Source organism: Nocardioides nematodiphilus, from assembly GCF_020216525.1.
Lineage (GTDB): Bacteria > Actinomycetota > Actinomycetes > Propionibacteriales > Nocardioidaceae > Nocardioides > Nocardioides nematodiphilus.
Window position 1 is genome coordinate 319,028 of record NZ_JAIWOY010000004.1, and the last position, 54,640, is coordinate 373,667.

The following is a 54,640-nucleotide window of genomic DNA, read 5'->3' on the forward strand; positions in this document are numbered from 1 at the left end:
GAGCCGGCGGCACACGAGGTCGTCGGAGCGCTCGGCGACCAGCGGCGCGCTCCAGCGCCACACCGCCGGCGACCCGTCGCCGAAGACCGGCTTGATCTCCGTGCTGCCGTCGAAGGGGGTCGCGGCCACGCGACCGGTGGCGGGGTCGCCGTGCAGCGGGTAGTGCAGGGTCGGCGCGGTGACCGGGTTGAACTTCTTGTTGGTGTTGCGCAGCGGCAGGTGGCGGTAGCGGCGGCCGTCCTCGGTCATCAGCGGGAAGTCGCGTTCGTCGACGAGGTCCGGCGAGGAGGCGTCCAGGGCGCATCTCTTCGCGTCGCGCGCGTAGACCAGGAGGTACTCGTGGAAGGTGGCGAAGCCCTTGCCGAGCTGGCGGCCCTTGGCGTTGAGGTTGACCACGACCTGCGCCAGGAACGCCGCCTCGCCGAAGACCTCGTCCATCAGCAGCCGCAGGTAGGCGACCTCGTTGTCGTCGATCGAGACGTAGATCGCGCCCCGTTCGTCGAGCACGTCGCGCGCGGCCTCGAGCCGGGGGCGCATCATCTCGACCCACGCCCGGTGGCGGCCCTTGCGCCGACCGTCCTCGCCGCGGATGTCGTCGCGGTAGGCGAACGACGAGCCGGTGTTGTAGGGCGGGTCGATGTAGATCAGGTCGTACGTCTCGCCCCGGTCCACCAGGGCGCGCAGAACCTCGAGGTTGTCGCCCTCGATGAAGGTGTTCCACGCCACGGCGCTCACCCTATTCGCCGACTTTGCAGAATTAACCACCGAGCCCGCATAAGTGACGCGGCGCGCGGGGACGAGGAGGTGTGGCACGGAGGGCACGGCAGGGGCTCGGCAGGACGCTGGTGCTCGTCGCGCTCAGCGTCGCCCTCGCCGCCGGTCTCCTCCTGGTCGCGCCGACCTCGCTGGGCGGCCAGTTCCGGACACTGGTGCACGTGCGCGAGCCGGACCGGGTGCTGCCAGCGGTCGCCGTCCCCCGGACGCACGGGCACTTCGCCTTCGCCAAGACCCAGCCCGGCACCGACGACCCCGTCACCTACTCGCCGTGCCATCCGATCCCGTACGTCGTGAACCTGAGCGGCGGCCCTGCGGACGGCGACACGATCATCGCCACGGCGATCACCCGGATCTCTGCCGCGGCCGGCCTCGCGTTCGAGGACCGCGGGACGACGGAGGACACCCACTTCACCGGTCGCCATGCCGGCGATCCGGTGCTGATCGGCTTCGTGCGTTCCGGCGTGCTGGACGGCCTCAGCCGGGAGAGCGGCAACGTCGGCCTCGGCGGCAGCACCGCCGTCCCCTCCGGCATCGCGCACTTCGCCTACCGGACGGGCATGGTGGCGCTGCGGACCGACTGGTTCGACGACCCGCAGGTGGGCGAGCCGCAGAAGATCGCCGTGGTCATGCACGAGCTCGGCCACGTCCTCGGCCTCGGGCACGTCGACGACACCCGCGAGCTGATGGCCGGCACCAACGTCGGCCTCACCCATCTGGGCCCGGGCGACCGTGAGGGCCTGGCCCGACTCGGTCGCGGCGCCTGCTGAGACGACTCGACGCGGCCGGTTGGGTCGGCGCTCCCGCGCAACAGGTGAGAAAGTCGCCTTCCGGCTCACTCGCGGCGGCGCGTTCTCACCTGTTTACGGCTGACCCGAGCCGTCAGAGCGACTGGGCCGGCGGCTGTGAAGCAGGACTCGTTCCACAGCGGCCACCATGGGTCCAGGCGGCTCCATTCGAAGGTCCATCCCAGCGATGCGCAGGCCTCCCTGATGATCGTGTGCGGATGACTGGCCACGTCCTGCGCCGTGTATCCCCGTCTCGTGATGCGAGCGGCGCTGAGAACTCGATCGCGCTCTAGATCGCGGCGGTGCTGATCGCTGTCCCGGTGGCCGGCTCCGTCGAACTCGTGGATCGATCGGGTGCCGGCGATCACCAGGTCCGCCCTCCCGAGGAGCCGGCCCTCGCTGAGGAGATCGACCTGCGGCACGATCGGGATGCCGCACACGTGATGAAGCAAGCGGAACGGTGTCTCCCACGCCGACTCCGTCCGCCGATCGCAGAGCGCCAGTGCCTCGCGCAGCAAGGGAGCACCTCGACGACGGACCGCCGCGGCCGCTTGCAGCTCCGCGACGCTGGTGTCGTCCCGGTGCAGAGCGCAGTCGATGAGCAGGACCAGATCCAGCAGCGCCAGGTCGTTGGCACAGGCTGCGATGGTCTCCACAACCGTCGCGAGCGGAAGGCCATCGACATCGTCATAGGGAGTCGGCCCGGCACGCCGGATCACCCGTACGCCTCCTCGGCGGCTCGGGTGCTCACCCGCGCTCTGCACGATCCAGATGGGCAGGCCCGCCGGCAACTGCGGAAGCCGCCATCCTCTGACGATGGCCGAGGTCAGATGCGTGAAGCAGGCGTCAGCACGCAGGAGCGGCTTCCACGCCCACAGGTCGGCGACGAGGGCTGTCCGGCGCGCCCCCGCCTTCGCCTCCCACCCGGCATCAGCCGGGATGGGCTGGCTGGGCAGTCGGTGGACGCCGTAGGCCAAACGCTCCCAACCCGAACCGGGGCTGCGGCCCCGGTGGACCGGCAGAGGCGGCGTCGACTCGAGCATGACCTGACTCTCGTGGAACGGCGCATCGTCCGCACCGCTCGGCAGGTCCCCTGTGGACTCGGCTCTCCCGAGTGTCAGATGTGAGTGGAAACTGGTGAGAACGTGCCCTCCGCTGCCATCCCGAGGGGCACCTTCTCACCAGTCAGTCGATGACGCCGGCGGCGCGGGCGGCTGCTCCGTACGCCTCCGCGAGGGAGGCGACCGTCTCGTGGGCGTTGAGGCCACTCGGGTTGGGGACGACCCAGATCTGGGCATCGCCCCAGTCGTCGGGGTCGGCGGGCTGGACGCCGGCCACGGCCTTGGGGAGCCCGAAGGCCGCGCGGTAGGCGGTGATGCCCGCGACGGCGACGACTCGGGGCCGCAGCCGGCGTACGAGTGCCTGCAGCTGCGCGCCGCCCTCGACCAGCTCGGCCTTCGACAGCTCGTCGGCGCGCGCGGTGGCGCGGTGGACGACATTGGAGATCCCGATCCCGCGCGACCTCAGGTGGTCACGGTCCGCGTCGCTCATCCCGGCCGCCGGGTCGATCGCATGATCGGTGATGCCGGCGGCGAAGAGCGCGGGATAGAAGCGATTGACCGGGTGCGCGAAGTGGGTCTGTGTCGCCGCCGTCCACAGCCCCGGGTTGATCCCGACGAACAGCAGTCGCAGCTCCTGCCCAGGACCGGGAAGCAGATCCGGCACGACGGCGTCGCGGTAGGACTCGAGCTCGGCCCGGGTGAAGCGCGTACGACTCATGAGGCGACCCTCTTCTCCAGCACGCCGAAGGCGACCATCCGGTTGTCGGTGTGGAAGAGCTCGCTGCAGGTGGTGAGCGTGATCAGCCGCTGCCCCGGAGCCTGCGCGGGCTCGACGCCGCCGTCGGGGTTGGTCGGCAGCGGATCGGTCACCCAGCCGGCCGTGAACGGCACCACGAGCCCCGATCCGGGCGTCGTCAGGCGGTACGTGAACGTCGTCGTCCGGGTCTGCACGAGGACCTCGTCACCGATCTTCAGCTCCGGCATCCGACGCAGCGGCTCACCGTGGGTGATCCGGTGCGCGGCGAGCGCGAAGTTGCCGACCTCACCCGGCGCGGCCGTGTGGTCGAAGTGGCCGAAGCCCGTCGCCAGCACGTCGTCCGAGGTGCCCTCGAAGACGGGCACCGCGTAGTCGGAGCCGAAGCGCGGGATCCGGATGATCGCGGTGGCATCGCCCCACGTGGTCCGGACCGCGCCCGAGCCGCCCTGCGGTCGCGCCCACTCCCGCTCGATCTGGGTCAGCGCCTGGTCACGGTGCCGGTGCGACACCCAGGTGGTGCCCCAGAACTCCCAGCCGACGTACCCGAGCAGGCCGACGCCGACCAGGATGAGGGCGATCCCGGGCCAGAGCAGCAGCCCCCGCCGACGGGAGCGCCCGGCGCTCACCAGCGCGGGTGGATCGCGGCGCGCAGGTGGGTGTCGTAGATGGCCCGTACGCCCGCGAGGAACTCCTCGCTGACCGCCGGCAGCGAGCCGGCGGCGGCGTTGGCCCGGGCCTGGTCGACGTTGCGCGCGCCCGGGATCACCGTGGTGACGCCGGGCTGCTGCGCCGCCCACGCCAGTGCGGCCTGCGCGGTGCTGGCGCCGGACGGGCCGTGGGTGCGTGCGAGCTCGACGAACTCCTGCGCCGCCTGCAGCCCGACCTCGTAGTCGACGCCGGAGAACGTCTCGCCCTGGTCGAACGCCTCGCCGTGGCGGTTGTAGCTGCGGTGGTCGTTGTGCGCGAAGACCGTCTCGCGGCTGTAGCGACCCGAGAGCAGGCCGGAGGCGAGCGGCACCCGGACGATGATGCCGACGCCGGCCTCGGCCGCGGCCGGGAGGACCGCGTCGAGCGGCTTGAGCCGGAAGGCGTTGAGGATGATCTGGACGCTCGCCGCTCCGTTGCGGATCGCGGTCAGCGCCTGGTCGCAGGTCTCCACCGATACGCCGTACGCCGCGATCGCGCCGTCGTCGACGAGCGTGCGCAGGCCGTCGTACGTCCGCTCGTCCTCGATCGTCTCGCTCGGCGGGCAGTGCAGCTGCACCAGATCGAGAGTGTCGACGCCGAGGTTGCGACGTGAGCGGTCCGTCCAGGCCCGGAAGTTGTCGAGGGTGTAGTTCTCCGGGACCTGGTCGACGCGGCGGCCCATCTTGGTCGCCACCGTCACCGGCGCCCCCGAGGACCGCAGGAAGCCGCCGATGATCTGCTCGCTGCGCCCGTCGCCGTACACGTCTGCGGTGTCGAAGAACGTCACGCCGGCCTCGAAGCTGGCCTCCAGGACGGCGCGCGCGGCGTCTTCGGTGACGTCACCCCAATCGGCGCCGAGCTGCCAGGTGCCGAGGCCGATGATCGAGACGTCCTTGCCGGTGCTGCCGAGAGTGCGCTGGTCCATACCGTCCATCTTGGCCGATCGGGTACAGGAGCTGGCGAAGACCCCTGGGGAAGATGCCCGTGAAGGAGGAACCGATGGCTGTCACCGCATTCGGCGACCTGCCGCTCGCGGATCGCGAACGCGCCTGGGACGGCGCCGCCGCGGAGAAGCGGGTGCGCGCCTGGGCGAAGGCCGAGGACGAGCCGAACGAGCGCTACCGCGACGCCCACGTCTGGTACGACGCCGATCGCAAGGACCGGTTCACCGCCTACAAGCTGCTCATCGCCGATGTCGTCGGCGGGCGCCTGGTCGCCGTGCCGCGAGGCGTGATGGCGGCCGGGAACGTGATGGACGGAGCACGGGGCGGCGTGGACCTGCCGAACAAGGACGTCGAGCGGGTCAAGAGCCACCTGGCGAAGTACTACAAGAAGATGGGCGACGAGCCGCCCTGGGAGCGCTGAGGCTCAGGCCGGGCGCCCTGCGACGAAGGCGGCCACCGCATCCCCGAACGCGTCGGCCCCGGCTTGCGTCGGGTGCAGCCGGTCGGGCTGATAGCCCAGACGGAGGTCGACGGTCGAGAGGTACGGGACCGCGGCGTCCTTGCTCAGCGCCGCGAGCAGGCGGTCCACCCGCGGGACGCCGGCGGCACGCGACGGTGCCATCGGCGGCCCGACCACGACGACATCGCGTCCGCGCAGGGCGGCGATCAGCTGGTGGAAGCCGTCGGTGATCGCGGCCGACGACTGGTCGACGTCGTTGAGACCGCCCTCGACGACGACCAGGTCGGCGCCGCCCTGCACGGCCCGGTGGGCCCGCTGGAAGTAGGCCACCGGACCGCATGGCGAGGCGTAGGCGCTGAAGCCGGAGCCGGAGAAGCCGTCGACGTACACCCGCCCGGGCAGGCGCGCGGGCCAGGACCGGTCCGGGTCGGCGAGCCCCAGGCCCGCGGACCAGGAGTCGCCGATGACCACGACACGCCGACCGGTGCCGGAGACCGCTGCGGTCCGCGCGGCGTGGGCGGCGGCGAAGTCGTGGCAGCGGGCGCGCCCGATGGCGTCGGCGGCGGCGCGCGCGTGCCACGTCCGCACGCCGGTCAGCAGACCGGCGAGGAGACAGACGATGACGACCACGAAGGCCGCACGACGGACCGAGACGCGCACAGGAGAAGGATGCGTTCCCTAGGCGTTCTGCGCAGCCGAATCGTCAGATCGCGTACGCGGCGAGCTCGCCGGCGAGATCCTCGTTGGCGCGACCCTTGATCTCGGTGCCCTCGCCGGTGTGCTCGAGGGAGTCGATCTCGCCCTGCTGGTGGATCGCGTTGACCAGGTCGCCTCGCCCGTACGGCAGCAGCACGTGGAACGCGACGCCCGGACGGGGCAGGTCGGTCTCGATGGCGCGGATCGCCTCGGCGATGCCCTCGCCGGTCTTGGCCGAGACGACGACCGAGTGCGGTTCGGCGCGCTGCAGGCGCTGCACCACGACGGGGTCGGCGGCGTCGGCCTTGTTGATCACGACGAGCTCGGGCACCTGGGAGGCGCCGATCTCGGCGAAGACCTCGCGGACGGCGGAGAGCTGGCCCTCCGGGTCCGGGTGCGAGCCGTCGACGACGTGCACGATCAGGTCGGCATCCGCGACCTCCTCCAGCGTCGAGCGGAAGGCCTCGACGAGCTGGTGGGGCAGGTGCCGGACGAAGCCGACGGTGTCGGACATCGTGTAGACGCGGCCGTCGGCGGTGGTGGTGCGCCGCGTGGTCGGGTCGAGGGTGGCGAAGAGGGCGTCCTCGACGAGCACGCCGGCGTCGGTGAGCCGGTTGAGCAGCGACGACTTGCCGGCGTTGGTGTAGCCGGCGATCGCGACCGCGGGGATCTGGTTGCGACGACGGGTGGCCCGCTTGATGTCGCGGGTGCCCTTCATCTCCTTGAGCTCGCGGCGGAGCTTGGCGATCTTGTCGTTGATCCGACGACGGTCGGTCTCGATCTTGGTCTCACCGGGGCCACGTCCACCGATGCCGACGCCGTTGGCCGCACGACCGCCGACCTGGCGCGACAGGTTGCCACCCCAACCACGAAGACGCTGCTTCATGTAGCTGAGCTGGGCCAGCTCGACCTGCGCCTGGCCCTCCTTGGACTTCGCGTGCTGGGCAAAGATGTCGAGGATCAGCGCGGTCCGGTCGACGACCTTGACCTTGACCTTGTCCTCGAGGTTCCTGAGCTGCGAGGGAGCGAGCTCGCCGTCGCAGATGACGGTGTCGGCGCCGGTGGCCTGGACGATCTCGCGGATCGCCTCCACCTTGCCGCGCCCGACGTAGGTGGCCGGGTCGGGTGCCTGCCGGCGCTGGTAGATCGCCTCGAGCACCTCCGAGCCGGCGGTCTCGGCGAGCAGCGCGAGCTCGGCCAGGGAGTTCTCGGCGTCCTGCGTGGTGCCGCTGGTCCACACGCCGACGAGGACGACCTTCTCCAGACGGAGCTGGCGGTACTCGACCTCGGTGATGTCCTCGAGCTCGGTGCGCAGGTTCGCGACACGGCGAAGCGCGTGGCGCTCGGCGAGCTCGATGGCGCCGAGGGTCTGCTCCTCGGGGTCCTCGTCGTCATAGCCGGCGTCGAGGGCGTCCGTGTCGTCCCAGCCGGCGGTGTCCTCGAGCTCGTTCTCGAGGCTGAAGTCAGATGCGTTAGTCATACAGCATCAAGAGTACGGCGGTACGCCAGCGATTAACCGATCGCGGACGCACCGCCGTGGCGGGGTGGGGCAACGATCACTTGGGAGGCATCCGGATGCCGCCGTCGACGCGGACGACCTCGGCGTTCATGTAGTCGTTGGTCAGCAGCTCGATCACCATGGAGGCGAGCTCGTCGCCGGTGCCGAGGCGCTTGGGGAAGAGCACGTTGGACCCGAGGTTGGCCTTGAAGGCGTCGGACTCGGGGCCGGTGCCGTAGATCGGGGTGTCGATCAGACCGGGCGCGACCACGTTGAGCCGGATGCCGGAGGCGGCGAGGTCGCGCGCGACCGGGAGGTTCATGCCGACGACGCCGCCCTTGGAGGCGGAGTAGGCGGCCTGGCCGATCTGGCCGTCGAAGGCCGCGACCGACGCCATGTTGACGATCGCGCCGCGCTGGCCGTTCTCGTCGGGCTCGTTGCGGCTCATCACGGTGGCGGCCTGGCGGGTCATGTCGAAGGTGCCGATGAGGTTGATCTCGATGACCTTGCGGAAGGCGCCGAGGTCGAAGGCCGAGGAGATCTGGCCGTCGCGACCGATGGTGCGGGTCGCCCAGCCGATGCCGGCGGAGTTGACGCACGCCTTGAGCGGCGCGATCTGGGCGGCCTGCTCGACCGCGGCGGTGATCTGGTCGGTGTTGGTGACGTCGACCTGCGCGAACACGCCCTTCACCTCCTCCGCCAGGGCCTCGCCCTTGTCGGCCTGGAGGTCGGCGATGATCACGGTCGCGCCACGGGCGGCGAGCTGGCGTACGCACGCGGCGCCGATGCCGCTGGCGCCGCCGGTGACGATGGCAGTGCTGTTGGTGAGGTCCATGCTCGGACCCTAACAGCGCGACTGTCAGCATGGAACGGCCATCAGCGGCCGAGTACGACCCCGCTCAGGACCGTGCCCGACGCCGCCGGGACATGTCGGGACGACGTCGTGGCCGGCCGCGGCCCGCGCAGGTACGGTCGTGGGGTGCAGCTCATCTCCCCGATCCGCCTGATCGCCGCCACCGGATTGGTCGCGGCGGCCACCGCCTGCGGCTCCGTGACATCGTCGACCGCCGCCCCGAGCGCATCCCCGCCGTCAACGTCCGCGTCGGCGTCGGCCGCGCCGCGACCGGTCGACAAGGTCATCGTGTTCGTGGTCGAGAACCACTCGCTGGCCCAGATGCAGGCGGGCATGCCGAGGACGTACGCCTTCGCCAAGCGCCACTCGTACGCCACGAACTACTCGGCGATCCAGCACCCGTCGCTGCCCAACTACATCGCGATCGCGGCCGGCAGCACCCTCGGCGTCAACGACGACGCCAACCCGTCGGCCCACCGGCTGACCGGCAGCAACGTGTTCCGCCAGGCGCGGCGGCAGCACCGGACCGCACGGACGTACGCCGACGCGATGCCGCACCGCTGCGCGCTCACCAACGCCGGGACCTACGCCGTGCGGCACAACCCGTGGACCTACTTCACGCCCGATCGCGCGGCCTGCCGCCGCAACGACGTCCCGGCGACGCGGCTGGCGCACGACGCCGCGACCGGCACGCTGCCGAACCTCGGCTTCGTCATCCCGGACGTCATCCACGACGCGCACGACGGCACCCTCGCCCAGGCCGACGCCTGGATCTCCTCCCGGATCGCCTCCCTCACCGCGGGTCCGGACTGGCGCTCGGGCCGGCTCGCGATCGTCGTCACCGCCGACGAGGACGACCACAGCGCCGGCAACAAGGTGCTCACCGTGGTGGCGACCAGGGGTCAGCACCGGCGCGTGGTCACCACGCCGCTCAACCACTACTCGCTGACCGGGTTCCTCGAGGACGTCATCGGCGCCAAGCACCTGCGCCACGCGCGCACCGCGCCGTCGCTGACGAAGGCCTTCGGGGTCTCCGTCGGCTGACGCCCCCGCCTAGAGCGAGGTCGTGCCGCTGGCGACGAGCGCCGCGGGGCCGGTGAGCAGGGCGTGGCCCGCCTCGCTCCAGGTGACCGTGAGCCGGCCGCCGGGGACGTCGACGGTGTAGGTGGAGCCGTCCGCGACGTGTCCGTCGGCCTCCATGATCGCCACCGCGGTCGCACCGATGCCCGTACCGCAGGAGCGGGTCTCGCCGACGCCACGCTCGTGCACGCGCATGCTGAGGTGCGCCTCGCCTGCCCGCTCGACCAGCTCGACGTTGACGCCGTGCGGGTAGGTCGCGGCGTCGAAGGCCGGCTGGCGGGTCAGGTCGACGTCGTCCACCCGGACGTCGCCGTCGTCGAGCAGCGCGACCGCGTGCGGGTTGCCCATGTCGACGTGGCGCGCCTTCCAGGTGCGCCCGGTGTCCCCGTCGATCCCGATCTCCGTCCAGCCGAGGAGCTGCGGGGCGCCGAGGTCGACGGTCCACAGCTCGCCGTCGAAGGTGAGGGTCTTGTCGCCGGCGCGGGTCGCGATGGTGATCTCGTCGCTGGTGTCGAGCCCGCTGTCGCGCAGGTAGGCGGCGAAGGCGCGGGTGCCGTTGCCGCACATCTCCGCGATGGACCCGTCGGCGTTGCGGTAGTCCATGAACCACGTCGCCGAGGAGGTCGGCGCGCCCGGCCAGGTGGCGTCGTAGGAGGCCGTACGGATGACGCGGAGCACACCGTCGCCGCCGATGCCGGCGTGCCGGTCGCACAGCGCTCGTACGCGGGCGTCCGCGAGCGGCCCGTGGACGCTGCCGTCGGGATCGGGCAGGACGACGAAGTCGTTCTCGGTGGCGTGCGCCTTGATGAATGCGTAGCCCATCAGTAGAGCCCCTTCGTGTAGGCCTCGCCGTAGTAGGCGTCGAGCTCCTCGATCGTCCCGGGTGCGTTCTCGAACGTCTTCGCGATCACCGCGCGCCGCGGGATCCGCGCATCCGGCGCCCAGGTCTCGTGCTCCCACAGCCCGCTGCGCAGGAACGCCTTGGCACAGTGGAAGAAGATCTGCTCGATCTCGACGACCATCGCCAGGATCGGCCGCTTGTCCCGCACGCTCATCGCGTCGAAGAAGTCGGCGTCGCGCACCAGCTGCGCGCGGCCGTTGATCCGCAGCGTGTCGCTGCGGCCCGGGATGACGAAGATCAGCCCGACGTACGGGTTCGCGAGGACGTTGAGGTAGCCGTCGGCGCGCTTGTTGCCGGGTCGCTCGGCGATGGCGATCGTGGTGTCGTCGATGACGTGGACCAGCGAGCCGGCGGGGTCGCCCTTCGGACTGGCGTCGAGGCGACCGTCGGCGTCGCTCGTGGCGAGCACGCAGAACGGGCTGGCCGCGAGCCAGTCGCGATCGATGTCGAGGAGCCGTGTGCGCTCCTTGTTGACCGCGCGCTCGTTGGGCTCGCCGAGCAGGGAGCGCAGCTCGTCGGCGGTGTCGATCGGGGTCACGCGCCAAGCGTAGGCGACCGCGCGAGCGACGGCGCCGAGCGCGGATCGAGCTCCGGCCACCGGCCGCCAGTGCGGGCGCGGGGCTACTCCGGCGCACCCCGCCGGCCCTCCGCCCGGCTTCAGCCCGCGCGGACCACCCGCGCCGAGCCGCCGCCACGCCGGGTGGGCTCGGCCGCGACGGTGATCCTCCTCCCGGGCCCGAACTCGATCCCGGTCGCCGCGCCGATCTCGGCTGCGCTCGTGCCCGGGGCGCCCGGAGGCGCGAACTTCTGGCCGTACGCGGCGAGGGCCGCGCCGTACCGGTCGATGAAGGCCTGCTCCGCGGTGGTGGTGGCGCTGTTCTGGTTGGAGGCGCGCGGCGCGGCGATCGCCTGCGGCAGTGTCATACCTCGGTCGATGCGATCGAAGAGGATCTGCAGGACGGTGGTGATGATGGTGGCGCCGCCGGGCGATCCGACCGCGAGCCACGGCTTGCCGTGCCGCAGGACGATCGTCGGCGAGATCGAGCTGCGCGGGCGCTTGTCCGGCTCGATCCGGTTCGGGTCGTGGGGGTCGTAGACGGCGCTGAAGTCGGTCAGCTCGTTGTTGAGCAGGAAGCCGCGGTGCGGCACGACGATGCCGGAGCCACCGGTCTGCTCGATGGTGAGCGTGTACTCGACGACGTTGCCCCACCGGTCCGAGACGGTCAGGTTGGTGGTCTCGCGGTTCTCGGTGTCCTCACGTGCGGCGCCGGTGGCCGGCGCTCCGCTGCAGACGCCGTCGTACGACGACACGTCGCCGGCCGCGACCGGCTTCGCCATCGCGGTGGTCGGCGAGAGGGCGCAGGCCCGCTCCTTGGCGTACGTGGGCGAGAGCAGATCCGCGAGGGGGACGTGGACCTTGTCGGGGTCGCCGACGTAGGCGTTGCGATCGGCGTACGCGAGCGCACTCGCCTCGAGGTAGTGGTGCAGCGCGGCGGGGGCGCTCATCGCGCTGAGGTGGTAGTTCGACAGGATGTTGAGCGCCTCGCCGACGGTGGAGCCGCCCGAGGACGCCGGCCCCATGCCGTAGACGTCACGGCCGCGGTACGTCACGTGCGTCGGGCGCCGGTCCACGACGCGATAGCGCGCCAGGTCCCGGCGCGTCATCGATCCGGGCATCACCGGCAGGTCGGTGCCGGCCGTCTTCGGCGGGCGCTGGACGGTCCGGGCGATCTGCTGAGCGAGCGCGCCGCGGTAGAAGGCGCGGACGCCCTTGCGGGCGATCAGGTCGTACGTGGCCGCCAGGTCCGGGTTGCGCAGGCGGCTGCCGACCGTCGGTGCGTGCCCGCCGCGCAGGTAGAGCCTCCTGGTGCTGGTGAACGCCTGGAACCGCTCGGCGTTGTCGCTGACCTGCTGGTTGAAGGTCCTGTCCACCACGAAGCCGCGCCGGGCCAGCGCCGCCGCGGGTCGCAGCGAACGGGCCATCGAGCGCGTGCCCCACCGGTGCAGGGCGCGCTGCCAGGTCGCCAGCGAGCCCGGCGTGCCGACGGAGACGCCGCTGGTCACCCGCTGCGGAGTGAAGGGGTACGGCTGCCCGGTGCTCGGGTCGATGAACGCGTCGTGCGACATCGCATGGGGCGCGGTCTCGCGACCGTCGATGGTCCTGACCTTCCCGGTGCGGTGGTCGTAGTAGACGAAGAAGCCGCCCCCGCCGATGCCGCTGCTGAAGGGCTCGGTGACGCCCAGTGCGGCCGCGGCCGCGACCGCCGCATCGACAGCGTTGCCGCCCTGCCGCAGGACCTGCAGCCCGATCCGGCTGGCGTCGGCGTCGACGGTGGAGATGCCGCCGCCGGTGCCGACCATGGTCGCCTGCTTGGGTGGCGGAGTGGCACGATGCGCGGCTGCCGTCGCGGAGGCCGCCCCGGCGGGGGCGATCCCGATGGTCAACAGGGTGCTGCCGAGCGCGAGCGCAGCACCGGCGGCCAGAGCGTGGGTGGACTTCATGGGCACTCCTCCGAGACGGGTACGTGCCCGGTGCCCCGCCACCCGCGCGGATAACGGGGCTACAGCGAGCGAACGGCCGCGATCGCCTTCTCCACCCGCTCGGGGTCGTCGTAGCCCACCCACACCACCCGCGGGTCCTTGCGGAACCACTGGTCCTGACGACGGGCGAACTGGCGGGTCTTGATCGCCGTCTTGAGCTTGGCCTCGGGCAGGGTCAGCGCGCCGGCGAGGAACGCGGCGACCTCGCGGTAGCCGATGGCGGTCTTGGCGGTCTTGGTCTCGAGCAGACCCTCGTCGATCAGCCGGATGACCTCGAGGACGAAGCCCGCCTCGAACATCTCCTCCACGCGCAGCTTGATCCGCTCGTCGAGGGTCTCGCGGTCGATGTCGACGCCGATCTGGATGGTCGCCGGGTCGGCGTACTCCTGCACCGGCAGGCGGGCGCTGAAGGGCTCCCCCGTCAGCTCGATGACCTCGAGGGCGCGCACGATGCGGCGGCCGTTGTCCTGCTCGATCCGCTCCGCCGAGACCGGGTCGAGCTCGGCGAGCCGGGCGTGCAGGGCGCGGGTGCCGACGGCCTCGAGCTCGGCCTCCCAGCGCTCGCGGACGGCGGCGTCGGTGCCGGGGAACTCGAATTGGTCCACCAGCGCGCGGGTGTAGAGGGCGCTGCCCCCGACGAGGACCGGCGTACGGTCGTGGGCGCGCAGGTCACCGATGACCGTACGAGCGCGCTCCTGGAAGTCCGCCACGGTCGCCGGGTGCGCGAGATCGAGGATGTCGATGAGGTGGTGCGGGATGCCGCGCCGCTCCTCGACCGGCAGCTTCGCCGTGCCGATGTCCATGCCCCGGTAGAGCTGCATCGCGTCGGTGTTGACGATCTCGCCGCCGAGGCGCTCGGCCAGGTCGAGAGAGAGCGAGGTCTTGCCGGCCGCGGTGGCACCCACCACGGCGACGATCGGCACCTCTGTACGGCGTTCTGACACGTGACTAGTGTGGCAGCCGGACGCGGTGCCGCTCGGAGCGCCGCCCGCCAACCACTCGGCACATGGGGGAACATCATGGGATTCCTGGACGACGCGCTCGACAAGGCCAAGGACGCGATCGCTGACCACCCCGACCAGGTCTCGGAGGCGCTCGACAAGGCCGGCGAGTTCGCCAGCGACAAGACCGGCGGGAAGTTCGACGGTCAGATCGAGGGCGGTCTGGACAAGGCCAAGGACGCGCTCGGCCTCGACGGCCGCTGAGCCCTCGCCGCCACGCCCTGATCGAAGCCTGACCATGTCGGGCCGCCCCCTGTTCCGGGGGCGGCCCGACGTCAGGTGCGGGCGTTCATCCATTCGTCGATGAGAACGTTCCCAACGTAAATTGGGCCCAGTGACTGAGGAACATCTGCCGCGGCGCCTCATGGTCGCCATGGCGCTGCTGTGGGCGACCTCGCCCATCGCCACCGACCTGTATCTCGCCTCCTTCCCGGAGATGACGCGCGGTCTCGACACCGATGCGTCGATGGTGCAGCTGACCCTGACCGCGTTCCTCGTCGGGATCGGCGTCGGCCAGGTGCTGTGGGGCCCGGTCAGCGACCGGTTCGGTCGCTACCGCCCGATGATCGTCGGCGCGTCGGTCGCCCTCGTCGCCTCGGTCGTCGCGATGCTCGCGCCGACCGTCGAGGTCCTGATCGCGGCCCGGCTGGTCCAGGCGCTCGCCAGCGCAGCGTGCGTCACCGCGACCAGCGCGTCGGTCGCCGACCGGTTGAGCGGGTTCCCGCTCGCGCGCACGATGACGCTGATCGGCTCGATCATCGGCGTCGCGCCGATCGTCGCACCGGTCGTCGGCGGCGTGCTCGCCGAGGCGATCCCGTGGCGCGGCATCCTGGCGATCATCGTCGCCTTCACGGCCGCGCAGCTGCTCGTGATCCTGCTGGTGCTGCACGAGACCCACCCGCCGGAGAAGCGCTCGCACCGGATCCGGTACGGCCATCTCGGCACCCTGCTCACCCGCCCGGCCTACATCGGCCATGTCGGCACCCAGGTGCTCAACTTCTGCACCCTGATGGCGTACGTCTCCTCCTCGTCCTTCATCTTCCAGAGCTACCTCGGCTTCTCCGCCTCGGCCTACGGCCTGTGCTTCGCCGGGAACTCGGTGGCCCTGGTGGCGGGCAACTACGCCTCCTCGCGGCTGGCCCGCAAGCGGATCCACCCCGCCCGGACCGTCTCGTACGCCCTGCCGGTCGCGGTGGGCGCGGTGCTGACCATGCTCGTCGTCGTGGTCGCCTCGGCGCCGCGCGAGCTGATCCTCGCGCCGCTCTTCGTCGCGATGGGCTCCTTCGGCTTCATCGGCGGCAACTCGTCCGCCCTGGGCGCGCAGCAGAGCCGTGACATCGCCGGCTCGGGCAGCGGCCTGGGCGGCGGTCTGATGTTCCTCTGCGCGGGCCTGGTCTCCCCGGTCGGTGGCATCGCCGGGGAGGACACCGCACTCCCCCTCGTGATCTCGATGAGCATCACCGAGATCGCGGCCGCAGTCTGCTTCATCGCGGTGCGCCGCTACGTCACGCGCCACCCGCACCTGGAGAAGGCGTTCCACGCCGCGCCGGCGCCGGCGCTCGCCGACGCCTGACCTCTCCCCGGCAGCAGATCCCGTGGCCGTGGTCGAGCCGCGGACCACTTCCCGCAGCAGCTTCTTGTCCGCCACGTCGTGGCTCAGCAGCCCGCACGGTGCCGTTGTGGCGATCGAGGCCTTGTGCGAGCCGATCCGGGCGACGAGGACTCCATCGAGGCCTGACCGCCGGCCGCCGCGCGCCGAGCGACGACCATGATCTGACGAACAGCTTCGCGCGGTCGCTGGCACCCTTCCTCGACGCCCGCATCGCGCCGCTCGTGGAGCGGTCCCGCTAGCGCCTCTCGATGATGAACCTCCCCCGAGGGCGCCGTACCCTCGTAGCGCTATGACGCGCACGTACGAGGTCCGCACCTACGGGTGCCAGATGAACGTCCACGACTCCGAGCGGCTCTCCGGTCTGCTCGAGGACGCGGGCTACGCGAAGCCCGCCGAGGGCCAGCAGGCCGACGTCGTCGTCTTCAACACCTGCGCGGTGCGCGAGAACGCGGACAACAAGCTCTACGGCAACCTCGGCCACCTGGCCGCGGTCAAGCGCGAGCACCCCGGCCTGCAGATCGCCGTCGGCGGCTGCATGGCGCAGAAGGACCGCTCCCTGGTCGTGCAGAAGGCCCCGTGGGTCGACGTCGTCTTCGGCACCCACAACATCGGGTCGCTGCCGGTGCTGCTGGAGCGGGCCCGTGTCCAGGAGGAGGCGCAGGTCGAGATCCTCGAGTCGCTCGAGGTCTTCCCCTCCACCCTGCCGACCAAGCGCGAGAGCGCGTACGCCGCCTGGGTCTCGATCTCGGTGGGCTGCAACAACACCTGCACGTTCTGCATCGTCCCCGCGCTGCGCGGCAAGGAGAAGGACCGCCGTCCCGGCGAGATCCTCGCCGAGATCGAGGCACTCGTCGCCGAGGGCGTCTCGGAGATCACCCTGCTCGGCCAGAACGTCAACGCGTACGGCGTGGAGTTCGGTGACCGTCAGGCGTTCTCCAAGCTGCTGCGCGCGTGCGGCGAGATCGAGGGCCTCGAGCGGGTGCGCTTCACCAGCCCGCACCCGGCGGAGTTCACCGACGACGTCATCGAGGCGATGGCCGAGACCCCGAACGTGATGCCGTCGCTGCACATGCCGCTGCAGTCGGGCTCCGATCGGATCCTCAAGGAGATGCGGCGCTCGTACCGATCCTCGAAGTACCTCGGGATCATCGACCGCGTCCGCGCCGCCATCCCCCACGCCGCGATCACCACCGACATCATCGTCGGCTTCCCCGGTGAGACCGAGGAGGACTTCCTCGAGACGATGCGGGTGGTCGAGGAGTCACGCTTCTCGAGCGCCTTCACCTTCCAGTACTCCCAGCGCCCCGGCACGCCGGCCGCGACCATGGCCGAGCAGATCTCGCCCGAGGTCGTGAAGGACCGCTACCAGCGCCTGGTCGACGTGGTGAACCGGATCGCGCACGAGGAGAACCAGAAGCAGGTCGGACGCATGGTCGAGCTGATGGTCGCCGAGGGCGAGGGCCGCAAGGACGGCGAGACCCAGCGCCTGTCGGGCCGTGCGCCCGACAACCGGCTCGTCCACTTCGCGGCGCCGGACGAGGGTGCGCGCCCCGGTGACATGGTCACCGTCGAGATCACGTACGCGGCCCCGCACCACCTGGTCGCGGACGCGGTCGTCAGCGTGCGTCGTACGCGCTCCGGCGATGCCTGGGAGTCACGTCAGGGCAAGCCCGACGAGCCGCGCAAGGTCGGCCTCGGTCTGCCCACCATCGGCGTCCCGGCCCCACTGCCCGACGCTCCCGTCTGCGGCTGAGCGCCGGGCGATCTCACGATCTCGAGCGTCGCGGGGCTACTTCTTCGGGCTCACGTGGAGCTTGATCACGCCCTCGGCGACCACGACCCCGTCGTCGCGGGTGCCCTTGACCCGGACGTGGAGCTCGCCGTCGGCGGCGTCCCACTGCTCCTGGTCGGTCTCGGCCGAGCAGACGATGTCACTGGTGGACTTGGCGGTGTAGCGCACGTCCATGCCCATCGGGATCCAGCGCTTGTCGGCCGGCACCGTGGTCTCGGCGAAGGCGCCCATCGCCATCTCGAAGCCGTTGCACACCGCGATGGCATGCACGGTCTTGATGTGGTTCTGGTTGCCACGGCGATTCGGGACGATGACCTCGGCGTAGTTGGGCCGCAGCTCGTTGACCCGCGGATGGATGGAGCCGAAGTACGGCGCCTTCTGGCTGAACGCGAACGAGAAGATCCGCTTGCCCACGACCGGGATCGGGGAGGTGGCGTTCCAGAGCTTGTAGAGCTGCGACATGGCCGCAGCCTACTAGCCAGTAACTTCGGGGTCGGAACCGGCGGGCCGCCTAGGCCAGCGCGAGGAAGATGCGCTCGATCTCGTCGATGCGCTCCGGCCCGGCGTCGTCGGCCACGCGGACCTGGAGCTCCTCGACCAGGAGGGTGAAGGCCACCTTGTCCAGCGCCTTGGTGACCGCCTTGAGCTGGGCGACCACCTCGCCGAGATCGCGACCCTCCTCCATCATGCGCTGCACGCCACCGAGCTGACCCTGCGCACGGCGCACGCGATTGAGGATGACCGCGTTGGGAGCGGCGTCGTTCGGACGGGGCGCAGGCACGTCGATCATGGTCTCCCGGTAACCAGGGCGCTCGGGTCGATGCACGGATGTGAGGTGGATCCGTATGTCTTGATGTCGAGAATCTCGACCTCTGCTAGCGTCGGCGCCATGAGGGACGAGGTCGACGACCTTGCAGAGGACTGGGCCCGTGAGCGGCCCGATCTCGACCTGTCACCGGTCGCGATCTTCTCTCGGCTCGGTCGGCTCTCCCGCCACCTCGACCTGGCCCGGCGCGCGGCGTTCACGCTGTACGAGATCGAGTCGTGGGAGTTCGACGTGCTCGCCGCCCTGCGTCGCGCCGGCTCCCCGTACGAGCTCTCGCCGGGGCGCCTGTTGCGCGAGACGCTGGTGACGTCGGGGACGATGACCAACCGGGTCGACCGGCTGGCCGCCCGCGGCTTCGTCGAGCGCAACCCCGATCCCGAGGACCGCCGCGGCGTCCTCGTCCGGCTCACCCCCGAGGGCAAGCAGGCCGTCGACGGCGCCTTCGGGGCGCTGCTCGAGTCCGAGGCGGCCTTCCTCGCCGATCTCTCGGAGAAGGACCAGCAGCAGCTCGCGGACCTCCTGCGCCAGCTCCTGGTCCGCTTCTCCTAGCGCCGACTCGGCCCTCCCGCACCGCCGACTCGGCCCTCCCGCACGTCAGCCGAGGAGCTCGGCGGCCTCCAGCCACTCCAGCTCCAGCTCCCCCTTCTCCTCGGCGAGCGCGTTGAGCTCGGCGCCCAGCTCGGCGAGCTTGGCGTAGTCACTGGCATGGGCGGCGAGCTGCTCATTGAGCTTCGCCTCCTGCTCGGCGATCTTCTCCAGCCGCTTGTCGATCCGGGCGACGGTCTTCTTGGCCTCCCGCTCCTCGGCGGAGCCGGCCTTGGGCCTGGCGTCGGCTACCGGAGTGGCGCTCGGCGCACCGGCGGGAGCCAGGGTCTCGGAGACGGACCCGTCGCCCGACGCTGACGGAGCCACCATCCGGCGCTCGAGGTACTCGTCCACGCCGCGGGGCAGCATCGAGATCCTGCCGTCGCCGAGCAGCGCCCAGATCGAGTCGGTGACCCGCTCGAGGAAGTATCGGTCGTGGGAGACGACGACGAGGGTGCCGGGCCAGCTGTCGAGGAAGTCCTCGAGGATGTTGAGCGTCTCGATGTCGAGGTCGTTGGTGGGCTCGTCGAGGAGCAGGACGTTCGGCTCCGTGAGCAGCAGCATCAGCAGCTGAAGGCGGCGGCGCTCGCCGCCGGAGAGGTCCCCGATCCGGGTGACGAGCTTGTCGCCGGTGAAGCCGAAGCGCTCCAGCATCGACGTCGCGGTCAGCTCCTGGCCGTCCAGCGTCTTGCTGATCTTGCGCACCGACTCGACCGTCGGCAGGACGCGGGCCTCCGGATCGAGGTCGTCGAGCTGCTGGGTCAGGTGCTTGAGCGCGACCGTACGGCCATGCTTCACCTTGCCGACCTTCGGCGCGAGCGAGCCGTCGAGCAGCGAGAGCACCGAGGTCTTGCCGGCGCCGTTGACACCGACGATGCCGACCCGTTCGCCGGGGCCCAGTCGCCACGTCGCGTGCGAGAGCAGCTGGCGCTCGCCGCGGAACATGTCGACGTCCTCGACGTCGATGACGTCCTTGCCGAGGCGCTGGGTGGCGAACTTCTGCAGCTCGAAGCGGTCGCGCGGCGGCGGCACGTCCTCGATCAGCGCGTTGGCCGCGTCGATGCGGAACTTGGGCTTGGACGTACGGGCCGGGGCGCCGCGCCGCAGCCAGGCGAGCTCCTTGCGGGCGAGGTTCTGCCGGCGCTGCTCGGTGGCGGCCGCCTGGCGACCGCGCTCGGCCTTGGAGAGCACGAACGCGGCGTAGCCGCCCTCGTACGCGTCGACCTTGCCGTCATGGACCTCCCAGGTCCACTGGCAGACCGCGTCGAGGAACCACCGGTCGTGGGTGACCACGACGAGCGCGGACGAGCGCTTGGTGAGGTGGTCGGCGAGCCAGGAGACCGCCTCGACGTCGAGGTGGTTGGTGGGCTCGTCGAGGACGATCAGGTCGTGCTCGCCGATGAGGAGCTGGGCCAGCGCGCAGCGACGGCGCTCGCCACCGGACAGGCCGTCGACGGGTCGCTCCAGGCTGATCCCGGCGAGCAGCACCTCGACGATCTCGCGGCTGCGCGCCGAGGCTGCCCACTCGTGGTCGGACATGCCGCCGAGAACGGCCTCACGCACGGTGTGGGTGTCGTCGAGCTTGTCGCCCTGGTGCAGGTAGCCGATCTCGGTGCCGCGGGTCATGGAGACGCGGCCCTCGTCGGGCTCCTCGAGCCCGGTCATCACCTCGAGCAGGGTGGACTTGCCGTCACCGTTGCGCCCGACGATGCCGATCCGCTCCCCCACGCCGATGCCGAGGGAGACATCGTCGAGCAGCGGACGGATGCCGTAGGACTTGGAGACGTGCTCGAGATTCAGAAGATTGGCCATCGCGTGGCCCATTCTCTCAGGCGAGCGGTGAGACTCCGCAGTCCCGGAGCGCGGTCGTGCTCAGTCGTAGTGGACGACGTGCACGCCGGCGACCGGCGCCGGCGCGAGCCAGTGGGCGATCCCGGCCTCGGTGAGCCTCGCCGCGGCGAGGCGGGCCCGCTCGAGATCGGCGTACGGCACCAGCTGGGTGGGCCCTGAGCCGGAGAGCAGGACGCGGATCCCGGAGCCGAGCAGTCCGGTCAGCTCGCCGACCCGGGCCGCGAGGTCGTGCCGCAGCGCGTACGCCGGCGCGGTCAGGTCGTTGCGCAGCGCGCCGATGACGGCCCCGGCGTCGCCGGAGGCGAGCGCGGCCACCAGCTCGGCGGGGTGTGCGTCGCCGGCGGCGTCGGCCGGCGCGAGGTCGTCGTACTTGCGGTAGACCTGCGGCGTCGAGAGCCCGATGTCGCTGGGCACCACCAGCCACCACAGGTCGGCGTTGTTCTCGAGCGGCTCGACGAGCTCGCCGCGACCGGTGCCGATGGCGGTGCCGCCGAGCAGCGCGAACGGCACGTCGGAGCCGAGGTCAGCCGCGATGGCGAGCAGGTCGTCGTCGGAGGTCTCGAGCCCCCAGAGCCGGTCGAGGGCGACCAGTGCGGCGGCCGCGTCGGCGGACCCGCCGGCCAGACCGCCGGCGACCGGGATGCCCTTGTGGACCTCCAGGTGAGCGGCGTGCCCGGTCAGCCCGTGATGCTCGGCGAGGGCCCGGCCGGCCCGGATCGCGATGTTGGTCTCGTCGTCGGGCACGCCGTCGGGGTCGATGCCCGCGTCGGCGATGGTGTGGATGCTCCAGGTGTCGGCGCGGGTGGCGGTGACGTCCTCGTACAGCCCGATGGCCTGGTAGACGGTGGCCAACGGGTGGAAGCCGTCGTCACGGACGGCCCCGACGCCGAGATGGAGGTTGATCTTGGCGGCCGCGCGCACGGTCACCGACACCGGCGCGCTCACGCGTAGATCCGCTCCGCGATCGCGATGAACTCCTCCACGCCGAGCATCTCGCCGCGCACCATCGGGTCGACTCCGGCGCCGACGATCGCGGCCTCGGCGGCCTCCGCGGAGCCGGCGATGCCGCGCAGCACGCCACGCAGTGCCTTGCGGCGCTGGGCGAAGGCCGCGTCGACGACGGCGAAGACCTGCTCGCGGGTCGCGGTCGTCTCGCGTGCGGGGAGGTGCTCCCAGTAGACGAGTCCGGAGTCGACGTTGGGTGCGGGCCAGAACACGTTGCGTCCGATCACACCGGCGCGGCGCACGTCGGCGTACCAGGCGGCCTTCACCGACGGCACGCCGTAGATCTTGGAGCCGGGCTTGGCGGCGAGCCGGTCGGCCACCTCGAGCTGGACCATGACCAGGCCCTTCTGCAGCGACGGCAGCAGCGCCATCAGGTGGAGCAGGACCGGCACCGAGACGTTGTACGGGAGGTTGGCGACCAGGGCGGTGGGCGGCGGGCCCGGCACCTCGGTGACGCGCAACGCGTCCTCGAGGACGAGCCGGAAGCGGTCGACGCGGTCCGGCGCGTGCTCCTTGATGGTCTGCGGGAGCCGGCCGGCGAGCAGCGGATCGATCTCGATCGCGGTCAGCTCGGCGCCGGTCTCGAGGATCGCCAGCGTCAACGAGCCCAGGCCCGGGCCGACCTCGAGGACGACGTCGTCGGCGGTGACGCCGGACTCGCGCACGATGCGACGCACGGTGTTGCCGTCGATGACGAAGTTCTGCCCGCGCTGCTTGGTCGGCCTGAGGTCGAGCTCGGCGGCGAGCGCACGGACCTCGGTGGGACCGAGCAGACGCAGATCGGGCATGGGCGACAGGCTATCGGTGGGTCGGGGTAACACGTTGTTCGTGGCGGCAGCAGCCCGACGCGTCAGGCTGCAACCCGAGCGAACAACGTGTTACCCCTCCCGGGAGCGACCGCCGAGCGACGACAACGCCGCGGACGCTCCGCCGGTGCGTCAGGCGAGGCGGCCGCAGACCGGCCAGGCGCCATACCCGCCGGAGGCGTCGCGGACCTTGGTCGCGATCGCGATCTGCTGCTCACGCGAGGCGTTGGACGGCAGACCGGTGCCGCCGTACGCCTGCCAGGTGCCCAGGTTGAACTGGAGACCGCCGTAGTAGCCGTTGCCCGTATTGGCGGCCCAGTTGCCGCCGGCCTCGCACTGCGCGATCCGGTCCCACGCGGAGTTGCCGCCGGCGAAGTTCGCGGCCGGGGCCTTGGTGCCGACGGTGACCTGCTCGGCCTTCGGGGCGACCAGGACGGTCTGGCTGACGACGCTCTTCTTGACCAGCTCGCCGTTCTTGAACGTCAGCTCGTAGGTGACGTCGCGCTTGCCGTCCTTGCCGGGGCTGGTGACCTTGCGGACGCCCTGGTCGAGCGAGGAGTCGTCGTGCTCGACGACGGGGGCGTCGACGACCTCGCCCGAGACCGACGTGGTCTTGGTGGCGTAGTCGGTGAAGACGATCTTGTCGCCATCGTGCAGCGGCTTGCCCGCCGCCGGCGTGACGTCGTCCTGGCCCTGGAGCTTCACGCCGAGGGCGTCGAGCGCCTCACCGACGGTGCCCGCGGTGACCGTACGGACGACGGGGTCCTTGCCGGCGAGGACCGCGGTGATGGTCTTGGGGGTGGTGACCTCGAGCGCCATGCCGTCGCGACCGATGGTCGCGCTGCGGCTGGTCGAGAGCTCGGCGGCGCGGTAGCTGCGGCCGATCTCGCTCAGCGCCTCGTTCACGGTGCTGGAGGTGACCCAGTAGGTCTGCTCCTTGCCGTCGACGTCGAGCGACAGCGGCTTGCTGTAGCGCACGTCGATGGCGGTGCCGTCGCTGATCTTCTCGTCGAGACCGGGGGCGACGATGTCCTTGGGGCCGACGGTGATGTGCTGGTCCTTGAGGACATCGGCAACCGTCGAGGCGCGGGTGTCGACCTGGTGGCTGTGGCCGTCGACGGTGAGGGTGACGTCGTGGCCCAGGGAGGCGTACCCAGCGGTGGTGCCGACGACCGAGACGGCGCCGACAGCGGCGAGGACGACGATGCTCTTGCGGGTGTTGAGGCGGCCCCACAGGCGCGGGGCGAGCGTGCGTACCTGCACGATTCTCCGATGTTCGAGCTACCCGGGCCTCGGTCGCCATCCCCGGCGCTCCTGGGTCTCCCCGAGAACAAGGCCCCGGGTCGCGGGGCCTTGGCGATGGCGGCGAAATCTTCTACCGATCCCGGCCGACAGTCATCCAGGGCACCCCAGAACAGGCTGAAACTCAACTTACCCACGGGTGCTTCGGGTTAAATCGTGACGAGTGTCTCGGAAAAGCGCCCCACCAGTCACACGGGTCACAGAGCTACCAGGCTCCGTAGGCCAGATCCGTGTTCTGGTCGATCTGCAGGCAAAGCGCCTCGAGGTCCTCGCCCAGCACCTCCGCCATCACGCGCACCGTCGTCGGCACCATGTACGCCGCGTTGGTCGCACCGCGGTGCGGATGCGGGGTGAGGAACGGCGCATCGGTCTCCACCAGGATCCGGTCGCGCGGGGTGACGGCGAGGGCCTCGCGCAGGTAGGCGGCGTTCTTGAACGTCACCGTCCCGGCGAACGACAGGTAGGCGCCGCGGTCCAGACAGCGCCGGGCGAAGTCCGCGTCGCCGGAGAAGCAGTGCATCACCCAGCGCGCCGGCGGCTCACCCTCGTCGTCGAGCACCGCGAGGATCGCGTCGTGCGCGTCACGGTCGTGGATCTGGAGCGTCTTGTCGTGCCGCTTGGCCAGATCGATGTGACGGCGGAACGACGTGGCCTGCACCCCGCGCCCCTCCTCGCCCGTACGGAAGTAGTCGAGGCCGGTCTCCCCCACCACCCGCATCTTGGGGTGCGCGGTGACGAGGCGCTCGATCTCGGCCAGCGCTGCCTCCAGGTCGGGGACCAGCGGCGCCTCGTTGGGGTGCAGCGCGGCCCCGCCGATGACGTTGTCCCACTCCCGCGAGGCCTGCTCGGCGAAGCGGGCGCCGGGCAGGTCACAGCCGATCTGGACGATCCGGGTCACGCCGACCGCGTCCGCCTTCGCCAGGGCGTCCGCGACGGCGAGCTCGTCGTCGCCCCGGACGATGTCGATGTGGCAGTGGTTGTCGACGACCGGCGCCGGCAGCGGCTCCGGAAGAGGTGGGAAGGTCACCCGTTCACCCGGTCCAGGATCGCCTCGGCGGCCGCCTCGGGCGCCTGGGTCGGGATCCAGTGCGAGACGCCGACCAGCTCGACGTACTCGTACGGGCCGGTGCAGTACCTGCCGGCCTGCTCCGGTCCGCGGCGGTCGATGGCGGTGTCGCCGTCGCTCCAGACCATCGTGGTCGGCACGTGCACGGTCATGTCCTCGCGCAGGCCGGCGAGCGAGAACGGCAGGGCGCGGTAGTAGCCGAGTCCGCCGGGCAGGGCGCCGTACTCGACGATCTCGGTCTGGAAGCGGGCGACGTCGGCGCGCGTCATGCCGGTGGTGCGCAGCACCTTGGCGATCACGCCGGCGTCGGCGAGCCGCTCGGGCAGGAAGGGGAGGTTGAACATGGCCATGTACCAGGACTTGAGTGCCTGTGGTCCGCGCAGAGCGCGCAGGTACGCCCCCATGTGCGGCACCGAGAAGGCGGTGTACGAGGCGATCAGATCGCGGTGCTGGGCGGCGACCGTCCAGCCGACGACCGCACCCCAGTCGTGGCCGACCAGGTGGACCTTGTCGTGGCCGTTCTGCTCCCGGACCCGCTCGATCAGGGCGACGATGTCTGCGGCGAGCTCCTGGACGACGTAGTCCCGGCGCCGCTTCGGCCGCGCGCGCGGCGAGTAGCCGCGCTGGTCGGGCGCGATGGTGCGCAGCCCGGCCTCGTGCAGCCGGGGAGCGACGTCGCGCCAGCAGGTGTTGCGCTCGGGGAAGCCGTGCAGCAGCACCACGACCGGACCGTCGAGCGGCCCGGTGTCGCTGACGTCGAAGATCAGCCCGTCGCGCTCGAACTCGGTGATCCGGCCCTGCTCAACCATCGTCGGTCCTCTCACTTGCTCTCAGACTTGTGTACGACGTCGTAGACCTCGCGCTTCGGCAGCCCGGCCGCCTTCGCCACCTCGACGATCGCGTCCTTGCGGGTGACGCCCTCGGCCTCCAGCTCGGCGACCGCTGCCCGGAGGCTGTCGGGATCGGACGCCACGCTAGCGGCACCGACCTCTTCGCCCTGGACGACGATGGTGATCTCGCCGCGGATGCCCTCGCCGGCCCACTCGACGAGCTCGCCGAGTCCCCCGCGGCGCACCTCCTCATGGGTCTTCGTCAGCTCGCGGCACACGGCGGCGGGCCGCCCGGGGCCGAACGCGTCGCGCATCGCCTCGAGCGCAACCAGGGTGCGGTGGGGCGCCTCGAAGAAGACCATCGTGCGCTCCTCCGCCGCCAAGGAGGCGAGGCGGCGCGAGCGCTCGCCGGACTTGCGCGGCAGGAAACCCTCGAAGCAGAACCGGTCGACCGGCAGGCCGCTCACGGCGAGCGCGGTCAGCACCGCGGACGGGCCCGGTACGGCGGTGACGTGCACCCCCGCCTCGACGCAGGCGGCGACCAGACGGTAGCCGGGGTCGGAGACCGACGGCATCCCGGCGTCGGTCACCAGCAGCACCCGCTCGCCGGCGAGCAGCCACTCGAGCAGCTGCGGCGTACGGCCGGACTCGTTGCCCTCGAAGTAGGAGACCACCCGTCCCGCGATCGTGACGCCCAGGTCGGTGGTGAGCCGCTTGAGGCGGCGGGTGTCCTCGGCGGCGATCACGTCCGCGGTCGCCAGCTCCTCGGAGAGTCGCGGCGGGGCGTCGGAGACCCGGCCGATCGGGGTCGCGGCGAGGACCAGCACGCCGGAGTCACCAGCATCAGCACGAGTGGGCACGGGCCCATCGTAGAGTTCAGCACCGTGACGTCCGCGCCCCCCAGTAATGAGCACAGCACCGAGCCCAAGCTCATCACGCTCTCGCGCACGGCACTGGGTCGGCCGGTGCCGTCGGCCTGGCGGCGGGCCACCGCCCGCGCCACCGACGAGGACCCGGTGATCAGCTGGGTGATCTCGATCGCGATCACGGTGATGGCGTTCCTGATGCGGATCTGGCACCTCGGGATCCCGCACCTGTTCGCCTTCGACGAGACCTATTACGCCAAGGACGGCTGGTCGCTGCTGCACTACGGCTACGCGCGCAACGCGGTGACCGACGCGGACAAGCTGATCCTGGCCGGCACCACCGACCCGTCGAAGGTCTTCAGCCCCGACGGCGCGGAGATGATCGTCCACCCCGAGGTCGGCAAGTGGCTGATCGCGCTGGGCGAGAAGGCGTTCGGGATGGACCCGTTCGGCTGGCGGATCGCCGCCGCCGTGATCGGGTCCCTGATGATCCTGGTGCTGATCCGGCTGGTGCGCCGGATGACCGGCTCCACGATGCTCGGCGCGGTCGCCGGCCTGCTGCTCGCCTTCGACGGGCTCGAGTTCGTGCTGTCCCGGCTGGCGCTGCTCGACATCTTCGGCGCCTTCTTCATCCTGCTCGCGGTGCACTTCATGGTGATGGACCGCGACTGGCTCCGGGCCAAGATGGCCCGCCTCACCCCGACGCAGGTCCCGTACGTGGGCGCGGGGGCCTGGGGTCCCGTACGCAAGCTGTTGTTCCGCCCGTGGCTGCTCGCCGCCGGCATCACCTGGGGCCTGGCGATCGGCACCAAGTGGGACGCCGCCTACCCGCTCGCCGCGTTCGGCCTGCTCTACGTCGCGTGGTGCGCGGGCGCGCGCCGGATGTTCGGCGTGCTGTGGTCGATGCCGAAGGCGCTGCTGGCCGACGGCATCACCGCCTTCGTGCACCTCGTCGTGGTCGCCGCGATCGTCTACACCGGCACCTGGACCGGGTGGCTGATGAACCACCGGGTGTACGAGGAATCGCTCTCCTCCACCCAGTACACGCAGTTCACCGGCTCCGGCCACTGCGACCCGAAGAACAAGACCACGTTCGTCGCGGACAACCCCGACCCGCACGCGAAGTGGCCGACGGCCGCGACGGCGAAGACGCCGATGCCGACCGGGCTCGACCGGGTCACCGTGCCCCTGCGCTCGCTCTGGTACTACCACCAGGACGTCTTCACGTTCCACACCCACTTCCTCAACTGCGCCACCCACACGTACGCCTCGCATCCGGCCGCCTGGCCGCTGCTCAACCGCCCCGTCGGGGTCGCCGCCGACACCGGCATCAAGCCCGGCGCGGTCAGCGACGGCGAAACGTGCCAGGCCCCGACCGGCGACACCTGCCTGCGGCAGGTGCTGCTGCTCGGCACCCCGGTCCTGTGGTGGGGCGGCGCGCTCGCCCTGATCGCCGCGCTGATCCTGTGGGTCGGCGCGCGGGACTGGCGCTACGGCGTCGCGGTGGTGGGCGCGCTGTCGACCTGGCTGCCGTGGCTGCAGTACGCCGACCGGCCGATCTTCAGCTACTACGCGATCTCGATGATCCCGTTCACCGTGCTCGCGATCGTGCTCTGCATGGGCCGGATGATGGGCACCGCCAGGGTCTCCTCACCCCAACGGACCGTGGGCGTGATCGTCTCGGGCGCGTTCTTCCTGCTGGTGCTGGCGAACTTCGCCTGGTTCTGGCCGATCTACACCAATGAGCTGCTGACCCACGGGCAGTGGCTCTCCCGGATCTGGTTCTCGAGGTGGATCTGATGCCCACGACGTCCGACCGCGCCCGCCTCTGGGCGATCCTCGCCGACCTGGTGTGCGTGCTGGCGTTCGCCGCCGGCGGCAAGTCGGCCCACGACGACTCCGCGACGTGGTGGGTGATCCTGGTGATCGCCTGGCCGTACGCGCTCGCGATGCTCGCGGGTCACCTGTGGGCGCAGCAGCGCGAGCTCACGTCCTGGAGGGTCTTCCCGGCCGGCCTGGGCATCCTCGGCTTCACGTACGCCGTCGGGATGGGCATCCGGATGGCCACCGGCCGCGGGGTGGCCACCGGCTTCGTGATCGTCGCGATCATCTTCCTGACGCTGACGATGCTCGGCTGGCGCGCGGTGGCGACGCTGGTCGCGCGGCAGCGCGCGAAGCAGGCCTGACTCAGGACGGGGAGGACTCGGGGAGGCTCCAGCGCTCCTCGATCCGGCCGACCTTCCAGACCGTGATGGCGACGGCCCACGCGGCGATGAAGAGCGCGACGATCGCGTAGCCCGCGTAGTCGAGCGGCACCGACGCGATCGCGGCCAGCGGGCCGCCGTTGATGTCCCACTCCTCGGCGGCGACGCCGACCAGCTCGATGGTGCCGATCACCAGGGCGACCGCGACCGAGATCGAGGTGATGGTGAGGTTGTAGAAGACCTTCCGTACGGGCTGGGCGTTGGCCCACCCGTAGGCGAAGTTCATGAAGACGCCGTCGACGGTGTCGGCCAGCGCCATCGCCGCCGCGAAGAGGACCGGCAGCACCAGGATGGCGTAGAACGGCAGCGCGAAGGCGGCGGCTCCCCCGGCCAGGACGAGCAGGCCGACCTCGGTGGCGGTGTCGAAGCCCAGCCCGAACAGGACGCCGATCGGGTAGATGTGCCACGGCTTGCGCACGGCCTTGGTGAGACCGCCGAGGAAGCGGTTCATGAAGCCCCGCTCGTCGAGGCGGCGCTCGAGCTCGGCCTCATCGAAGCGGCCGCGGCGCAGGTCGCGGAAGACGCGCAGGATGCCGAGCAGGGTGACGAGGTTGAGGATGCCGAGCACCCACAGGAAGACCCCGGACACGCTCGGGCCGATCACACCGGTGATGGTGTGCAGCCGGGAGCTGTCGTCCTCGACCGGCCCGACCAGCGCCTTGACGCCGATGGCCAGCAGGAACGACAGCACGAAGACGATCGTGGAGTGGCCCAGGGAGAACCAGAAGCCGACGCTCAGCGGCTTGCGCTCACCGCGCTCGGCGACCAGCTTGCGGGTGGTGTTGTCGATCGCGGCGATGTGGTCGGCATCGAAGGCGTGCCGCAGGCCGAACGTGTACGCCAGGATCCCGACGCCGACGGTGAAGACCGGGTGGTCCCCGCCGAGCCGGTAGTGCTGCGGTGCGACCAGGCCGAAGAGGATGCCGAAACCGACCAGGTGCAGGCCGACCACGATCGTGCCCATCGCCCACAGCGAGCGCTTGTCCGCGGCGCTCAGACTCGCTCGGAACCTCGCGAGGGGCGACACCGGGCTGCTCATGCCGCCACCTTATTGCAAACCGCTCGCAATAACACCGGCGGGGCGTTAAGACGGGATGCAACACTGGGCGCCATGCGACGCACTGTGTTCAACGAGGACCACGAGGCCTTCCGCAAGACCCTTCGCGCCTTCATCGAGGCCGAGGTCGTGCCCCACTACCAGGAGTGGTTCGACGACGGGCTGGTCCCACGCGACTTCTACTACAAGCTGGCCGAGCTCGGCGTCTTCGGGATCGAGGTGCCCGAGGAGTACGGCGGCGCCGGCATCGACTCGTTCAAGTACGCGGCCATCCAGTCCGAGGAGTGCGCCCGCGCCGGGGTCAACTTCGGCGGCTCGAGCGTGCACGTCGCGCTCTGCCTCCCGTACCTGCTCAAGCTCGGCACCCCGGAGCAGCTCCAGCGCTGGATGCCGGGCTTCGTCGACGGCTCGATGATGTTCGCGATCGCGATGACCGAGCCCGGCACCGGCTCCGACCTGGCCGGCATGCGCACCAGCGCCCGTCTGTCCGACGACGGCACCCACTACATCCTCAACGGCGCCAAGACCTTCATCACCGGCGGCTACCACGCCGACCGCGTCATCGTCTGCGCCCGGACCGCCCCGGCGCTCGAGACCGATCGCCGGTACGGCATCTCGCTGCTGGTCGTCGACACCAAGGCCGAGGGCTACACCGTCGGTCGCAAGCTCGACAAGATCGGCCTGCGCACCTCCGACACCGCCGAGCTCGCGTTCAACGACGTGGTGGTGCCGGTGGAGGACCTGCTCGGCGAGGAGAACAAGGGCTTCTCCTACCTCGGCCAGAACCTCCCGCAGGAGCGACTCGGCATCGCGGTCGGCGCGTACGCCCAGGCCCAGGCGGCGGTGTGGTTCGCGCAGAAGTACACCCAGGAGCGCCAGGTCTTCGGCCAGGCGGTGGCGTCCTTCCAGAACACCAAGTTCGAGCTGGCCGCGTGCCAGGCGAAGGTCGACGCGATGCAGGCCGTCTCGGACCGGGCGCTGGAGGCGCTCGACGCCGGCGAGCTGACCGCTCCGGAGGCCGCCTCGGCCAAGCTCTTCTGCACCGAGGCCGCCGCCGAGGTCATCGACCGCTGCCTGCAGCTGCACGGCGGCTACGGCTACATGAACGAGTACCCGATCGCCCGCCTCTACGCCGACAGCCGGGTCAACCGGATCTACGGCGGCACCTCCGAGGTGATGAAGATGATCATCGCCAAGCAGATGGGGCTCTGAGCCGCGACCTCGCTGCGAACAGGTGAGAAAGTGGGCCTCGCCGCCGGCCGGCCGCCGACTTTCTCACCTGTCTCCGCGGGTGCGACGGGGCGCTTGGCACCGTAGGCCTCGGCCGCGTTCCTACGCCGTCAGCCGATGTGACGCTCGGCGGTCGTGCCGGCGACGGTGATGGTGACGGTGCCGTGGGTGCCGGTGGGGACGCAGAAGTCGCCGGTCCCCCGGCCCTTCGGCCCCACCGTCACCGGCTTGCCGGTGGTCTCGCCGTTGCCGTGGTCGGAGCGGATCGCCAGTTGCGGGTGGAGGGTGCGGCCCGGCGTGAAGCCGGTGAGCGCGTACGCCCACTTCTGGTAGTCGCCCGCCGTCCCGCTGCACGCGGCGTCGGAGCGGGCGAGCGTGCCGATCGCCGGCTTCGGCTTGGGCTTCGACGGTGCCGACGGGACAGCGGCCGAGGGCGTGGGGGTCGGCGTGGAGGTGCGCGACGGCGTGGGGCTGCCCGCCGCCGTCGGCGTGGGTGACGCCGAGGCCGCCCGCGGGTCGGCATCGCCGTCTCCGCGGGTGAGGCCGTAGGCCGCGCCGCCGAGGATCAGCACGAGCGCCACCGCGGCCACGACCCACCAGGGCCAGCGCCCCGCCGGCTCACGAGATGTCGGCAGGCGCCTCTTGGGAGGTGCAGGCGGCGCCGCGGCGACGGACGGGAGCGCGGGCGCGACCGCCGGCGCAGGAGACGCAAGCGCCTCCGGCTCACTCGGCGTCGGCACATTCGGCCCGAGGGCTTCGGCTTCAGCCCCCAGGGCCTCCGCCGAGCGGAACAGCGTCGGCTCGGCTCGTACGGTCTCCCCGGCCACGACCGGGGCGACGGGCAGCGTCACCGACGGCGCGGCGGTCAGGCTGACGCCGCGAGTGGCCACCCGGTCGACGGCTGCGCGAAGCTCGCCCATGCTGGCGAAGCGATCCTCAGGATCTGGGGAGAGCAGCCGCAGGAGCAGGCCGTTGATCGCCCGGTCCTCCGCCGAGGTGGCCGGGAGTTGGGGTACGGGCTCGGCCGCGGCCGGAGCCGAGCCGGTGAGGCAGGTCCACAGCAACACACCGACGGCGTGCTGGTCGGAGCGGTCGTCGTCGCGCCCCGGCACCGCGCTGCTGAAGTCGCTGAGGTGCGGGGAAGGGCCGGCGGCGTCGGTGCGCAGCAGGATGGTCTCGGGGGCCAGGCCCGCGTGCACGACGCCGGTGGCGTGGACGTCGGCGAGCGCCGCCGAGATCTGCGAGGTCACAGCGAGCGCGTCCGTACGCGGCATCGGCCCGTGGGTCCTGAGCCGGGTCGCGAGATCACCGTCCGGGAAGTGCTCGGTCGTGCGGTAGGCGGTGTCGTCGATGGTGCCGTGATCGAGGACCGTCACCACGTGGCGCGAACGGATCCCGGCGCGGAGCGCCGATTCGCGGCCGAACGCCTCGCGGCGGTCGTGTCCCGCCACGGTGAGCGCCACGGAGCGGCGCAGCATCGTGTCCGTCGCCTCGTAGACGACACCCCCGCCGTCCTCGCCGATCAGTCGGCTGATCTGGTAGCGCCCGTAGCGCTCCCCCACCTCCGGCAGGCCGCTCATCGCGCGCTACCCACTGCAGATGACCGCCGTGCACCCGCTCGGCGGCGGCGTCGGCCCCGAGGAACCGGAGGAGCCCGAGGACCCCGTCGAGCCCGAGGAGCCGGAGGACGGCGGGCTGACCGGGTGATGGACGGGTGCGGGCTTCGGCTTCGGGCGCGGCTTGGGCCGGACCTTGATCGTGCGGCTGCCGGAGGCTCCCGACACCCAGCGCTGGCCGGGCTGCACGATCGCCGACCAGACCACCTTCCCCGGGTGCTTGAACGACGCCCGCGTCGAGAATCGGCCCGCGCCGCTGGTCCGGACCACGCGCATCAGGTGCCGCTTGTGGTGCGCCACGGTGTAGATCCCGACCGGGATGCCGGCCGCCGCGGGCGACAGCGAGCCACGCAGCGTCACCCGCTTCCCGACCCGGACCTTGTGCCGCGAGGAGATCTGGAGCCGGGTGGCGACGGTGGCGGTCTCGAAGTCGTAGACCCGGGCGCCCCGCGAGGTGCCCACCACGAGGTCGTCCAGCTCGAAGTCGTGGTTCGAGACGTCGCAGCCGAAGACGAAGCCGGCCAGGCCGGGCCCCGTAGCGGGGAAGCGCGCCGCGATCGTGCTGAGCGCGGCCGATCCCTGCATCGAGGCCACGCCGTGGGCGTACCGGATCCAGTTCAGGCTCTGGTCGAGGCCCCTCACCGTCGTCCAGCCGTATCCGGCGTTGCCGGTCGCGAGCGCGCCCACCATCGTCGCGCCGCCCGTCGTCGGGTACTGCACGACCGGCAGCCCCATGCCGTGGTTGCCGGAGGTCATCACGCTGAGCCCGGTCAGGCCCGAGATGGGGGTCGACACCACGACGCCGTAACCGTGCATCGCATCCGCGGGTGGCACCAGATGCGCCACCTTGCCGCTGTGCCCGGGGAGCGAGCTGGCCTGGTAGGTCAGCTTGGCGTTCGCGGCGGCGAGCGGTCCGTCGAGCGCGCACGAGAGCTTCACGAAGCGCGGACTGGCACCGACGAGCGCGTGCCCGGAGACGACCGTGACGGTCTGCGTCGCCGCCGAGACGGGCGCCGGCGCGGCGACGGCCAGTGCGATCGCGAGACCCGACATCCCTAGCGACAACCTACGCATGACACTCCCTGACGGTCGGGGCTCCATCGGCCTCAGCGAGGGTCATCGTGCCCACCTGCGGCACAGTCCAAACGGGGTGACTTCCCGGGGAAATGCACGAGAGCCGGATCCTTGCGGATCCGGCTCTCCTCGGTGGAGGTAAGGGGATTCGAACCCCTGGCCTTCTCATTGCGAACGAGACGCGCTACCAGCTGCGCCATACCCCCGCGAGTGCTCCGCAACATTAGCATCGGCCGCGGAACGAGGTGAAATCAGGGCCCCTCAGGAGCCGGTCGCGCGGCGCTTCTCGCTCTCGGCGGCCTTCGCCTCGCGCGCGGCCGCGTCGGCCTCGGCGACCAGGGCGCTGTCGATCTCGCTGCGGCCCGAGCTCCACACGCCGGTGGAGTCCAGGTCGATGGTGCGGACCGTACGACGGGCGGCCGGCGGCTTGGACACGTAGGTCGGGAGCGGCACGTTGACCGGGTCCCAGCTGCCCGCTATCTCGGCGGCGACGACGGGGACGCTCTGCGTGTCGTCGTCGAGGACGTCCCCGACGACGATCTCGGCGCTGGCGTCGAGCGGCTCGACGTCGTACTCGGTCTCGAGGACCGGCGCGGCGGCGTACGGGCGGACCGGGGTCATGCGGCGCACCGAGCGCTCGCGGCGGACCATCAGGCGGCAGGCGACCAGCCAGGCCACCAGCAGCGTGACGGGCGCAGCCTGGACGGCCCAGCCGACGTAGCCCAGACCCGCAGCGACGGCGACGCCCGCGTTGAGCAGGAGGATCGTGAGAAGTACGTTGCGACGGCGGCGGGCCGCGCTGCGCGACTTCTGCGCCGGGACGTCCGGGGCTCGCTCGGCTCGCTCCTGGCCCACCCGGGCGGGCGTGCCGGGGACCAGGGTGGTCGTCCGGCTGGAGGCAGCCTCGCGGCGCGCCAGCACCCGCATCGTGTGGGAGAACGTCGCCACCGTGCGCGAGCGCAGACTCTCGTCATGATGCTCGAGCGCCTTGGGGACGAGGTAGACGGCCCACGCCACGGCGACGGCGACGAAGATCAGCGAGCTCACGTAGTGAAGGTTAGGAGCGCTAGCGCAGGGTGGGGCGCATGTCTACAGGTGTGTCGCAAAAGGACTTCTGTGACTTCTGGGATTTCATCGATCCTCACCCTCGAGTCGCGCGAGCAGTCCGCCGGGACACTCCTCCACCGTGATCGCATAGATGCGGTGGTCGCGCCAGGCGCCGTCGATGTGGAGGAAGCGCGGCGCGTAGCCGACCTCGCCGATGCCGAGCTTCTCCACGACCCGCAGCGAGTTGGAGTTCTCCGGGCGGATGCAGACCTCGATCCGGTGCAGCCCGGCGACGGTGAAGCAGTGGTCGATCACCAGCGCCACCGCGCGGGGCATCGCGCCGCGGCCTGCGAGGTCGTGTGCGATCCAGTAGCCGATCGACGCGAACTGCGCCGACCCCCGCACGATGTTGTTGACCGTCACCTGCCCGGCGAAGCGGCCGTCGATCTCGATCGCGAACGGGTACGTCGTGCCGGCGCGCGCGGCCCGGTGCAGACGGCGCACGAGCGCGGGGAACGTGGTCGGGCGCAGGTCGCCCCCGGGCGGGACGGTCGCGTCCCACGGGTGCAGCCAGGCCGCCGAGCGCTGCCTGGCCTCGTGCCACGCGGGCCCGTCGCGCCGCGAGAGCGCACGCACGACCAGGCGACCGCCGTCGGGGAGGGTCGCCTCCAGTCGCGCGGGCCACGCCGCCCGATCGGCGGGCGCCGCACCCAGCCGCATCAGTGGTCGCTCCCGACCGACTGCTCGACGGCGTGCTCGAGGACGGGCCGCAGCACCTCGATCGCGTCCTTCACCCCGCCACGCGAGCCGGGCAGGTTGATCACCAGGCACTCACCGGCCAGCCCCGCGAGGCCGCGCGAGAGCATCGCGGTCGGGACGCCCTTGGCCACGCCGGCGGCCCGGATCGCCTCGGCGATGCCCGGGATCTCGCGATCGAGCAGGGGGCGGGTGACCTCGGGGGTCAGGTCGGTCGGCGTGAGTCCCGTGCCGCCGGTGGTCAGGACCACCCGCGCCCCGGCCGCGATGTGCGCACCGATCGCGGCGCCCACGGGCTCCCCGTCCGGTACGACGACGGGATCACCCACGGCGAAGCCGAGCTCGTCGAGGAAGGCGGTGAGCAGCGGGCCGGTGGTGTCCTCGTAGACGCCGGCGGCCGCGCGGTTGGAGGCCACCACCACTGCGCCGAGCAGGCCCTCCTGCGCACTCACCTACGCCACTCCCCCGACTTGCCGCCGCTCTTGGTCTCGACCCGCACGTCGGTGATGGTGGCGGCCTTGTCGACGGCCTTGACCATGTCGATCACGGTGAGAGCGGCGACCGTGACGGCGGTGAGCGCCTCCATCTCGACGCCGGTGCGGTCGGTGGTCTTCACGGTCGCGTGGATCTCGACGGCGTCGTCGGCGACCGCGAGCTCGACCTTCACACCGGAGATGGCCAGCGGGTGGCACAGCGGGATGAGGTCGGGGGTCTTCTTGGCGCCCATGATCCCGGCGATCCGGGCGACGGCGAGCGCATCACCCTTGGGCACGCCCTCGCCGCGCAGCAGCCCGATCACCTCGGGCGAGACCAGCACCCGGCCCGACGCGGTCGCGACGCGGGCGGAGACGGCCTTCTCCGAGACGTCGACCATCCGGGCGGCGCCGGTCTCGTCGACGTGCGTCAGCCGCGGCGCTCGCTCCTCGGGGGCCATCAGAAGGACTCCTCGATCGAAAGGACCTCGACGGTGGCGCCGGGCTGCACCTCGGTGACGTCCTCGGGGACCACGAGCAGGCAGTTGGCGCCCGCCAGACCGCCGAGGATGTGCGAGGCGGCCCCGCCGAACGGCGTGACGACGCCGTCCGCGTAGCGCCCCCGCATGTACTGGCGCCGGCCGCCCGGCGAGCGCAGCGGCCCGCCGTCCTCGGTCCGGAGCCGGGCGCCGACCGTGGGCCGGGCCTCCGGCGTCAGGCCCATGAGGCGCCGCAGCGCGGGCAGCACGAACGCCTCGAAGGAGACGTACGAGGAGACCGGGTTGCCCGGCAGGCAGAAGATCGGCACCCGCTCGTCGCCGACCAGGCCGAAGCCCTGCGGCTTGCCCGGCTGCATCGCGACCGGCCCGAACCACACGCCCTCGGCCGAGAGCGCCTCCTTGACCACGTCGTAGTCGCCCTGGCTGACGCCGCCGGAGGTGATCACCAGGTCGGCACGGACGAGCTGGTCGTGCAGCGCGGTCGTGAAGCCGTGCGGGTCGTCGGGGACGATCCCGACCCGGAACGCGATCGCGCCGGCCGTACGGGCCGCGGCCGCGAGCAGGTAGGAGTTGCTGTCGTAGATCGAGTCGTGGCCCAGCGGCTGGCCGGGCTCGCGCAGCTCGGTGCCGGTGGAGATGACCACGACCCGGGGACGGGGGCGGGTCGACACCGCGGCATGGCCGGTGGCGGCGAGCAGGCCGAGGTGGCGGGGGCTGAGCACGGTCCCCTCGGCGACGACCAGGTCGCCGTCGGCGACGTCCTCGCCCGTACGACGCACGTACGCGCCCGCCGCGTGTGGCGCCTCGCTGATCCGCACCTGGCTGACGCCACGGTCGGTGGCCTCGTACGGGACGATCGTGTCGGCGCCCGCCGGGACCGGGGCGCCGGTCATGATCTTGACCGCTGTGCCGGGGGCGAGCGCGTGCACCCGCGCGGTGCCGGCGCCGATCTCGCCGACGACCGGCAGCACGACGGGCTCGGGGCCGCTCGCGCCGTCGACGTCGGCGAAGCGGACGGCGTAGCCGTCCATCGCGGAGTTGTCGAAGCCCGGCAGCGAGACCCGCGCGTGCACGTCGGCGGCGCAGGCCAGGCCGAGCGCGTCCATCAGCGGCTGCGGGAACGACGCCATCGGCTCGATGGCGTCCAGGATCCGCTGGCGATGCTCGTCCGGGCTGATAGGTGAGGCCGACATGTGTCGACCTTATCGAGCGCCGGTCAGTCCAGGACGGTGCCGGGTGCGACCTGGTCAGTGCCGTCGGCGGCGAGCGTGACGTCACCGAGGACCTGGACGCCGGCGCCGAAGGTCCAGTCGCCCTGGACCCGCAGCGCGGTCGCCTTGGCCAGCGAGGGCACGCCGTCGGGGAAGTGCGCCTCGAAGTCCGCGACGAGCTTGTAGTGATCGCTGTCGAGGTCGATGAACGGCACCTCGTCGGCGACCTGGTCCAGCGTGTAGCCGTCGCGGATGTCGTAGACGTCCGAGCGCAGCACGAGCAGGTCGTTGGTGGTCTTGACCGGGATGAACCGGTCGCGCCCGACCTCGATCAGCTCTGCGCCCTCGAAGATCTCGATCGCCGAGCCCATCGCGGTCTCGACCTGGATCACCTTCGGGGTCGAGGGATCGCTCGGGTCGACCGTCTTCTCGTTGCGGATCATGGGCAGACCGAGGATGCCGTCGCGCTCGTCGAGCGCCGCCTTGAGGGCGCGCAGGTCGATCCAGAGGTTGTTGGTCGAGCAGTAGCGGTGACGCGTGAGGTCCTGCAGCGCCGCCTTGTCCTCGGGCAGGGTCTGCGCGGTCTCGCGCAGCACCAGCCGGCCGTCGGAGCGACGGCGGGCGAAGTGGCCGCCCTTGCGGTCCGACGGGGTGCGCCGTACAGCCTCGATCGCGAACGGCGCGCCCGAGGCGGCGAACCAGCCTGCGACGTGCGCGTCCGGGACGGCGCCGAGGTTGTCGGAGTTGGAGACGAAGACCCGCTCGTACCCCTGCTCGAGCAGGGCGTCCAGCAGGCCGGTGCCCCGCAGCGCGGTGTAGATGTCGCCGTGGCCCGGCGGGCACCACTCCAACGTCGGGTCCTGCGGCCACTCGACCGGGAGCAGGCCGTCGGCGAGCAGTCGCGGGACCATGTTCTGCCGGAACTCCAGCGGCAGCCCCTCGACCGGCAGGTCGGTGTAGCGCGCCAGAGCCTCGAGCGTGTCCGCGGAGGTACGGAAGGAGTTCATGAAGATCAGCGGCAGCCGGGTGCCGTGGGTCGCGCGCAGGTGCAGGATCTGGCGCGCGATGACGTCGAGGAACGTGAGGTCGTCGCGGACGCCGAGCAGCGACTTCGCGTGGTCCATGCCCATCGAGGTGCCGAGGCCGCCGTTGAGCTTGATCACCGCGGTGCCCGAGATGGCAGTGGTCGCGGCCTCCTCGGGAACCTGTGCGTCGGCGAGGGCCGGGATCGTGACCGGCTCGATCGACTCCTCGGGGATCATGCCGGTGGCGCCGCGCTCGAGCTCGCCGTAGTAGTGCGCGAAGGTCCGGACCGCGACCTCGTCGACGTGCGCGGCACGCATCTTGTCGACCGCTGCGGCCAGCCCCTCGTTGTGCATAGGGCTGATCGTAGGCTGGCCGTGTGGCTGATCCACAAACATCTCCTTCAAAGATCGCGCTGCGTGATCAGCTGCTGACCACGCGCCACCGTCTCGCCGTCGTCGAGATCGGCGAGGCGGCTCGCGGTCTGGCCACCCACCTTCTCGCTCTCCCCGAGATGCGTCGGGCCGCCACGGTGGCGACCTACGTCTCGGTCGGCAGCGAGCCTGGTACAGGTCCCCTGATCGACGCGCTTCAAACCTCCGGCCGCCGGGTCCTTCTCCCCCGGCTGCTGCCGGACAACGACCTGGACTGGAGCGTGTACGAGGGGCCGGGCTCGCTCGTCAGTGCCGGCCGGGGGCTGTTGGAGCCCGCCGGTCGGCTCCTGGGCGTCGAGGCGATCGCGCACGCCGACGTCGTGCTCGTGCCGGGGCTGGCGGTGGACGCGCACGGCAACCGGCTCGGACGAGGCGGCGGGTCGTACGACCGGGCGCTGGGCAGGGTGCCGGTCGGCACGATGACCTGCGTGCTGCTCTACGACCACGAGACCGGTCAGCCGGTCCCGGTCGAGCCGCACGACCGGCCGGTGGCGGCGGCCGCGACCCCCTCGGGAATCCTGCGCCTGCGCTGAGCGCTGTAAACTGGCAGTCGGCCGCGTTGAGTGCCAGCGGAGGCCATCGTTCGAGCGATACGTAAGAAGGAGCGTCGTGCCCACCTATCAGTACGCCTGCACCGAGTGCGGCCACGGATTCGACGCGGTCCAGAGCTTCTCCGACGACGCCCTGACCGTCTGCCCCGAGTGCCACGGCCGACTGCGCAAGGTGTTCAGCGCCGCCGGTGTGGTCTTCAAGGGCTCCGGCTTCTACCGCACCGACTCGCGCTCGGGCTCGGGGTCGACCTCGACCGCCGCGGCCTCCCCCAGCAGCGACTGACGGTCTCGACGCTCCCAGGCCCGCATCCGGATCGCGGGCCTGTGGATAACGCGACGCACGAATCCGCGAGGCGTCCTACCGTCGAGGAGTGACCTCTCCTCTCGGGAACTCCGGACCGCTCGGGCGCGCAGCTCGGCGTCTGCGACGCCGCGTGCTGGCCCATCGACGGCTGCTCGGAGGACTGTGCGCGCTCCTCGCGGTCGTCCTCGCCCTCCAGGCCGCCCGCCCCGCCGAGCCGGCGAGCGCGTCTCTCACGATCGCGCGCCGCGACCTGCCCGCGGGCACGCGCCTCGGACCCGACGACCTGGCCAGCGTCCGGGTGCCGCCCGACGCCGTCCCGGTGGGCGCCGCCGCCGGCCCCGACCTCGCCGGCCGGGTGCTCGCCTCAGCCGTCCGACGGGGCGAGCCCGTCACCGACCTGCGCCTGGTCGGGCCCGCGCTGACGGCCGGGCGCCCCGGCCTGGTGGCCGTACCCGTGCGTCTGCCGGATCCCGAGATGGCGGCGCTGCTCCGGGTGGGTGATCACATCCGCCTGCTGGCGACCGACGCGGCCTCGGGGACCACCCGCGTGGTCGCTCCCGACGCCGAGGTGCTGGCCCTGCCCGGCCCACTCCCGACACGCGGGACGGCAACAGCCTCCGGAAACGGCGTCACGGACAGCCTCAGCGGACGTCTGATCGTTGCGGGAGTCCCCGAGGACCTCGTCACACCGGTCACATCGGCATCGGTGAGGGACTTCCTCACCTACGCGTATCCACACTAGGGTCGAGCCGTTTCATCACTCGGGGGATCTCCCTTCATCCAACGATTCGGAGAGAAGTAGGAATGAGCGGCTTCAAGAACTTCCTGTTGCGCGGCAATCTGATCGAGCTGGCCGTCGCGTTCATCATGGCGACCGCGTTCGCAGCCGTGGTGACCGCGACCGTCACGCTGATCATGGACCTGATCGGCAAGGTCGGAGGCACCCCGGACTTCTCGAACTACCACCCGGGTGGCGTCTCCGTGGGCGCCTGGCTGACGGCGCTGGTCACGTTCATCATCATGGCGGCGATCGTCTACTTCCTGATCGTGATGCCCTACACCGCCGCCAAGGAGCGCTACTTCCCGGCCAGCGACGAGCCCGGCACGCCCGAGGACGTCGCGCTGCTCACCGAGATCCGCGACCTCCTCGCTGCCCAGCAGCGCCAGATCTGATCAGACGCAGCGCACGCCAGGTGCCGTCTCACCCGCCGTGGTGAGGCGGCACCTGTGCTTTCAGCCAGTCGTCGGAGCTCTGCGGCTCCCGCGCCCCGGCCTCGTCGCGGTCGTCGCTGGTCGACTCCGGCAGGACGTCGCCGAAGATCCGGGCGAGACGGCGCTTGCGCTCCCACTCCGACTCGGCCGGCCGGGGGTCGTGCTGCTCGCTCATGTGCAGAGCCCGGCCGACTCGAGCGCCTGCGTGTCCTCCGCGGAGCGGGTCGGCGTGCTCGTCGGGCCACCGGACGGGCTGGAGCTCGCGTCGCCGCTGGGCGAGGTGCTCGGCGCGTCGCCGGCTCCGGCGCTCGTGCTCGCCGATGCCGAGGAGGAGGCGCCCGGCAGGTTGCTGACGTTGATCGAGCCCGAGGTCAGGCCGCGCGAGAGCGGTCGGTCGTTCTTGATCGCGTTCCAGACCTGGGCCGCCTGGGGCAGCCAGACGACCCGGTTGGGATCAGCCGGGTCGTACTGCCACGGGATGGTGATGAACTTGATGTTGTTCAGGCCGATGCCCTGGAACTGCTGGGCGAGGCCGGCCAGCTTGCCGAGGTTCTTCAGGCCCGGGTCGACGGTCAGCGACTTGGTCGCCGCGTTGAGGAACTTCACGACCTTGATCGGGTTCGACAGGGTGTCGGAGGACAGCACCTGACTGACCATCGAGCCGACGAACGCCTGCTGGCGCTTGATCCGGCCGAGGTCGGAGCCGTCGGTGCCGGGGATGTGGCGGATACGGACGTACTGCAGCGCCTGGTTCCCGGAGATCTTGCGGGTGCCGGCCGGCAGGTAGATGCCGTGCGCGCGGTCGTCCCAGGTCTGCGGGATGCACACCTTCACGCCGCCGATCGCGTCGACCATCGACTTGAACCCCTCGAAGTCGACCACCACGAAGTGGTCGACCCGGATGCCGGTGAGCTGCTCGACCTGCTCGATCGTGCATGCGGGCCCGCCGACCGAGAACGCCTCGTTCCACATGCCGTAGGCCGTCGAGCTGATCGAGCCGTCGGACTCCTTGCAGGCGGGCCGGTTGACCATCGAGTCGCGCGGGATCGAGATGCCGTACGCGTGCTTCCGGTCGGCCGAGAGATGCACCAGGATCGTGGTGTCGGAGCGCTGACCGCCCTCGGTCAGCCCGTCGATGTCGCAGCCCTGGCAGTCGCGGCTGTCCGAGCCCATCACCAGGATGTTGAGCGGACCGTCGGGGCCGGTGAAGACGCGCTCGGGCCGGTCGCCGACCATGTCCTGGGTCGCGTCGTACACGTGCAGATTGCCGTTGAGGTGGCGGTAGAGATAGGCCGCCGACAGGCCGGTCACCAGGACCAGCGCGACGAGCGAGGAGATGAGGACCTTCGCCACCGTGTGACGTTTGCGCCGCTTGGCGCGGCGCTTGCCGGCCCGGGCGTCGCGGACGACCGTGTCCGTCGCGCGAGGAGCCGCGGCGATGGGTTCAGGAGCGGTGCCAGGGGATGCGAACGGCGCGCGCTGCTCTGCGTCGTACATCCATCACCGTCACTCGCGTCGGGGGCACTGTGTCATCGCTCGGATCATCGGAGGCCGCGTCGCGGGCCTCCATGACCTTACGCGCGACCCCCAAAGTGTGCTGTCCGCTCGGCGGGTACGCCAAAACACCGGCAGCCGGTGTGCTATGACGCCACACGCGAGGATCCGGTGTGACGGTACGGGTTGAGAGCTCCGACCGGGGTGGTGACAAGATGGGCCCCGCCCAGCCTCCGTAGCTCAGTGGATAGAGCGCCGCACTCCTAACGCGGGCGTCGCAGGTTCGATCCCTGCCGGGGGCACCCCGCCGCGTCGCGGCGCCGCCACCTCAGTGGTTGCGCAGCTCCTCGACCAGCTCGGACTTCCGCTTGTGCGAGTAGCCGTGCAGGCCCAGCTCCTTGGCGCGTTGGCGCAGGTGCGCGACCGTCCAGTCGTCGTACGATCCGGCCTTGCCGCCCTTGCGACCGACCGACGTGCTGCCGCGCGCGGCCACCGCGTTGGAGATCCGGGCGGCCTTCTCCTTGGAGTCGCCCTGGTCGCGCAGCTCCTCGTAGAGCTTCTCGTTCTTCAGGCTCGGATTCGGCATGGCTCACTCCCGTCCGTAGGGGTCGGTGGTGCCGTCCCAGTCGGACCCGCCGCTGCGGGGCCCGGTCTGGCCGGCGTCGTCGTGACCGCCCTCCGGGTGTGGGCGGCTCTCGTCACGCGCGATCTCCCGTGCGCGCCGCCGGTCGGCGAACGCGGCCAGCATCTGCACCGTCCCCGCCGCGAGGGCGAAGACGATGAAGATCAGGACGATGATCCACAGGGTCGTCATGACCCTGAAGTAACCGGGACCGGCGCCGGCATGCCCCCGTGTGAGATTCGGCGGACGGGGTACTTACCGGCTCGTGCTCCAGCAGATCACCGCGCACGCCAGACTCTGGCTCGCCGCGCAGCTCGCCCCCGCGGCGGAGCGCTCGCTCAGTCCTCGATCGTCTCGAAGCGGATTCCCGCCCGCTGCAATCGACCCAACAGCGCATCGCCCATCGCGACGGCGGTGGTGACCGAGCCCGCCGTGGGCGGGTTGTCGTCGAGCGCCAGGCAGAGGGCCGCCTCGGCGAGCATCCTCGCGGTCTCGGTGTAGCCGGGGTCGCCGCCGGAGACGCGGGTGTGGGCCGTGCGGCCGTCTCCCTCGGCGACGAAGTCGACGGTGAACCACGACGCTGCCCGACGGGCCTCGCTCGGGCCCTCCCCCTGCGGCATCCGGTTACCCAGCCAGCGCCGGACCGGCCCGATCTGAGCGGCCGCGACCAGGGCGCTGACACCCACGGCGCCACCGACCGCGTAGTGCAGGGTCTTGGTGCCGGCGTAGTGGGAGTAGCGGAAGTCGGTGCCGAAGACAGGAAGCGCCGCTGCGCTGCGGACCACGATCGCGGGGTCGACGGTGGGCAGCGGGAGCAGGAAGTAGCCCAGCGTCGCATCTCGGGTCGGGCGGCCCGCGACGGCCTTGGCCCGGCGCCCGGTCGGGCGCGGCTCGACCTGCTTGCGCGCGATCGCCGCGGCGCGCAGCTGGCGGGCCCGGGCGAACTGACCGAGCGCGGAGTGGAAGGTGCCGCCCGAGGCGAGGGCGCCGGTGCGCACGACACCGCGCATGGTGACCGCACCGCTCGCGCCGAGCTGCTGCGCGGTGTACAGCGCGCCGAGGTCGTGCGGGATGGAGTCGAAGCCGCAGGCGTGCACGAGGCGGCCCCCGGTGCGCTCGGCGGTCTCGTGGTAGCGGACGTACATGGTGTCGATGAACTCCGGCTCACCGGTGAGGTCGACGTAGTCGGTGCCGGCCTCGGCACACGCGCGCACCAACGGCTCGCCGTGCTCGAGGTAGGGCCCGACCGTGGTGATGACCACCCGCGCCCGCGCCGCGACCGCGGCCAGGCTGGCGGGGTCGGTGGCGTCGGCGGACAGCAGCTCCAGGTCCGCGAGATCGTCGCCGAAACGGGCGACGAGGCCGTCCCGTACGGCGGCCAGCTTGGCCGGGTTGCGGCCCGCCAACGCCCAGCGCAGGTCCTGAGGACCGCCTTCCCGCGTCACCGTCCGAGCGAGGTAGTCGGCCGTGAGGGCGCCGGTGAAACCGGTCGCGCCGAAGAGGACCAGGTCGAGATCGCGGTCTGCCATGTGGCCCACTCTGGCACGGATGCATACCCAATCTGGTCTAGACCGAGGGGTGCCGGAGCGCGTGACCTCGATTCACATGTTTCGTTGTCAGTCCAGGTGGGTAAGTCTCACCTCGAGATCTGCCGTAAGGGGAGGAAGCAGCAGTGGAGCGACTCGATCTCGACCTCAATGCGTTCAGCCGTCGTGCCGGCTCGATGGAGGTCGCGCACTCGACCACCCGGCTCGCGCGTGGCCTGGAGCCCGGTGAGCGAGTACTGGTCCGCGACGGCGAGGAGTACCTGATCGCGACCGTTCGCGACATCAGCTTCGACCTGACCGACACCCACTACCGCCTCGAGCTCGGCGCCGCGGTCACCCACGACGACGTCGCCATGCTGCTCGCCGAGACCTCCGGGTCGGGCCCGATCGACCTGAGCGCCGTCCTGGGACTGCTCCGCGACGCCCGTCACCTCGCCTCGCGCCGCTCCTACCTGGCCGACGCCGTCACGCCCTAGCGGCTGCCCGAGGAGGGCGACACGGCCCTCCACTGTTCCTCGTATAGTCCGTTCGGGCCATCTTCCCTGGTCCTATCCGGACGAATGGCCGTGACCGTGCACCTGATTCCGCGGTGGGCCGCTCCTCAAGGACAATGGTCCTATGCAGGACGGTCAGATTCGCGTTTTCCTCGTCGACGATCACGAGATCGTGCGCCGCGGCGTGCGCAGCATGCTCGAGGCGGAGGGCGACATCCAGGTCGTCGGTGAAGCCGGCACGGCGCGCGACGCGCTGCCGGCGATCCTCGCTCTCGCTCCGGACGTCTGCGTCCTCGACGCCCAGCTCCCCGACGGCTCCGGCATCGACATCTGCCGCCAGATGCGCGAGGCCAACCCGGACATCAAGGGCCTGATCCTGACAAGCTACGACGACGAGCAGGCCATTACCTCCGCGATCCTCGCGGGCGCCGCTGGCTACGTCCTCAAGCAGATCGAGGGCAACAGCCTGGTCAGCGGCATCCGGCTGGTCGCCAGCGGTCACACGCTCATCGACCCGGTGATCGCGTCCCGGGTGGTGCAGCAGGTCCAGTTCCACCGCCGCGCGTTCGACGTGCTCTCCGAGCTCACCCCCCAGCAGAGCAAGATCCTCTTCCTCATCGCCGAGGGCCTGACCAACCGGCAGATCGCCGAGCGGCTGTTCCTCGCCGAGAAGACGGTCAAGAACCACGTCACCGGCCTGCTCGCCCGCCTCGGCGTGCAGCACCGCACCCAGGCCGCTGTGCTCGCGCACCGACTGCGCGACGGCAGCGGCAGCTCGCTGCCGGCACCGCGGCGCGCGGGCGACCTCGACGCGCCGCGTTCGCCTGTCCGCGGCTGAGCCGGGACACCTGAGCTTTTCCACTCCTGGGAGGGAGAAGCCCGGGAAGGCTGCCCCCGCAGCCTTTCCGGGCTTGAACGTCTCCGCCGGCCGGCGCCGATCCCGGCGCCGGCCTCTGCGGCTAGTACCGGAAGCCCGCCAGCAGGCGGTCGAGGGTGCCGGCCGCGCCGGTGAGCGAGGTCGCCGCCTGGGCGGTCGCCCCCGCTCCGGTGAGCGTACGGTTCGCCGCCACGGCGACCTCCGAGATGTCACCGGCGATGCCGTGCGAGCCGGCGGCCGCCTCGGTCACCGAGCGCGAGATGTCGTTGGTCGTCGCGGTCTGCTGCTCCACGGCTGCGGCGATCGAGGTCTGGATCTCGTTGATCCGGTCGATCACCTCGCCGACTTCGGTGATCGCCTCGACCGCGGAGGCGGCATCGCCCTGGATCGACTCGATCTTCTGCGAGATCTCCTGGGTGGCCTTCGCGGTCTCCGCGGCCAGCTCCTTGACCTCGTTGGCGACCACCGCGAAGCCCTTGCCCATCTCGCCGGCCCGGGCCGCCTCGATGGTGGCGTTGAGGGCGAGGAGGTTGGTCTGTTGCGCGATCGAGGTGATCAGCGCGACGACCTGACCGATCTCGGCACTCGAGGTGCCGAGGCTGTCGATCGTGGTGCGCGCCGATCCGGCGACGGTCACCGCCTGAGCCGCGACCGTGGAGGCCGAGGTCGCGTTGCGGGCGATCTCGCTGATGCTCGCCGACATCTCCTCGGCAGCGCTGGCTACCGAGGCGATGTTCGCCGAGACCTGCTCGGAGGCCGCCGAGACGCCGCCGGCGAGGTCGGAGCCGCGCTGGGCGCCGGCTCCCAGCTCCTGGCTGGTCGAGGTGAGCTGGACGGAGGCGGCACTGACCGAGGCGGCGGTCTGCCCGATCTCGGCCATGTTCTCGCGCAGCGACTCGGTGAGCCGGCGCAGGGCGCTCGCCATCTGCCCGACCGCGTCCTCGCCGTCGACCTCGAGGGCGCGCGTCAGGTCACCGGCGGCGACCTGCTGGACGTAGGAGAGGACGATCGCGACCCGGGCCGCGGTCTCCTCGGCGAGACGAGCGGCCTCGGCGGCACGCGTCGCCTCGGCCTCGGCCTCGGCACGCTCTCGAGCGCGCTCGCGCTCGCTCTCCTCGGCCGCGCGGGCGCGCTCGGTCTCCTCGGCGGCACGTTGGGCCTCGAGGCGCTCTCGCTCCATCTCTGCCTCGCGGGCAGCCGCCAGACGCTCGGACTCGGCCTTCTCCTCGGCCGCGTGGCGATCAGCCTCCGCCTTCTCCAGGGCCGCGAGGCGGTCGCGCTCGACCTGCGCCTCGCGCTCGATCAGGGCGGCCGCGGCGGCGGCGTCCGCCTCGTCGAGGAACCCGACCACCTGGTCGAGAGAGACGGCGATGGCGCCGACCTCGTCCTGGTTGCGGTGCTCGACCCGACGGGAGCGGTCGCCGCGGGCGATCGCCTGGAGGGCGAGGACCACCTGGTTGAGCGGGCCCGCGATGGAGCGGATGATGACCCAGGCCAGGGCGATGATCGCGATGAGGCCGACGACGGCCGAGCCCATCAGGAGGCTGCGCCCGGAGCTGGCCGCGGCGCTCGCGGCGGCCTTCGCCGCGGCGGTGTCGTGGTTGAGAAGCTTCTGGAGCTTGTCGAACTCGGCCGGGATCTGCGCCGAGACGTCGCCGTTGCTGATCGTCTGGATCTGCAGCGCCTTCTCGAGGTTGTCGGCCTGCGTGAAGTCGTAGGCCGACTGGGAGAACTGGTCGAAGGTCTTGATGTCGGCCTGCAGCGTGGAGAGCAGGGCCTTCTCCTCAACGGTCGGGCTCATCGCGAGGGCCGTGGTGAGCGCCTCCTGCGCGCCCTTCGAGGCGTCCTGGACGTCGCCCCAGGTCTGCGCGGCGAGCTTGGCGCCCTCGGGGGTGCCGACGGCCAGGCACGCGACGAACATGTTCATCGCGTCGTCGTCGGCGAGGAACTGCTCGTACGCGACGTGGGCCTGCGAGCGGAGCGCTGCGGCGGCGTTGATCCTGCCGGCCGACGCGCTGACGCTCTGGAGGCGGGTGACGCCGATGGTCGCGAGGACCACGAAGAGGACTGCAGCGATCGACGCCATCGCGATGAGGCGCTGGGTGATCGTCACCCGGGTCAGGACGCCTGCCTTCGCGCGCGCGGACACCTCCGCCGGGGCGGCGATGGGCGCCGCCGCGGGGGCGTCCGGCTGGGACAGGGTCTCAGCGGGGTCCGCGGCCCGAGCCGGCGGCACCGTGAGGGCGTCGAGCGCCTCGGGGATCTCGGTGACCATGTCTGCTTCATCGGCCTGGATCGCCGAGACTGCGGAAGACCGCCCAACTCTTTACCATAGGGCGGAGAACTGGGCAACTGTCACGTCGCCTCAGGTCGCTTCCACGGCGCCAGTGGCCGGCCCCGGTCGGGGCCGGCCACTGTTCGGGCACGCTGGAGCGTCGCTCAGAGGGTGAACCTCGCGACCAGCGCGCGCAGCTCGGTCGCGATCGCCGACAGGTCGGTCGCCGACTGCAGGGTGTCCTGCGCCCCCGCCCGGTTCTCGGCGGCCGCCGAGGCCACCTCGGTGATGTCGGAGGCGATGCCGTCGGCGCCGGCTGCGGCCTCCGTCACCGAGCGGGCGATCTCGTTGGTGGTGGCGGTCTGCTCCTCCACCGCTGACGCGATCGTCGACTGGATGTCGTTGATCCTCGCGATGACCTCGGCGATTCGGCTGATGGCGGCGACCGCGCTCTGGCTGTCCGCCTGGATGGCCTCGATCCGACCGGAGATGTCCTCGGTGGCCTTGGCGGTCTCCTTGGCCAGCTCCTTGACCTCGTTGGCGACCACCGCGAAGCCCTTGCCGGCGTCGCCGGCCCGAGCTGCCTCGATGGTGGCGTTGAGCGCCAGCAGGTTGGTCTGCTGCGCGATCCCGGTGATCACCTTGATGACCTGGCCGATCTGCGCGCTGGACTCCCCCAGCGACGCGACCGTCTCCTGCGCACCGCCTGCGACCTGGACCGCCGACGTGGCGACCGTCGCCGCCTCGGTGGCGTTCTTGGCGATCTCGCGGATGCTCGCCGTCATCTCCTCGGCCGCGGTGGCGACCGTCTGGATCGACGAGGAGACCTGGACCGAGGCCCCGGAGGCGGACTCCGCCCGCTCGGAGGTGAGCGAGGCGCCGTTCTCCATGCCTCGTGCCACCCCGGTGAGCTGCTCGGCCGACGCGCTGAGCGTCTGCGCCGAGCCACCGATGTTGGTCATGCTGACCCGGAACTGTGCGACCAGATCGTCCAGCGCGCGCCCGACCCGGGCCACGGCGTCCTCGCCCTCGAAGCCGAGACTGCGGGTCAGGTCGCCGGTCGAGGCGTGCTGCACCATCTCGAGGATCCGCTCGACGCCCTGGGCCGTATGGGCGGCCACGGAGCGGTCACGGGTGTCGCGCTCGATGGCCTCGAGCCGCTGCGAGACCATCCGCCCGACGTTGCGCAGCGCGTCGAGGCGCTGGGCGCTCGGATGGAGCGTCTCGGTGGCGAAGAAGTCCATCGTGCCCACGACCCGGCCCTCGACCATGATCGGGAAGCAGACGCCCGACTTCACGCCGACCCGCTGTGCGACCGGGGCCCGGACGCAGTCGGTCATCTCGCCGATGTCCTGGGTGAAGAACAGGTCCCGCTGACGCCACGCCCGGCCCGACAGGCCGACGCCCTCGGCGAAGGTCGCGCCCAGGGTGACCTGATGGAACTCCGGCCCGGCGTCGCCGGACTCCAGGTGGTAGTGCAGGAGGTCGTCCTCCTCCACCGTCCAGTAGGAGCCGTACGCCCACCCGAAGGCGCAGCGCACCGTGTCGAGGGCCGTACGAACGGCCTGCTCGGCGGTGGTCGCGTGCTGGAGCGAGACGAGCACCTCGTTGACCGCGGCGGTGTCGGCCTGCGCCTCGGTGGCCTCCCGCTCCATCCGCAGCTTGTCGGTGACCACGTCCCAGGTCGCCATCGCGCCGACGTACTCGCCCTTCTCGTCGTGGATCGGGCTGACGAGCAGGTCGAGGGTCTCGGGACCCACGCCGATGTTGGCGCGGCGCGGCAGCTGCTTGGGGTCGGAGAGGATGCCTCGCTGGTAGGCGGGCGTCTTGTGGAAGACGTCCAGGCTCGAGCCGACCACCTGGTCGGCCTTGACCGGCAGGTGCTCCTCGAGACGCCGCAGCGTCGCCAGCGAGGCCGGGTTCATGTACTGGATGACGAAGTCGCGGTCGGCGAACATCATGTTCGTCGGGCTGTTCTCCATCATCGAGCGGAGCCGGGCGGTGCTGTTCTCCCGCTCGAGCTGGGGCGTGACGTCGTCCATCTGGGCGATGGCTCCGACGAAGCGACCGGCGGCGTCCAGGAGAGGTTTCACATTCAACTGTGAGACGCGACTGCCGATAGGCTGGGTGATTGAAAGTGGAAGCGCTTCCCGGTGGCGGCCGGGGCTCTTGGCCTCAAGGGCGAACAGGATCACCTGGTCGAGCGGCAATCCGATCACCGCATCGGGCGAGTAGGGCAGGTGTTCCCGCACCTGCCCTAGCGCCCGATGTGCGGCCGGATTGACGTATCTGACGACCAGATCGGCGTCCGCCACGATGGATGGGGTCTCGATGCTGTTCAGGACGACGCGATAGCCCTCTGCGTCCGGAACGGCAGGAGCCCCGGGCCCGGCGGTCACGCCGGTCCCGAGGCTCGTCACCGGTTTCGTCACGATGTTCCTCCCCCTGGAGATTCGACGACGGCGAAGATGTCGACCGCACGATCCGCGTCGAGCACGAGCAGGACCGCGTCGGACATCGGGCGTACGCACTGGACGACGTCCGCCAGCTTCGCCGGCATGGTGGACGGCACGGACTCCACGGAGAGCCCTGCCGTGTTGATCACGTCACCGATGTCGTCGACGAGGAGACTGACCACCTCGCCGCGGCTGCGCACGATGACGTTCATGGGCAGATCGCCCTCCGCCCGGGGCGGTAGCCCCAGCCGGACCCGAAGATCCACCGCGGTCACGATCTGACCGCGCAGGTTGATGAGGCCGCGGACGGCGTCATGGGCACGCGGCACCGGGGTCATCGGCTGGTGCCGCAGGACCTCCTGGACCTCGTTGACCGAGACGCCGAAGAACTGACCGGCCACCCAGAAGGTGCAGTACTGCTCCGCGACGGCGACAGTGGCGGTTGCGGTGCTCATGCGATGACTCCTGTACGGGCGACGACGGCCTCGAGGTCGACGATGTCGGTGACGTGGTCCTGGACCACAGCGGAGCCCTTGACGCCGTAGCGGCCGCCGACCTCGCTGAGGACGAGCGCGCTGTCGACGACGTCGAGGACACGGTCGATCACGATGCCGACCGAGCGGTCAGCGAGCTCGTGGACGATCACGGAGACCTGCTCCTGGCGGTCCGAGGTGTCCAGCAGGCCGATGGCCGGTGCGAGCCGGACGAGCTGCAGCAGCCCGTCGCGGTACTGGACGACCTCGACGGAGCCGGTGCGCTCGATCCGATCGTGCGGGAACTCCTCCAGTCGTGCGACCGACGCGAGCGGCAGCGCTGCGCGGCGGCCGTCGGAGACCTCGAGGACGAGCAGCGCCGTACGGTCCTCCTCGTCGAGCGAGGCCCGGGCGGTGAGCAGCTCCTGCTCGACCGCGCCCACGCCCTGCTCCTGGGCCATGCCCGGGATGTCGAGGATCAGCGCGACCTTGCCGTCGCCCATGATGGTGGCGCCGGCGTACATCGCGAGCTCCTTGAGCTGGCGACCGATCGGCTTGACCACGATCTCCTGGGTGTCGTGCACCGCGTTGACGCACAGGCCGAAGCGGACGTCGTCGGCCTGGACGACGACCACCGTGAGGTGATCGCTCGGCTCCGGCCGCCCACCGAGCGCCTCGGCGAGATTGACCAGGGGCAGCAGCCGGCCGCGCAGACGCAGCACCGGCGCACCCCCGAGGTCCTCGACCTGGCGCTCGAGGTCGTCGCCCTCGATCCGGACGAGCTCGACCAGGTTGGCCTGGGCGATCGCGTACCGCTCCTCGCCCTCGCCGACGACCAGCGCCGGGATGATGGCGAGCGTCAGCGGGATGCGGATGCGGAACGTGGAACCCTTGCCGACCTCGCTGGAGACGTCGACCGAGCCGCCGATCCGCTCGATGTTGGAGCGCACGACGTCCATCCCGACGCCGCGGCCCGAGACGTTGGTGACGGTCTCGGCGGTGGAGAAGCCGGGCCGGAAGATCAGGTTGACGATCTCCTTGGTGTCCATCCGGGCGAGCTGGTCGCGGGTGATGACCCCGCGCTCGAGGGCGACCGCGGAGATCCGGGCCGGGTCGATGCCCTTACCGTCGTCGCGGATCTCGACGATGACCTGGCCGGACTCGTGGAAGGCGCGCAGGCTGAGGATGCCCGTACGGGACTTGCCGGCGGCGACGCGGTCCTCGGGCCTCTCGATGCCGTGGTCCATGGAGTTGCGCACCATGTGGGTGAGCGGGTCCTTGACCGCCTCGAGGACCGAGCGGTCCATCTCGGTGTCGTGACCGTCCATCTGCAGGTCGACCTCGCGGCCGAGCTGGTGGGCCAGGTCGCGCACGATCCGCGGCATCTTCGACCAGACCTGGCCGATGGGCTGCATGCGGGTCTTCATGACCGACTCCTGCAGCTCGCTGGCGACCAGGTCGAGGCGCTGGCTGGCACGCAGCAGGTCCGGGTCGTCCTGCGACTCGGTCCGCTGGAGGATCTGGTTGCGGGTCAGCACCAGCTCGCCGACGAGCTGGACGAGGTTGTCCAGCAGGTCGACGTCGACACGGACGCTCGAGTCGGCGACCGAGCGGCGCTCGGTGCCGTCCCAGCCGTCGGTCTCGGCGGCCGGCGAGCCGGCCGGAGCCACCGCGACGGGTGCCTCCACCACGGGTGCCTCGACCACGGGCGCCTCGACGGGTGTCTCGACGACCTCGTCGCGGGGGGCCTGCTCGGGCACGCCGGCCTCGGGCTCCTCGACGGGCGCGTGCTCGACCACCGGGGCGGCGTCCTCGGCCATCGGGGCCGACTCCTCCACCACCGGCTCGGCCGACGGCAGCACGCCACGGTGCTCGAGCAGCAGCTCGATCGCGGCCTGGATCGGCACGACGTCGACGTTGGGGTCCTTGTCGTTGCCGGTGCGCTCGATGCCCTCGAGCAGCAGCCGCACGGTGTCGACCATGCGCAGCAGCGACTCGGCGATCGCCTCGTTCATGGCGTACTCACCGTCGCGCAGCTTCGAGAGCAGGGTCTCGCCGACGTGGGTCAGCTTCTCCAGGCGCCCGAAGGCGAGGAACCCACTGGTCCCCTTGATCGTGTGAATGGTCCGGAAGATGCTCGAGAGCAGCTCTCGACTTCCCGGGTTCTGCTCCAGCTCCACCAGATCGCGGTCCAGCTGGTCGAGGTTCTCGTGGCTCTCCACAAGGAACTCGGCAATGATCTCGGCATCGTCGTCCATCGACTCACCCTCCTAAGCACAGGGCTAGTCGGCATCTGGGCCAGACGGTTGACCAGAACCCGTCAGTGGATTCGCCGGAAGCTGGTCCACCGGGACCTAGGTCGTGGCTCGCGAGACCGAAGAGCGGATCAGCGGCGCTGGCGCAGCGCCTCGGCCAGCGACGCGACCGCGTCCTGGCTCGGCGAGGCGGACTCCTGGTTGGAGTCGGCCAGCTCCTTGAGGAGCTCGGCGCGGTGGACGCTGACCGAGCGCGGCGCGTCGATGCCGATGCGGACGACGTCGCCGCGCACCTCGAGGACCGTCACGGTCACCTCGTCGCCGATGACGACGCTCTCGCCCACACGACGACTCAGGACCAACATGGGAACACGCTATCGCTTCCGTCGACAGTGCGGGCCGAGGGCCGCACAGCCGCAGGGTCGGACAAGCGCTCAGGCGATCAGCGACGCGGCGACCGGGAGGTCGGCGTCGTCGAGGATGACCTGAGCGGCCTTGAGGCTGGTGGTGTTGATGAGGAGGGGGGCGCGCAGGTTCACCGTGGTGTCGGCGAGGGTCTTCGCCGCGTTCACGACCAGCAGCAGGAGGACGTCCTCGACGGCCTCGATGCCGAGCGCGGTGACGGTCTCGTCGGAGACCACCGGCTCGTAGTCGGGGAAGAAGTGCGTCGCCGGGACGACCAGGAACTGCAGGCCGTCGTGGTCGAGCGAGCGCAGCGTCCCGAGGACGCCGGACTCGTCGAGGTGGGCCAGCTCGAACCGGTGGTCGTCCGGGAAGCCCGGCATCGACTCGACCAGCTCGATGACCGGAAGG

At 71.1% G+C, this 54,640-nt stretch carries 57 protein-coding genes and 2 tRNA genes (2 of these 59 cut by a window edge); 17 read left to right on the forward strand and 42 right to left on the reverse strand.

The features are described from left to right. A protein-coding gene (locus KSO98_RS09615; RefSeq protein ID WP_225285195.1) for a site-specific DNA-methyltransferase crosses the window boundary here: on the reverse strand, positions 1–726 show its 5' portion. It extends 462 nt beyond the left edge of the window; 726 of the gene's 1,188 nt are visible here — the first part of the coding sequence; its start codon is at positions 724–726; its stop codon lies off the left edge, out of view. Positions 727–806: 80 nt separating this feature from the next. Between KSO98_RS09615 and KSO98_RS18885 the strand changes: the two genes are divergently transcribed. Further along, complete coding sequence (locus KSO98_RS18885; protein WP_225285196.1) at positions 807–1,544, forward strand: matrixin family metalloprotease; 738 nt, start codon at positions 807–809, stop codon at positions 1,542–1,544. 65 nt (positions 1,545–1,609) lie between these two features. Here the strand turns inward: KSO98_RS18885 and KSO98_RS09625 are convergent, their stop codons facing one another. From KSO98_RS09625 to KSO98_RS09640, 4 genes are all read right to left on the reverse strand, one after another. Further along, on the reverse strand, positions 1,610–2,605 hold the full coding sequence (locus KSO98_RS09625; RefSeq protein ID WP_225285197.1) for a putative endonuclease domain-containing protein: 996 nt from the start codon (positions 2,603–2,605) through the stop codon (positions 1,610–1,612). A 142-nt stretch (positions 2,606–2,747) separates the two neighbouring features. Further along, entirely contained in the window at positions 2,748–3,341 is a 594-nt protein-coding gene (locus KSO98_RS09630; RefSeq protein ID WP_225285199.1) for a mismatch-specific DNA-glycosylase, read from the reverse strand. Continuing rightward, the gene (locus tag KSO98_RS09635; RefSeq protein ID WP_225285200.1) at positions 3,338–4,006 is read right to left on the reverse strand and encodes a class E sortase; all 669 of its coding nucleotides are present in this window, start codon (positions 4,004–4,006) and stop codon (positions 3,338–3,340) included. Before KSO98_RS09635 ends, KSO98_RS09630 begins: the two co-directional genes overlap by 4 nt. Then, positions 4,003–4,992, reverse strand: a complete 990-nt coding sequence (locus tag KSO98_RS09640) for an aldo/keto reductase (RefSeq protein WP_225285201.1) — start codon at positions 4,990–4,992, stop codon at positions 4,003–4,005. Before KSO98_RS09640 ends, KSO98_RS09635 begins: the two co-directional genes overlap by 4 nt. 74 nt (positions 4,993–5,066) lie before the next feature. Between KSO98_RS09640 and KSO98_RS09645 the strand changes: the two genes are divergently transcribed. Next, positions 5,067–5,432 carry a hypothetical protein gene (locus tag KSO98_RS09645; RefSeq protein WP_225285203.1) on the forward strand — a complete coding sequence of 122 codons (366 nt, stop codon included), beginning with the start codon at positions 5,067–5,069 and terminating at the stop codon, positions 5,430–5,432. 3 nt (positions 5,433–5,435) lie between these two features. On the opposite strand, the gene KSO98_RS09650 is transcribed toward KSO98_RS09645, so the two are convergent. The 3 genes from KSO98_RS09650 to KSO98_RS09660 all read right to left on the reverse strand — a co-directional run bounded on the left by KSO98_RS09650 (position 5,436) and on the right by KSO98_RS09660 (position 8,500). Further along, the gene (locus KSO98_RS09650) at positions 5,436–6,131 is read right to left on the reverse strand and encodes an SGNH/GDSL hydrolase family protein (RefSeq protein ID WP_225285205.1); all 696 of its coding nucleotides are present in this window, start codon (positions 6,129–6,131) and stop codon (positions 5,436–5,438) included. A 43-nt stretch (positions 6,132–6,174) separates the two neighbouring features. Continuing rightward, positions 6,175–7,647 carry a GTPase HflX gene (gene hflX, locus KSO98_RS09655; RefSeq protein WP_225285208.1) on the reverse strand — a complete coding sequence of 491 codons (1,473 nt, stop codon included), beginning with the start codon at positions 7,645–7,647 and terminating at the stop codon, positions 6,175–6,177. A gap of 76 nt (positions 7,648–7,723) precedes the next feature. Continuing rightward, on the reverse strand, positions 7,724–8,500 hold the full coding sequence (locus tag KSO98_RS09660; protein WP_225285210.1) for an SDR family NAD(P)-dependent oxidoreductase: 777 nt from the start codon (positions 8,498–8,500) through the stop codon (positions 7,724–7,726). 144 nt (positions 8,501–8,644) lie between these two features. Here KSO98_RS09660 and KSO98_RS09665 point away from each other — a divergent pair, with 144 nt between their 5' ends. Beyond that, entirely contained in the window at positions 8,645–9,562 is a 918-nt protein-coding gene (locus KSO98_RS09665; protein WP_225285211.1) for an alkaline phosphatase family protein, read from the forward strand. Positions 9,563–9,571: 9 nt separating this feature from the next. Here KSO98_RS09665 and dapF read toward each other — a convergent pair whose 3' ends face one another. The 4 genes from dapF to miaA form a co-directional block, all read right to left on the reverse strand. Next, complete coding sequence (dapF, locus tag KSO98_RS09670) at positions 9,572–10,420, reverse strand: diaminopimelate epimerase (protein WP_225285213.1); 849 nt, start codon at positions 10,418–10,420, stop codon at positions 9,572–9,574. Continuing rightward, entirely contained in the window at positions 10,420–11,037 is a 618-nt protein-coding gene (locus tag KSO98_RS09675) for a pyridoxamine 5'-phosphate oxidase family protein (protein WP_225285215.1), read from the reverse strand. Before KSO98_RS09675 ends, dapF begins: the two co-directional genes overlap by 1 nt. Positions 11,038–11,156: 119 nt before the next feature. Continuing rightward, positions 11,157–13,001, reverse strand: a complete 1,845-nt coding sequence (ggt, locus tag KSO98_RS09680; RefSeq protein ID WP_225285217.1) for a gamma-glutamyltransferase — start codon at positions 12,999–13,001, stop codon at positions 11,157–11,159. Between the two features lie 59 nt (positions 13,002–13,060). Further along, positions 13,061–13,984: a tRNA (adenosine(37)-N6)-dimethylallyltransferase MiaA gene (miaA, locus tag KSO98_RS09685; protein WP_225285218.1), complete on the reverse strand. Its 924-nt coding sequence runs from the start codon at positions 13,982–13,984 to the stop codon at positions 13,061–13,063. 75 nt (positions 13,985–14,059) lie between these two features. Here miaA and KSO98_RS09690 point away from each other — a divergent pair, with 75 nt between their 5' ends. The 3 genes from KSO98_RS09690 (at position 14,060) to miaB (ending at position 17,406) form a co-directional block, all read left to right on the forward strand. After that, positions 14,060–14,245, forward strand: a complete 186-nt coding sequence (locus KSO98_RS09690; RefSeq protein ID WP_225285219.1) for an antitoxin — start codon at positions 14,060–14,062, stop codon at positions 14,243–14,245. A 130-nt stretch (positions 14,246–14,375) separates the two neighbouring features. Next, positions 14,376–15,614 carry a multidrug effflux MFS transporter gene (locus KSO98_RS09695; RefSeq protein WP_225285221.1) on the forward strand — a complete coding sequence of 413 codons (1,239 nt, stop codon included), beginning with the start codon at positions 14,376–14,378 and terminating at the stop codon, positions 15,612–15,614. Positions 15,615–15,942: 328 nt separating this feature from the next. Continuing rightward, positions 15,943–17,406 (forward strand): tRNA (N6-isopentenyl adenosine(37)-C2)-methylthiotransferase MiaB, encoded by a 1,464-nt coding sequence (miaB, locus tag KSO98_RS09700; protein ID WP_225285228.1) that lies wholly within the window; start codon positions 15,943–15,945, stop codon positions 17,404–17,406. Between the two features lie 36 nt (positions 17,407–17,442). Here miaB and KSO98_RS09705 read toward each other — a convergent pair whose 3' ends face one another. Both KSO98_RS09705 and KSO98_RS09710 read right to left on the reverse strand, forming a co-directional pair. After that, complete coding sequence (locus KSO98_RS09705; protein ID WP_225285230.1) at positions 17,443–17,907, reverse strand: hotdog fold domain-containing protein; 465 nt, start codon at positions 17,905–17,907, stop codon at positions 17,443–17,445. A gap of 49 nt (positions 17,908–17,956) precedes the next feature. After that, a complete protein-coding gene (locus tag KSO98_RS09710) occupies positions 17,957–18,226 on the reverse strand; it encodes a metal-sensitive transcriptional regulator (protein ID WP_225285233.1) in 270 nt (89 codons plus the stop codon). Between the two features lie 108 nt (positions 18,227–18,334). On the opposite strand from KSO98_RS09710, the gene KSO98_RS09715 reads away from it, so the two are divergent. Then, complete coding sequence (locus KSO98_RS09715; RefSeq protein ID WP_225285235.1) at positions 18,335–18,820, forward strand: MarR family winged helix-turn-helix transcriptional regulator; 486 nt, start codon at positions 18,335–18,337, stop codon at positions 18,818–18,820. Positions 18,821–18,865: 45 nt separating this feature from the next. Here KSO98_RS09715 and KSO98_RS09720 read toward each other — a convergent pair whose 3' ends face one another. From KSO98_RS09720 to rsmI, 7 genes are all read right to left on the reverse strand, one after another. After that, the gene (locus KSO98_RS09720; RefSeq protein ID WP_225285242.1) at positions 18,866–20,668 is read right to left on the reverse strand and encodes an ABC-F family ATP-binding cassette domain-containing protein; all 1,803 of its coding nucleotides are present in this window, start codon (positions 20,666–20,668) and stop codon (positions 18,866–18,868) included. A gap of 60 nt (positions 20,669–20,728) precedes the next feature. After that, complete coding sequence (locus tag KSO98_RS09725; RefSeq protein WP_225285245.1) at positions 20,729–21,652, reverse strand: 4-(cytidine 5'-diphospho)-2-C-methyl-D-erythritol kinase; 924 nt, start codon at positions 21,650–21,652, stop codon at positions 20,729–20,731. Further along, positions 21,649–22,500 (reverse strand): 16S rRNA (adenine(1518)-N(6)/adenine(1519)-N(6))-dimethyltransferase RsmA, encoded by an 852-nt coding sequence (gene rsmA, locus KSO98_RS09730; protein WP_225285246.1) that lies wholly within the window; start codon positions 22,498–22,500, stop codon positions 21,649–21,651. The genes KSO98_RS09725 and rsmA overlap by 4 nt, the downstream gene beginning before the upstream one ends. 150 nt (positions 22,501–22,650) lie before the next feature. After that, entirely contained in the window at positions 22,651–23,781 is a 1,131-nt protein-coding gene (locus KSO98_RS09740; protein ID WP_308012753.1) for a resuscitation-promoting factor, read from the reverse strand. 244 nt (positions 23,782–24,025) lie between these two features. Beyond that, positions 24,026–24,847 carry a TatD family hydrolase gene (locus tag KSO98_RS09745; protein ID WP_225285248.1) on the reverse strand — a complete coding sequence of 274 codons (822 nt, stop codon included), beginning with the start codon at positions 24,845–24,847 and terminating at the stop codon, positions 24,026–24,028. After that, positions 24,844–25,695: an alpha/beta fold hydrolase gene (locus tag KSO98_RS09750; protein ID WP_225285250.1), complete on the reverse strand. Its 852-nt coding sequence runs from the start codon at positions 25,693–25,695 to the stop codon at positions 24,844–24,846. Before KSO98_RS09750 ends, KSO98_RS09745 begins: the two co-directional genes overlap by 4 nt. 11 nt (positions 25,696–25,706) lie before the next feature. Next, positions 25,707–26,576 carry a 16S rRNA (cytidine(1402)-2'-O)-methyltransferase gene (gene rsmI / locus KSO98_RS09755; protein WP_225285252.1) on the reverse strand — a complete coding sequence of 290 codons (870 nt, stop codon included), beginning with the start codon at positions 26,574–26,576 and terminating at the stop codon, positions 25,707–25,709. Positions 26,577–26,600: 24 nt separating this feature from the next. Between rsmI and KSO98_RS09760 the strand changes: the two genes are divergently transcribed. Together KSO98_RS09760 and KSO98_RS09765 are read left to right on the forward strand one after the other, a co-directional pair. After that, the gene (locus tag KSO98_RS09760; RefSeq protein ID WP_225285254.1) at positions 26,601–28,382 is read left to right on the forward strand and encodes a dolichyl-phosphate-mannose--protein mannosyltransferase; all 1,782 of its coding nucleotides are present in this window, start codon (positions 26,601–26,603) and stop codon (positions 28,380–28,382) included. After that, positions 28,382–28,768: a DUF3054 domain-containing protein gene (locus tag KSO98_RS09765; protein WP_225285256.1), complete on the forward strand. Its 387-nt coding sequence runs from the start codon at positions 28,382–28,384 to the stop codon at positions 28,766–28,768. The genes KSO98_RS09760 and KSO98_RS09765 overlap by 1 nt, the downstream gene beginning before the upstream one ends. A gap of 1 nt (position 28,769) precedes the next feature. Here the strand turns inward: KSO98_RS09765 and nicT are convergent, their stop codons facing one another. After that, entirely contained in the window at positions 28,770–29,885 is a 1,116-nt protein-coding gene (gene nicT, locus KSO98_RS09770; RefSeq protein ID WP_225285257.1) for a Nickel transporter NicT, read from the reverse strand. Between the two features lie 72 nt (positions 29,886–29,957). On the opposite strand from nicT, the gene KSO98_RS09775 reads away from it, so the two are divergent. Continuing rightward, positions 29,958–31,115, forward strand: a complete 1,158-nt coding sequence (locus KSO98_RS09775) for an acyl-CoA dehydrogenase family protein (RefSeq protein ID WP_225285258.1) — start codon at positions 29,958–29,960, stop codon at positions 31,113–31,115. Between the two features lie 128 nt (positions 31,116–31,243). Here the strand turns inward: KSO98_RS09775 and KSO98_RS09780 are convergent, their stop codons facing one another. From KSO98_RS09780 to KSO98_RS09820, 9 genes are all read right to left on the reverse strand, one after another. Next, on the reverse strand, positions 31,244–32,713 hold the full coding sequence (locus tag KSO98_RS09780; protein WP_225285259.1) for a serine/threonine-protein kinase: 1,470 nt from the start codon (positions 32,711–32,713) through the stop codon (positions 31,244–31,246). A 6-nt stretch (positions 32,714–32,719) separates the two neighbouring features. After that, on the reverse strand, positions 32,720–33,802 hold the full coding sequence (locus KSO98_RS09785; protein ID WP_225285261.1) for a hypothetical protein: 1,083 nt from the start codon (positions 33,800–33,802) through the stop codon (positions 32,720–32,722). 154 nt (positions 33,803–33,956) lie between these two features. Next, positions 33,957–34,029, reverse strand: a tRNA-Ala gene (locus KSO98_RS09790). Positions 34,030–34,084: 55 nt separating this feature from the next. Then, positions 34,085–34,870 carry a divisome protein SepX/GlpR gene (gene sepX, locus KSO98_RS09795; protein ID WP_225285262.1) on the reverse strand — a complete coding sequence of 262 codons (786 nt, stop codon included), beginning with the start codon at positions 34,868–34,870 and terminating at the stop codon, positions 34,085–34,087. Positions 34,871–34,954: 84 nt separating this feature from the next. Continuing rightward, complete coding sequence (locus KSO98_RS09800) at positions 34,955–35,590, reverse strand: GNAT family N-acetyltransferase (RefSeq protein ID WP_225285263.1); 636 nt, start codon at positions 35,588–35,590, stop codon at positions 34,955–34,957. Then, a complete protein-coding gene (locus KSO98_RS09805; RefSeq protein WP_225285266.1) occupies positions 35,590–36,078 on the reverse strand; it encodes a MogA/MoaB family molybdenum cofactor biosynthesis protein in 489 nt (162 codons plus the stop codon). The genes KSO98_RS09800 and KSO98_RS09805 overlap by 1 nt, the downstream gene beginning before the upstream one ends. Beyond that, a complete protein-coding gene (gene moaC / locus KSO98_RS09810) occupies positions 36,075–36,560 on the reverse strand; it encodes a cyclic pyranopterin monophosphate synthase MoaC (protein ID WP_225285268.1) in 486 nt (161 codons plus the stop codon). The genes KSO98_RS09805 and moaC overlap by 4 nt, the downstream gene beginning before the upstream one ends. Then, a complete protein-coding gene (gene glp, locus KSO98_RS09815) occupies positions 36,560–37,792 on the reverse strand; it encodes a molybdotransferase-like divisome protein Glp (RefSeq protein WP_225285270.1) in 1,233 nt (410 codons plus the stop codon). The genes moaC and glp overlap by 1 nt, the downstream gene beginning before the upstream one ends. A 23-nt stretch (positions 37,793–37,815) precedes the next feature. Beyond that, positions 37,816–39,189 (reverse strand): UTP--glucose-1-phosphate uridylyltransferase, encoded by a 1,374-nt coding sequence (locus KSO98_RS09820; protein WP_225285272.1) that lies wholly within the window; start codon positions 39,187–39,189, stop codon positions 37,816–37,818. A gap of 23 nt (positions 39,190–39,212) precedes the next feature. On the opposite strand from KSO98_RS09820, the gene KSO98_RS09825 reads away from it, so the two are divergent. The 4 genes from KSO98_RS09825 to KSO98_RS09840 all read left to right on the forward strand — a co-directional run bounded on the left by KSO98_RS09825 (position 39,213) and on the right by KSO98_RS09840 (position 41,295). Beyond that, complete coding sequence (locus KSO98_RS09825; protein ID WP_225285274.1) at positions 39,213–39,800, forward strand: 5-formyltetrahydrofolate cyclo-ligase; 588 nt, start codon at positions 39,213–39,215, stop codon at positions 39,798–39,800. Between the two features lie 76 nt (positions 39,801–39,876). After that, entirely contained in the window at positions 39,877–40,101 is a 225-nt protein-coding gene (locus tag KSO98_RS09830) for an FmdB family zinc ribbon protein (protein ID WP_225285275.1), read from the forward strand. Between the two features lie 88 nt (positions 40,102–40,189). Further along, the gene (locus KSO98_RS09835; protein ID WP_225285277.1) at positions 40,190–40,864 is read left to right on the forward strand and encodes an SAF domain-containing protein; all 675 of its coding nucleotides are present in this window, start codon (positions 40,190–40,192) and stop codon (positions 40,862–40,864) included. 62 nt (positions 40,865–40,926) lie between these two features. Further along, positions 40,927–41,295 (forward strand): MscL family protein, encoded by a 369-nt coding sequence (locus KSO98_RS09840; RefSeq protein WP_225285279.1) that lies wholly within the window; start codon positions 40,927–40,929, stop codon positions 41,293–41,295. Between the two features lie 28 nt (positions 41,296–41,323). Here the strand turns inward: KSO98_RS09840 and KSO98_RS09845 are convergent, their stop codons facing one another. Next, on the reverse strand, positions 41,324–41,509 hold the full coding sequence (locus KSO98_RS09845) for a hypothetical protein (protein ID WP_225285280.1): 186 nt from the start codon (positions 41,507–41,509) through the stop codon (positions 41,324–41,326). Beyond that, positions 41,506–42,831: an LCP family protein gene (locus KSO98_RS09850; protein WP_225285282.1), complete on the reverse strand. Its 1,326-nt coding sequence runs from the start codon at positions 42,829–42,831 to the stop codon at positions 41,506–41,508. Before KSO98_RS09850 ends, KSO98_RS09845 begins: the two co-directional genes overlap by 4 nt. 226 nt (positions 42,832–43,057) lie before the next feature. On the opposite strand from KSO98_RS09850, the gene KSO98_RS09855 reads away from it, so the two are divergent. Beyond that, positions 43,058–43,130: transfer RNA gene (locus KSO98_RS09855), tRNA-Arg, on the forward strand. A gap of 26 nt (positions 43,131–43,156) precedes the next feature. Here KSO98_RS09855 and KSO98_RS09860 read toward each other — a convergent pair. From KSO98_RS09860 to KSO98_RS09870, 3 genes are all read right to left on the reverse strand, one after another. Then, complete coding sequence (locus KSO98_RS09860; RefSeq protein WP_225285284.1) at positions 43,157–43,414, reverse strand: DUF7218 family protein; 258 nt, start codon at positions 43,412–43,414, stop codon at positions 43,157–43,159. Between the two features lie 3 nt (positions 43,415–43,417). Then, a complete protein-coding gene (locus KSO98_RS09865; RefSeq protein ID WP_225285286.1) occupies positions 43,418–43,642 on the reverse strand; it encodes a hypothetical protein in 225 nt (74 codons plus the stop codon). 146 nt (positions 43,643–43,788) lie between these two features. Then, positions 43,789–44,979: a saccharopine dehydrogenase family protein gene (locus tag KSO98_RS09870; protein ID WP_225285294.1), complete on the reverse strand. Its 1,191-nt coding sequence runs from the start codon at positions 44,977–44,979 to the stop codon at positions 43,789–43,791. Between the two features lie 143 nt (positions 44,980–45,122). Between KSO98_RS09870 and KSO98_RS09875 the strand changes: the two genes are divergently transcribed. Then, complete coding sequence (locus KSO98_RS09875) at positions 45,123–45,473, forward strand: hypothetical protein (RefSeq protein ID WP_225285296.1); 351 nt, start codon at positions 45,123–45,125, stop codon at positions 45,471–45,473. A gap of 142 nt (positions 45,474–45,615) precedes the next feature. After that, entirely contained in the window at positions 45,616–46,329 is a 714-nt protein-coding gene (locus KSO98_RS09880) for a response regulator (protein ID WP_225285298.1), read from the forward strand. A gap of 121 nt (positions 46,330–46,450) precedes the next feature. Here KSO98_RS09880 and KSO98_RS09885 read toward each other — a convergent pair whose 3' ends face one another. The 6 genes from KSO98_RS09885 to fliW form a co-directional block, all read right to left on the reverse strand. Then, positions 46,451–48,643: a methyl-accepting chemotaxis protein gene (locus KSO98_RS09885; protein WP_225285299.1), complete on the reverse strand. Its 2,193-nt coding sequence runs from the start codon at positions 48,641–48,643 to the stop codon at positions 46,451–46,453. Positions 48,644–48,807: 164 nt separating this feature from the next. Next, positions 48,808–50,736, reverse strand: coding sequence for a methyl-accepting chemotaxis protein (locus KSO98_RS09890; protein WP_225285300.1), 1,929 nt, complete (start codon positions 50,734–50,736; stop codon positions 48,808–48,810). A gap of 335 nt (positions 50,737–51,071) precedes the next feature. Beyond that, positions 51,072–51,554 carry a chemotaxis protein CheW gene (locus KSO98_RS09895; protein WP_225285301.1) on the reverse strand — a complete coding sequence of 161 codons (483 nt, stop codon included), beginning with the start codon at positions 51,552–51,554 and terminating at the stop codon, positions 51,072–51,074. Continuing rightward, positions 51,551–53,830 carry a chemotaxis protein CheA gene (locus KSO98_RS09900; RefSeq protein WP_225285302.1) on the reverse strand — a complete coding sequence of 760 codons (2,280 nt, stop codon included), beginning with the start codon at positions 53,828–53,830 and terminating at the stop codon, positions 51,551–51,553. Before KSO98_RS09900 ends, KSO98_RS09895 begins: the two co-directional genes overlap by 4 nt. 128 nt (positions 53,831–53,958) lie before the next feature. Next, the gene (csrA, locus tag KSO98_RS09905) at positions 53,959–54,192 is read right to left on the reverse strand and encodes a carbon storage regulator CsrA (protein WP_225285303.1); all 234 of its coding nucleotides are present in this window, start codon (positions 54,190–54,192) and stop codon (positions 53,959–53,961) included. Between the two features lie 69 nt (positions 54,193–54,261). Further along, positions 54,262–54,640 carry the 3' portion of a flagellar assembly protein FliW gene (fliW, locus tag KSO98_RS09910; RefSeq protein ID WP_225285304.1) on the reverse strand. It continues 47 nt past the right edge of the window, so the window shows 379 of its 426 coding nt (coding positions 48–426); its start codon lies off the right edge, out of view; its stop codon occupies positions 54,262–54,264.

Excerpts from the sequence above, each read along its gene's own strand:
- KSO98_RS09880 (WP_225285298.1), top strand. The coding sequence starts at position 45,616 with ATGCAGGACGGTCAGATTCGCGTTTTCCTCGTCGACGATCACGAGATC.
- KSO98_RS09900 (WP_225285302.1), bottom strand. The coding sequence starts at position 53,830 with ATGGACGACGATGCCGAGATCATTGCCGAGTTCCTTGTGGAGAGCCAC.
- KSO98_RS09885 (WP_225285299.1), bottom strand. The coding sequence starts at position 48,643 with ATGGTCACCGAGATCCCCGAGGCGCTCGACGCCCTCACGGTGCCGCCG.
- KSO98_RS09715 (WP_225285235.1), top strand. The coding sequence starts at position 18,335 with ATGAGGGACGAGGTCGACGACCTTGCAGAGGACTGGGCCCGTGAGCGG.
- KSO98_RS09780 (WP_225285259.1), bottom strand. The coding sequence starts at position 32,713 with ATGAGCGGCCTGCCGGAGGTGGGGGAGCGCTACGGGCGCTACCAGATC.
- KSO98_RS09720 (WP_225285242.1), bottom strand. The coding sequence starts at position 20,668 with ATGGCCAATCTTCTGAATCTCGAGCACGTCTCCAAGTCCTACGGCATC.
- KSO98_RS09645 (WP_225285203.1), top strand. The coding sequence starts at position 5,067 with ATGGCTGTCACCGCATTCGGCGACCTGCCGCTCGCGGATCGCGAACGC.
- nicT (WP_225285257.1), bottom strand. The coding sequence starts at position 29,885 with ATGAGCAGCCCGGTGTCGCCCCTCGCGAGGTTCCGAGCGAGTCTGAGC.
- KSO98_RS09820 (WP_225285272.1), bottom strand. The coding sequence starts at position 39,189 with ATGCACAACGAGGGGCTGGCCGCAGCGGTCGACAAGATGCGTGCCGCG.
- KSO98_RS09630 (WP_225285199.1), bottom strand. The coding sequence starts at position 3,341 with ATGAGTCGTACGCGCTTCACCCGGGCCGAGCTCGAGTCCTACCGCGAC.
- hflX (WP_225285208.1), bottom strand. The coding sequence starts at position 7,647 with ATGACTAACGCATCTGACTTCAGCCTCGAGAACGAGCTCGAGGACACC.
- KSO98_RS09865 (WP_225285286.1), bottom strand. The coding sequence starts at position 43,642 with ATGACGACCCTGTGGATCATCGTCCTGATCTTCATCGTCTTCGCCCTC.
- moaC (WP_225285268.1), bottom strand. The coding sequence starts at position 36,560 with ATGGCCCCCGAGGAGCGAGCGCCGCGGCTGACGCACGTCGACGAGACC.
- glp (WP_225285270.1), bottom strand. The coding sequence starts at position 37,792 with ATGTCGGCCTCACCTATCAGCCCGGACGAGCATCGCCAGCGGATCCTG.
- KSO98_RS09895 (WP_225285301.1), bottom strand. The coding sequence starts at position 51,554 with ATGAGCACCGCAACCGCCACTGTCGCCGTCGCGGAGCAGTACTGCACC.
- KSO98_RS09845 (WP_225285280.1), bottom strand. The coding sequence starts at position 41,509 with ATGAGCGAGCAGCACGACCCCCGGCCGGCCGAGTCGGAGTGGGAGCGC.
- KSO98_RS09840 (WP_225285279.1), top strand. The coding sequence starts at position 40,927 with ATGAGCGGCTTCAAGAACTTCCTGTTGCGCGGCAATCTGATCGAGCTG.
- KSO98_RS09765 (WP_225285256.1), top strand. The coding sequence starts at position 28,382 with ATGCCCACGACGTCCGACCGCGCCCGCCTCTGGGCGATCCTCGCCGAC.
- ggt (WP_225285217.1), bottom strand. The coding sequence starts at position 13,001 with ATGAAGTCCACCCACGCTCTGGCCGCCGGTGCTGCGCTCGCGCTCGGC.
- KSO98_RS09800 (WP_225285263.1), bottom strand. The coding sequence starts at position 35,590 with ATGCGGCTGGGTGCGGCGCCCGCCGATCGGGCGGCGTGGCCCGCGCGA.
- KSO98_RS09705 (WP_225285230.1), bottom strand. The coding sequence starts at position 17,907 with ATGTCGCAGCTCTACAAGCTCTGGAACGCCACCTCCCCGATCCCGGTC.
- KSO98_RS09870 (WP_225285294.1), bottom strand. The coding sequence starts at position 44,979 with ATGGCAGACCGCGATCTCGACCTGGTCCTCTTCGGCGCGACCGGTTTC.
- KSO98_RS09690 (WP_225285219.1), top strand. The coding sequence starts at position 14,060 with ATGGGATTCCTGGACGACGCGCTCGACAAGGCCAAGGACGCGATCGCT.
- csrA (WP_225285303.1), bottom strand. The coding sequence starts at position 54,192 with ATGTTGGTCCTGAGTCGTCGTGTGGGCGAGAGCGTCGTCATCGGCGAC.
- KSO98_RS09660 (WP_225285210.1), bottom strand. The coding sequence starts at position 8,500 with ATGGACCTCACCAACAGCACTGCCATCGTCACCGGCGGCGCCAGCGGC.
- dapF (WP_225285213.1), bottom strand. The coding sequence starts at position 10,420 with ATGGGCTACGCATTCATCAAGGCGCACGCCACCGAGAACGACTTCGTC.
- KSO98_RS09850 (WP_225285282.1), bottom strand. The coding sequence starts at position 42,831 with ATGTACGACGCAGAGCAGCGCGCGCCGTTCGCATCCCCTGGCACCGCT.
- KSO98_RS09775 (WP_225285258.1), top strand. The coding sequence starts at position 29,958 with ATGCGACGCACTGTGTTCAACGAGGACCACGAGGCCTTCCGCAAGACC.
- KSO98_RS09625 (WP_225285197.1), bottom strand. The coding sequence starts at position 2,605 with ATGCTCGAGTCGACGCCGCCTCTGCCGGTCCACCGGGGCCGCAGCCCC.
- KSO98_RS09785 (WP_225285261.1), bottom strand. The coding sequence starts at position 33,802 with ATGTCGGGTCTCGCGATCGCACTGGCCGTCGCCGCGCCGGCGCCCGTC.
- miaB (WP_225285228.1), top strand. The coding sequence starts at position 15,943 with ATGACGCGCACGTACGAGGTCCGCACCTACGGGTGCCAGATGAACGTC.
- KSO98_RS09860 (WP_225285284.1), bottom strand. The coding sequence starts at position 43,414 with ATGCCGAATCCGAGCCTGAAGAACGAGAAGCTCTACGAGGAGCTGCGC.
- KSO98_RS09750 (WP_225285250.1), bottom strand. The coding sequence starts at position 25,695 with ATGGTTGAGCAGGGCCGGATCACCGAGTTCGAGCGCGACGGGCTGATC.
- rsmA (WP_225285246.1), bottom strand. The coding sequence starts at position 22,500 with ATGCCCGATCTGCGTCTGCTCGGTCCCACCGAGGTCCGTGCGCTCGCC.
- KSO98_RS09640 (WP_225285201.1), bottom strand. The coding sequence starts at position 4,992 with ATGGACCAGCGCACTCTCGGCAGCACCGGCAAGGACGTCTCGATCATC.